Source organism: Nocardiopsis coralliicola, assembly GCF_054779695.1.
Genome location: NZ_BAAGXT010000006.1, coordinates 1 through 55605 on the forward strand (window position 1 = coordinate 1; position 55605 = coordinate 55605).

The following is a 55605-nucleotide window of genomic DNA, read 5'->3' on the forward strand; positions in this document are numbered from 1 at the left end:
CCGGCCGCGCCGCCCGCGGCGCCGCCCGCGCTGCCCGCGGCGGTACCTCCGCCGCCGCCTCCGGCACCCGAACCCGCGCCGCCGGCGGAAGAGCCGCCGCCCGCCGCTCCCGCCCCGCCTGCGCTTCCGGAGCCCGAACCGGACCTGCACCTCGTGGTGGAGCCCATCACCGTCATCATCGACGGCGAAGAGGTGGCGGTGGAGATCGGGCCCGAGCCCGGCGTCGCCGCCGAGACCGGCCCCGAAGGGTCGGAGGTGGTGATCGGCGGCCCCGAGGGGCCGTCCATCGCGGTCTCGACACCCGGGAACTGCCCGCCGTCCGCGACGGTGCTGTGCTCCGGAACGGCCGTCCAGATCGGCGGGCCGGTGCCGGTGGAGGTCGGCACCGGCGACTCCGGGCCGGTGGTGTCCCTGCCCGGGCTCCCGCCGCTCACCGCTGAGCCGGTGCCTGCCGCGGAAGAGGGCCCGCGCCAGCATGCCGCCGCCCTCGCCGAGGACGCCCCCGCCGAGGACGGCGCGTCCGGCGCGGAGGGCCCCGCGGCGCAGGCGCTCCCCGACGGCGGGGGCGGCGGGGACGAGGCGCCCGAGCAGGACGGCGGGGACGGCCCGGCCGCCCCGGACGACTCGGACGACTTGGACGGTCCAGACGACTCGGACGGTCCGGACGGCACGGACGCGGCAGGGGCGCCGCTGCCTGCGGAGCCGCCCGCCGAGGGACCCGAACCCCTTCCCGAACCTGGAATGCCGGGCGCCCCCGCGGAGCCGGCCCCGGCGCCGGAGGAGCCGGCCCTTCCGGAGCTCCCGATCCCCGACTCCGTCCTCCCCGAGGACGCCCTCCCTGACGGCCCTGCCCCGGAAGTGCCGGAAGTGCCGGCCGGACCCGGTGCCGGAGAGCCCCTCCCCGGGCTCGGCTGAAACCCGGAGTAGCGCATGGGATGCGGACGGTGCAGGGGCTCGGGTGCTCGGACCGGGGCGGGCCCGGCCCTTCCCCGGGACTGCCTCCACGGGTGCCCGAGCTGCCTGGCGGGCACCCGCGCAGCCCTGGCCCGCGGCGCCTCCTCCGCCCCGCGATCCCGCTGCTTCCGCGCCGCCCCACCAGCGGAAAGACGGCCCTGCCGCCACCCCGGGTGCGTGCTTCCCCCCGCCCCCCGCGCAGGGAAGATGCGGCGGCGGCCACGCAAACCGACACAGACTTGGCTAGGCTGAGCCCCGGTCGGTACGCGTCCGCCCGATCCGCCGCGTCCGCACCGGCCGGTCCAGCTCCCCAGCCCGGTCGGCCGGGTCCGCGCGGAGCCGGCGCGGGTCCCGGTGCCGCCACCAGCTCAACCGCCAGACGACCGCCAGACGATGGGAATGGGAAGGGGGCGGTGTCGCATGGATCGCTGCGCTCTTTTCGTCGACGCCGGATACCTCCTCGCCGACGGTGCGATGGCCGTGCACGGAACGCGCAACCGCGACTCCGTGGCCTGGGATTACGCCGGCCTCGCGCGCCTTCTCGAGGAGGTCGCACGCGACCGCACGGGGCTGCCCCTGCTCCGCTGCTACTGGTACGAGGCCACCGCGGACGGCCGCCGCAGCCAGGAACAGGACGGCATCGCCGATATCCCCGGCGTCAAGTTCCGCTCCGCGCGCATCCGCCCCGGCCGCCGGGAGGGCGTCGAAAGCTACGTCCAGCGCGACCTGACCACCCTCGCCCGCTCCGGGTCGCTCTGCGAAGCCGTCCTGGTCAGCGGCGACGAGGACATGGCGCAGGTCGTCGCGGACGTGCAGGACCTCGGCGTGCGGGTGACCGTGGTGCACGTGTCCGTCGAGGGGAACTGGACCATCGCGCGCGCTCTGCGCCGCGAGTGCGACGACCTGATCGAGATCGGCGCCGGCCACCTGCGGCCCTACGTCACGCTGCTCTCCGGCGGCGCGCCGGCCGCCGAGCCTGCCGCGGAGACCACGGCGCCCCTCGCCAACGGGCACGGCCACTCCGCCCCGGACACCGAGCGGCGCGCGGTCACCGCGCACCCCGGCGTCCGGCCCGAGCCCGCCGGCGGTGAAGCGGTGTTCGCCGCGAGCGGTGCGCAGAGCGGCGCCGGCGTGGGCGGGTCGGCCATGGAGCAGCTCCAGGCGATGCGCCGCAGCATCGCCCAGCAGCGCGGCGGCGACCACCTCGCGCCGCAGCCCGATGCCGGCGCGGCCCCCTCCGGCCCGATCGACGCCAACGGCTTCCCGACCGGGCCCCGCCCGTCGCACGCCGCGCACAACCAGACCCACCCGGGCCTGCAGAATCCGCAGGCCCCCCAGGGGCCTCCGGGGCACCAGGGCCACACCGGGCACAACCCGAGTCTCGGCGGCGCGCACAACCCGGCCACCGGCGGCCACCCGTCGATGGCGGCCGCAACCGGCCCGCAGCCGTCGTTCGGGGCGCCGCCGCAGCCGGTCCAGCAGCCGGTGCAGCCCGCCCCGCCGGAGCACCCGCATCCTCCGACAGGGGCGCACCCGTCGCTGGCCCAGCACGGCCCGCCGCCCGGTCCGGGGGCGCCGGGCCAGCGGCCGCCGGGGTACGAGCACGAGGCTCCACCGGGCCGGCCGGGGCCGCCCGATCCCCGGTACGGGCCGTCGACCGGGGAGAACCCCGGGTTCGGGGGTAACACCGGACCAAACCCTACTTTTGGGGCCAGTACGGAGGGTGATCCCTCCCTGGGCGCGCTGGGAGCAGCACAGCACCCGGCCACCGCCACTGGCCCCCGACTCCGGCCACGGGTCCAGCACGGGCCCTACACCGACGCCGTCCCCCGCGCCGACTTCGGCCGCCCCGGGGGCGGCGCCGCTGGAACACTCGACGATGCCGTGAATGTCGCGCTCCGCGAGGGGAACGATTTCGCCGAGTCCGTCGCGCGCGACGCCCCCGCCCTGTGGGTGGAGGCGGTCCTGGCGCGCCGCCCGCGGATGCCGTCCGACCTGGAGGCGCGCCTCCTGCAGGGGTCGACACTGCCGATCGACTTCCTGCTCCGCGACGAAGTCCGCGAGGCGCTGCGGCGGGGATTCTGGGACGCCCTCGGGCGCGCCCGCGAATGACGCGCGGGCGGCCGGGGCGCGGTGAGGACCGAGGGAGGCTGGCAGTGACACGGGTGACGACGGCCGATCTGGACCGCCTGGAATTCCGCGCCGTGCAGTCCGGTGATCACGCCGCGGTCGCCGCAGAGCTACTCGCGCTCGCCAACGCGGTGGACGCCGACTCCGAGATCTCCCGCGCCGAACTCTTCGTCCGCGCCGGCGAGCAGTGGGAGATGGCCCAGGAGGCCGAGCGGGCGGCGGGCGCCTACCAGCGGGCGATCGACGACGGCGGCACCACCATCATCGACGCGCGCGCCCTCCTCGCCGGCGCGCTGCTCGAACTCGACCGCGGCCCCGACGCGCAGGCGCAGCTGGCGCGGCTGCACCGGGAGGGCCCGCGGAACCTGCCCACCTTCATCCACATCACCGAAACCCTGCAGGCGCACGGCGACCTTGCGGCGGCGCAGGAGTGGGCGACGCTCGGTGTGGAGCGCTTCCGGCACCAGGACGTCTCCCCGTTCGTGCACGACCTGCTGATGGAGCTGCTGCGGATCCGCTTCCGCATCCGGGTCGACCTGGGTCTGGACGAGGACGCCCTGGACCGGATGCTGGACTAGGCCCGGCCGCGCTGCGCCCTGGCCCGCGCCCCGCTGCGGCGTCCTCGACCGGCGGCCGAGCGGAACGACGGATTCACCCCGGCTCCCGCCGAGCCGGCGCGCCCGCAGCACCGCACGCGGTGGACGCCCGCTTCCGGAAGACACCCGGCCCCGGCTACCGGGGCAGGGGTGTCGGGTGGCTCACTGTCCTGCTGCTCTTCTCGCCCGGGCGCGCCCTCGCGGCGTTCTCCTCAGCCGGGAAGGCGAGGAGGAAAAGCGCCCGCCTGGCCTTCCCCGCCGGTCGTGCGACGGGGGCATCCGGCGGTACCGCTCGCGGTGGACGCCGCCTGCCCCACGCGCCCTAGGCCGCCAGCGAGCGGCCGAGCGCGTACGCCTCGGTGAGGCTGCGGCCCCGATAGGACGCCGTGGCCAGACCTGCCACGTGGTCGTCCCCGTTCACCGCGACCGAGCTGGGGACGTGCCGGAACAGCGGCGCGTCCGACATCGAGTCGCCGTAGGCCGTGCACGCCGCGAGCGGTATCCCCGCCGCGCGGCGGAACCGCTCGGCGATGTCCACCTTGTCCTCCGGGCGCAGGATGCCCCCCGGGGCCGGCGGCCCCGGGAACGGCGGACCGGGAAAGGCCGACGCGGCGACCGTGTCGAAGCCGAACGCGGTGAGGCGGCGTGCGTAGAAGTCCGGCGACATGGTGATGACCATGGAGTGCTCGCCGCGGTCGCGGATGTCGGCGCACACCCCGGCGATGCCGTCGAGGAAGGGCCCGGCCGTGAACGCCGCGGCCACGTGCTCCTCGGTGAGGCCGCGCCAGATCCCGAACAGCTCCGCGGAGAAGGCGCGGGTATCGATCTCTCCGGCGGCCAACCGCTGCTCCAGCACAGTGAGGGCCGGGGTGGTACCAGTGACGCGGGCGATCTCGAGCGACGCCGTGGTGCCGTGCAGGAGGGTGCCGTCCAGGTCGAAGATGTGGAGTCGCGTCATCGCCGCGGAGCCTAGCGCCCGGCCGCCCCGGAGGCAATCCCCAACGCCGCCGCGCCGCGGTGAGAATCCACGATCTTGCGGTGTTCGCGGAGTGGATACCCAAGATGTAGTATCGCTGCGCCGATGGTTCGCGACCGGGGCTGCCCCCCGGAAGCGACGAGAGAGGGAACCCGGTGCGAGTCCGGGACTGCCCCGCAGCGGTGAGCGGGAAGCCGCGCCGGCGCCTTGTGGCGGCGGCGCTCCGACATCCGCCAGAGCACTGGGCGCACGGCGCCTGGGAAGCGGCGGAGATGAGGCGGGACGGTTCGGCCGTCCCACGCCCGCGAGTCCGAAGACCTGCCATCGGTGTGCGCCGCGCGCACGCAGTACGGGGCCTCGAGGGAGGGCGTCGTGCATCGGGGGAACCGGCCGTGCCCGCACGGTCCGGACTGCTTCGCCGTTGCGCCCGCTCGCGGCCCCTCCGGTCGACGACTAGGTGGTTGGAGCGAGCATGACCCTCGACATTCCGAGCGCGTCCGCGGACGCACCCGGTGATCCGTCCGCGCGGATCGGCAGCGAGGTCCGCGAGGCGAGTACCGGGCTGGCCGGCGTATCGGCCGATGCGGTCATCGCCGAGGCCCAGCGCGGCCTCTTCCCCGGCATCAGCGACGCCGAGCTCGAACTCGCCCTGATCATGGCCGCCCGCAGCCACGTCGAAGACGACCCCGACTACTCCCACCTCGCCGCCCGACTCCTGCTCGGCACGCTGCGCCGGGAAGCCCTGTCCTTCGTCTCCGGCTTCCCCGACAGCGCCGGCCAGACCGCGATGGCCGAGCGCTACCCCGGCTACCTGGCGGACTACGTCGCCGCCGGTGTCCGGATCGGCCAGCTCGACCCGGAGCTGCAGAAGTTCGACCTGGAGCGCCTCGGTGCCGCCCTGCACCCCGAGCGCGACCTGCAGTTCACCTTCCTCGGCCTGCAGACCCTCTACGACCGCTACTTCCTGCACAGCGAGGGCACCCGCTACGAGCTGCCGCAGGCGTTCTTCATGCGCGTCGCCATGGGACTGGCACTCAACGAGGACGACCGCGACGGCCGCGCGATCGAGTTCTACGAGCTGCTCTCCTCGTTCGACTTCATGGCCTCCACCCCCACCCTCTTCAACGCCGGCACCCGCCACGCCCAGCTGTCGTCCTGCTTCCTCACCACCGTCGACGACGACCTCTCCGCCATCTTCAAGGGCATCTCCGACAACGCGCTGCTCTCCAAGTACTCCGGCGGCCTCGGCAACGACTGGACCCCCGTCCGCGGCATCGGCGCCCGCATCCGCGGCACCAACGGCCAGTCCCAGGGAGTCGTCCCGTTCCTGAAGGTCGCCAACGACACGGCGGTGGCGGTCAACCAGGGCGGGCGCCGCAAGGGCGCGGTGTGCGCGTACCTGGAGACGTGGCACATCGACGTCGAGGAGTTCCTCGACCTGCGGAAGAACACCGGGGACGAGCGGCGGCGGACGCATGACATGAACACGGCGAACTGGGTGCCGGACCTGTTCATGCAGCGGGTGGAGGCCGACGCGAAGTGGACGCTGTTCTCGCCGGACGAGGTGCCGGACCTGCACGACCTCTACGGGGCGGAGTTCGCCGCCCGCTACACCCGCTACGAGCGGGCCGCGGAGGCCGGCGAGATCGCGGTGTACCGGACGGTGCGGGCCGTCGACCTGTGGCGGCGGATGCTCACCATGCTGTTCGAGACCGGGCACCCCTGGATCACCTTCAAGGACCCCAGCAACCTGCGGTCGCCGCAGCAGCACCAGGGGGTCGTGCACTCCTCCAACCTGTGCACCGAGATCACGCTCAACACCTCGCCCGGCGACGAGGTGGCGGTCTGCAACCTCGGCTCCGTCAACCTCGCCCAGCACGTGCGCGGCGGGCAGCTCGACACCGAGCGGCTGCAGCGCACGGTCACGACGGCCGTGCGGATGCTGGACAACGTCATCGACGTGAACTACTACACGATCCCCGAGGCCGAGCGCGCCAACATGCGCCACCGCCCGGTGGGCCTGGGGATCATGGGCTACCAGGACGCGCTGTTCGAGCTGCGGCTGCCGATGGGCTCGCAGGCCGCGGTCGAGTTCGCGGACGAGTCGATGGAGCAGGTCAGCTACCACGCGATCGCCGCGTCCTCCGCCCTGGCCGCCGAGCGCGGCGCCTACGCCTCCTTCGACGGCTCGCTGTGGAGCCGCGGCGTGCTGCCGGTCGACTCCCAGCGCCTCGTCGCCGACGCGCGCACCGGGGACCTTGAGGCCGACTACACCGTCCGCCTCGACTGGGACGCGCTGCGCGCGGCAGTGCGCGAGCAGGGCATGCGCAACTCCAACGTGATGGCGATCGCGCCCACCGCGACCATCGCCAACATCACCGGTGTCGGCCAGTCGATCGAGCCGATCTACCGGAACCTGTTCGTGAAATCGAACATGTCCGGCGACTTCACCGTGGTCAACCCCTACCTGGTGCGCGACCTGAAGGCGCGCGGCCTGTGGGACGGTGCGATGGTCGCCGAGCTCAAGCGGTACGACGGCAGCCTCGGCCCGATCGACCGGGTGCCCGGCGACCTGAAGGAGCTCTACGCGACGGCGTTCGAGCTCGACCCGGCCTGGCTCGTCGACGCCGCCGCGCGCCGGCAGAAGTGGATCGACCAGGCGCAGTCGCTCAACCTCTACATGGCGGCGCCGAGCGGCAGGAAGCTGGACGCGCTGTACCGGCGCGCGTGGCGGAAGGGCCTCAAGACCACCTACTACCTGCGCTCGCAGAGCGCGACGCACGTGGAGAAGTCGACGCTGAAGGGCACCGACGGCCGGCTGAACGCGGTCGCTGCGACGCCGGCGGCATCCGCCGCTCCGGCTCCGGCCGCCCCGCCGCCGCGCGCGGCGGCGGGGCCCGCGGCGGCTCCGGCGGAGTCGTCCGCGCCCGAGCTCGACCCCCAGGCGGCGTCCGCCTGCTCCATCGACGACCCCGACTGCGAAGCCTGCCAGTAGGGCCCGGCGGCCCGGGCGGTGCGCAGCCGTGCACCGCCCGGGCCGCTCGCGCCGCAGCTGCCCGCCCAGAGCACACCCGCACCTGATTCGGAAAGACGACGGTTCCACCCATGACGACGGCCCCCGAGACCGACGCGACCGGACTCGGCGCGATCGACCGCGACGCGGCGCGCGTGAACGTCGGCGACAAGGCGATGATCAACGCCCGCGCGGACGTCAACCAGCTCCTCCCGCTCAAGTACCGCTGGGCCTGGGACAAGTACCTGGCCGGCTGCAACAACCACTGGATGCCGACCGAGGTGTCCATGCAGGCCGACATCGCGCTGTGGAAGTCTCCGGACGGCCTCTCCGAGGACGAGCGGCTCATGCTCAAGCGCAACCTGGGCTTCTTCGCGACCGCGGAGTCGCTGGTGGCCAACAACATCGTGCTGGCCGTCTACCGGCAGCTCACCAACCCGGAGTGCCGCCAGTACCTGCTGCGCCAGGCGTTCGAGGAGGCCGTGCACACGCACACCTTCCAGTACATCTGCGAGAGCCTCGGCCTCGACGAGGGCGAGCTGTTCAACATGTACCGGGAGATCCCCTCCATCACGGAGAAGGACGCCTGGGCGCTGAAGTACACCCAGAACCTGGAGGACCCGGACTTCGCGACCGGCACGCCAGAGGCCGACCAGGCGTTCCTGCGCGACCTCATCGCGTTCTACGTGGTGTTCGAGGGCATGTGGTTCTACACCGGCTTCGCGCAGATCCTTTCGCTGGGCCGGCGGAACAAGATGGTCGGCATCGCCGAGCAGTACCAGTACATCCTGCGCGACGAGTCGATCCACCTGAACTTCGGCATCGACGTGATCAACCAGATCAAGGCCGAGAACCCGCACCTGTGGTCGCCGGAGTTCCAGGAGGAGGTCCGCGGCATGCTCACCGACGCGTGCGCCCTGGAGGTCGCCTACGGGCGGGAGACCATGCCCCGCGGAGTCCTCGGCCTCAACGCCGAGCTCTGCGAGGAGTACATGCACTTCATCACCGACCGCCGGGCCGAGCAGATCGGCCTCGCCCCGCTCTTCGGCGGCGCGGAGAACCCCTTCCCCTGGATGTCGGAGATGATGGACCTCAACAAGGAGAAGAACTTCTTCGAGACCCGCGTCATCGAGTACCAGACCGGCGGCGGCCTCGACTGGGACTGACCGTCCGCCGCATGGCCCGGCCCCCGGCTCCTTCGGCGGAGGAGGCGGGGGCCGCTTCCTGCGCGGCGGTGCCGGCGTCCGCCGTTCGCCAGCGGACCCGAGGGGCGAGCGGCCAACCGCGCGGTCCGGCCGCCGGCGTCACCCGGCGGGCTCCGGTGGATCGGTGCGGAGGAAGTCCGGCGGTGCATCCGTCCAGGCCGGGATGTCCAGGGAGTTCAGCGCCGCGGCGATGCGCCTCTCTTCGTAGGTGAAGTGCGTTTCGATGAGCGCCGCCAGGCTGTCCACCTCGCGTTCGACCGCGACCGCGTCGCCGGCCTCCACCGCGACAAGCGCCTCGAGCCGGGCGAGGGACTCCTCCACGATGCGGTGGTCCCGGCGCAGGTCGTCGATGACCGGTCCCAGTTCGGGGAAGTGCGCGGCGAGCGCACCGAACGCCGTGGCGTCCTCACCGCGGTGGTGCCGGTTGAGCGCCGAGCAGAAGGTGGCGCAGTGGGTCCGCAGTTCGCGCAGCGGTGCTCCGGACCGGTAGTCCGCTGCTCCGCTGCGCACGGCGGCGAGCTCGTCGCGGAGCCAGTTGTGGACGTCGAGCAGCTGGTGGCCGAACGCCTCGACGCGTCCGTTCGATGGGGTCAAAGTGAATCCTGTGATTCCACGCCTCCATGCCCGCGGCGGTCTCCTTGCCGGGTGCACTGCGACGCTGTGCTGTATCCCAGCGCCGGCGCGGCAGCCCTGTCAAGGCCCAGCGGCGGTCCGGGAGTGCCCGGCACAGCCTTGCCTTCTCCTCGCCGGCAAGGTCGAGCGTTGCCGGCACGAGGATCGGAGATCTGCCGCGGCGGTCCGGAGTGAGCGCCCGCACCCTGCGGTACTGCGAGGCCCGCGGGCTGCTGCCCGGACGGCGGGCGGAGAACGGATGCCGGGTCTACGAAGGCGGGGATCTGCGGCTGGTGGAGCAGATCCGGATCCTGCAGGCGTTCGGGTTCAGCCTGGAGGAGCCCCGGCCGTTCGCGGAGTGCCTGCGGGACGGCCATCCCGCGGGCGACGCGTGCCCCTCGTCGCCGGCGGTCTACCGCGGCAAGCTCGCCGAGCTGGACGCGCTCATCGCGCGGCTCGGGGCGGTGCGCGCATCGGTCGCCGGGCGGCTCGGTGCGGCGGAGCGCCGCCGGCCGGCACCTGAACCCCTCTGCAACCTGTCGTCCGCACCCGCGGACCGGGCTGCTGGCACCGGCACCCCGGTCGACACCCGCCCCAGGGAAGGAACGCGATGACCCGCTTCGACGGCACTGCGGCACCCGGAACAGCGGCCGAAGCCGGGGACACCGGACTTGCGCGCAGCGTCGCGGGCGGCGGTGCGGTGCTGGCCATGTTCAGCGTGGCGCACTGCCCGCCCTGCCGGCAGATGGAGCCGGTCCTCGATGCGGCCGCCGCAGAGGACCCGGCGCTCACCGTGCTCCGCGTCGAGGGGGCGCCGGAGGCCGTGCGCGGCTACGGCGTCCTCGCCACCCCCACGCTGCTGGTCTTCACCGGTGGCGGGCAGGTGCGCTCCATGGTGGGGGCGCGCAGGCGGCGCCGTCTGCGCGCCGAACTGGCCGACGCCCTCGGCTAGCCGCCGGCCGGCGGGTGCCGGACGGTGCTCGACCAGCAGGCGGTCCGGCGGTACCGCCGGACCGCTTCTGCGTGCCGGGGGCGCGGGCCACCGAGGGTTCCGCCGGCGGGGGTGCGGAGCCGGCGCGCAGGGCTCCCGGCACGGGTTCTGCGCTGTCCGGCACCCTCGGCACCTGAGGGCGAACGTGTACGGATCGCCTGCTCACGCGGGGTTCTGAGCCGTCGCCAGTGACACCGCGTCATTCCGCAGTGGTGACGCGGCCGCACTGCCCGGTGGCTGCGCAAAGCGATGGAATCAGAATCAGCAGCCGACGCCGGTGGAACCGCCGGAGAGACCAGAGAGGGACGACATGGCACTGCTCGAGCAGCCCCGGAGCCAGACGCACCAGCACCTCTTCGAGCCCCGCCAGCGCGGCGCCGCGCCCGCCGCGCAGGGCGAACCGACCATGACGGGCCTCACCTTCACCGGCGCTGCCGCCGAGCCCGAGACCCCGGTGGACGTGAAGCAGACGGCGCTGCAGGCGGCGGGCGGCCCGTGGGGGATCGTCGCCTCGACCATCCCGTCCCTGGTCTTCGCCGGGGTGGTCGGGTTCGTGTCGCTGCCGCTGAGCATCGGGATCGCGATCGCGGTGGCGGTGGTGATCGCCGGTGTGCAGCTGTGGCGGGGAGAGACCTTCAGCGCCGCGTCGGGCGGGCTGGTCGGCGTCGCGGTGTCCGGCGGCATCTCGGCCGCGACCGGCTCGGCCAACGACTTCTTCCTCATCGGCATCTGGGCGTCGCTGGCCATCGGCATCGTCCCCCTCGCCTCGATCCTGATGCGCCGGCCGCTGACCGGCGCGATCTGGAACGCGATGCACGGCGGGAACCACGCCTGGCGCGCGGACCGGCCCGCGGCGCGTGCGCACTACCTCGCCACCGGTGCGGTCGCGGTGATGGGCCTGGGCCGGTTCGCCGTCCAGCAGTGGCTCTACCTCGCCGATGCCACCGGCGCGCTGGCGATCGCCGACACGGTGATGGGCTTCCCGCTGACGGGCCTGGTCGCCGTCGTGGTCATCTGGGCCTTCCGCCGCTCCACCAAGCGCATGGTCACGTCCGGCGCCTAGCCCCCGCCTCAGCGGCGCCCCCTTCAGCGGAGGGGGCGCCGCTCTCTCGTCTCTCCGGGGGAAGGCGCCCTCCGCGGAAAGCGCCCGAAGCAGACCGGCCCGGCAGCTCTGCCGGGCCGTTTTGCGCGGGTCAGGGCTTCTGCTCGCCGAGGGATTCGGCGACCTGGGTGAGCACGGTGCCGGCGCGGGAGAGCCAGTCGGCGATGACGGAGAGCTCGGCGTCGGTGTAGTCGGCGTGCATGGCGATCATGGCGTCGGCCAGGCCCATCGGGGAGGGGGCCGCGGTGGTCGGGGCGGTGCCGGCGAGGCGGACCACGCGCTTGCGGCGGTCGTCCGGGTGCGGGGCGCGTTCGACCAGGCCGCGGGAGGAGAGCCGGTCGATGACGGTGGTGACCGAGCCGGTGCGCATGCGGAGGCTCCGGGCGATCTCGCTCGGGGTCATCGGCCCGCCGACGCGGAGCAGGGCGAAGCACTGGAAGTCGGTGGGGTTCAGGTCGCTCTGCGCCGACATCGCGTGCAGCAGGCGGATGAGGCCGGCCGCCATGCGCTGGCCGTCGTCGCGGATGGCGTCGAAGAGCTCCCGGCGGGTCTGCTCGGCTGCGGACGGCTGCGCGGAGGCCGGCATGGGGGAGCCGTCCGCGTCCGCTGGCATCCGCACTGCTCCTCTCGGCCCTCGCGCTCTCGCTCCCCTGCGCCGCTTCGAGTCTAGTTCTTCCGATCCGGCGGACCGGCGCGCTCGGCTGCGGACGGGGTGGTAGCGTCCGTCCTATTGGCACGAATTTCTAGCTACATGTTTTTCGAGTGAGGAGATGGGCGTGCGCCGAGGCGAGCGGCGCGGTCGTGTGCCGGCCGCGTGGAGACGGGTGCTGTACGGGGCCGCAGTGCTGCTCGCCCTGGCGTGGCTGGTCGGGGCGGGACCGCTGGGCGCCTTCGTCGGGCGGCTCGGCGAGGTGCAGAGCAACGACCCGTCGGCGTTCCTGCCCGAAGGTGCGGAGTCGTCGGAGGCCGCCGCCGTGCGCGAGGACATCGCCGGCGAGGAGCCGACGCCGGCCTTCGTCGTCTACGCGTCCGCGGACGGCGCCCCCGATGCCCAGCGGATGGCGGAGGACGCGGAGCGGATCGAGGACGCCGGCCTCTCCGACGGCCGCCCCGCCGGTCCGATCCCGGGGAGCGACGACGGTTCCGTGGCGCAGCTGGTCGTGCCGCTGCCGGCCGATGCGGACGCCAAGGAGGCGGTGGCCGAGCTGCGCGCCCTGCTCGCCGATCCGGCGCCGCCCGGCGGCACCGAGGTCCTGGTGACCGGGCCCGCCGGGTTCGCCGCCGACCTGAGCGAGGCGTTCGCCGGAATCGACGGGACCCTGCTCGCCGTCGCCCTGGCCGCGGTGCTGATCATCCTCGTCGCGGTGTACCGGTCGCCGCTGCTGCCGCTGGTGGTGGTCCTGGCGTCGGTCCTTGCGCTCGCCCTCGCCGCCGCGGTGGTCTACGCGGCGGCCGACGCGGGCTGGATCCTGCTGAACGGGCAGAGCCAGGGCATCCTGTTCATCCTGGTGGTGGGTGCATGCACCGACTACGCGCTGCTGCTGGTCGCCCGCTACCGGGAAGCGCTCGCCCACACCCCGCGCCCGCTGGAGGCCGTGGCCGGTGCGGTGCGCGGGACCGCGGCACCGATCGCGGCGTCCGCGGGCACCGTCATCCTCGGCGTGCTCTGCCTGCTGGCCGCCGACCTGTCGTCCAACTCCAGCCTGGGGCCGGTGGCGGCGCTGGGCATCGGTGCCGCGCTCGTCTCCGCGCTCACCTTCCTGCCCGCGGTGCTCCTGCTGCTGGGCCGCGCCGCGTTCTGGCCGTTCGCGCCCAGCTGCCGGGAGGGCGCGGGCCAGGGCGCGGTGGGAGGCGAGTCCGGCGGTGCGGAGGACCGCGGTGACCATCCGCTGTGGAGCCGTATCGCCGGCACCGTCGCCCGCCGCCCCCGCGCGTGGTGGATCGGTGTCCTCGTGCCGCTGGTCGCGACGGCCGCGCTGGCGCCCTCCTTCTCCGCGACCGGAACCTCGACCGCGGACTTCTTCCGCACCGAAGTGGAGTCCGTGGCCGGGCAGGAGGTCCTCGATCGCGGATTCGGCGACACGGCCGCCGCCACCCCGGCGCTCGTCGTGGCGGACGCCGGGCGGCAGGACGACGTGATCGCCGCGGCCGAAGGCGTCCCCGGCATCGGTGCCGCGCAGCCCGCGGGGTCCGACGCGTCGCGGGTGCTGATCGAGGCGGAGGTCCGCGCGCCGGCCGAGTCCGACGGGGCGGTGCAGATCGTCGCCGACCTGCGCACTGCCGTGCAGGAGGTGGCCGGCGCGGGCGCACTGGTGGGCGGCACCGACGCGGTGGCGCTGGACACCCGCGAGGCCGCGCAGAGCGACCTGTTCACGGTGGTCCCGCTGGTCATCGCCGTGGTGTTCCTGGTCCTGGTGGTCCTGCTCCGCTCCCTCGCGGCGCCCGTCCTGCTGACCGCGACGACCGTGCTGTCCTACCTCTCCGCCATGGGGGTCGGCGCGTTCGTGTTCAACGAGGTGCTGGAGCTGCCCGGTGCCGACCCGGTGGTGCCGCTCTTCGCGTTCGTGTTCCTCGTGGCACTGGGCGTCGACTACAACATCTTCCTGATGACGCGGGTCCGCGAGGAGGCGGCCGTCCGCGGCCACCGCGCGGCGGTGCTCCGCGGCCTCACCGCCACCGGGGGCGTCATTACCTCGGCGGGAGTCGTCCTTGCGGCGACCTTTGCAGCCCTGGCCGTCATCCCGCTGATGTTCCTCCTCCAGCTGGCGTTCCTGGTGGCGTTCGGTGTTCTGCTCGACGCGCTGATCGTGCGGTCGCTGCTGGTCCCGGCGCTGGCGCTGGACATCGGCCCGAAGACCTGGTGGCCCGGCCGGCCGCGGAAGCGCAGAGCGGGGGATGCGGCGTCCGCGCAGGCCGGGCCGGACGGCGCCGCCTCCGGACCGCGGGCCGGAGGGGATGTGCCGGCAACCAGGTAAAGCGCCCCCGAGTGTGACGTACTGCACTGAAGTGCGGGACCGCCGACCACTGCGGCGTCCGGCGGTCCCGCGGCACTCCTCCCACCGGGGGCGCGTTAGACACCGAATCGTTACCTCGGGTAGACATGCGGTTTATGGAGCACCGGGGAATCGTTTACGGGCGCAGCGGGAGCGGTGCGCCGCTCGTCCTCCTGCACGGCCTGGGCCACCGCCGGCAGGCGTGGGACCCGGTCCTGGAGTCGCTCACCGGCAGCTACGAGGTCATCGCCCCCGACCTGCCCGGCTTCGGCGAGTCCGCGCCGCTGGCCGACGGCCGCGGCTACAGCATCGACGCCCTCGTCGACGCCCTCGCCGACTGGTTCGAGGGCCTCGGCATCGAGCGGCCGCACCTGGCCGGCAACTCCCTCGGCGGTGCGGTGGCCCTCGAACTCGCCGCCCGCGGCAGCGCCTCCTCGGTGACCGCGCTCTCCCCGATCGGGTTCACCCGCGGCGCGGAGATGCTCGGTTCCAAGCTCCTCGTCGGCGGCATGCACGTCGCGACGCGCGTCCCCCGCCGGGTCTGGGACACCCTGCTCGACAGCACGCCCGTGCGCGCGCTCACGACGCTCGCACTGCACGGCCGCTTCCGCGACCCCAGCGGCGGCATGGCGCAGCTCGACCCGTCGGTGGTCACCGCCGGATCGGCCTACACGGCCCTGGCGCCCGAGGTCGTCAAGTACAGCTTCGGCGCGGGCAGCTCCGTCGCCTGCCCGGCCACGGTCGCCTGGGGCGAGGACGACCGGGTGCTGCCCGTCCGCGCCGTCCAGCGCGTCATCGGCGCCATCCCGCACGCCCGCCAGATCCGGCTGCTGCGCTGCGGCCACGTGCCGATGGAGAACAACCCCGCCGCCGTCGCCGAAGTCATCCGCGGCACCTGCCGCAGTTTCCGCGACGCACTCCCGCGCACGGTCGGCGCTCCGCTGGCGGCCGGCACCCTCCCCGCCGCGGCCTGACCAGCGCCGAAGCGGCGACGCAGGGGGCAGCGCTGCGCAGCGGGGATGCGGCCGGTGCCGCGGAGGGCCGTCGTCAGAGCCAGTGGTTCTCCGGTCCGCTGGATTCGGCGGCTTCCGATGCGGCCGATCGGACCCGCGATCCGGTGTCGCCGCCGTCGCCGAGGTCGGCCCGGTAGGCCACCGCGGTGGCCACGTAGCGGTACCGGTGAACATAGGCGTAGTGGACGTGGTAGGAGCGGTGGGTCACCAGGGGCATGATCCTGCTCCCGGCCTGCCGGCGCCAGGTGGCGGGGAGCCAGCGCTCCTGCCGGCACCACCGGGTGATGGTGAGCCACGCTCCCTGGGGGAGGGACTCGACCAGCCTGACGAAGTCGAGGGCCTTCTCCTTGTCCGGGAAGGGGAAGAGCGAGACGGAGACGACGATGCGGCTGTCGGCTTCGGTGCGGGCGTCGCCGGGCTGCTCCTCGTAGACGCCGGCCAGTAGCCGGGTGCAGCCGCGGCTGGTGAGCGCCTGGACGAGTTCGCCGGCGCTTGCGGCGCCGCCGCCGGCGGCGGCCAGGCTGCACGGCTGCTCACCGGCCGCCATCCGGGCGAATTCCATGCCGTTCTTGTCGGTGAAGCCTCGCGGAAGCAGGGCATCCGGCGTGAAGGGCGTCCGGTCGGTGGCGGCGCTCTTCCAGGAGCCCGGGTCGATGACCGGCTCCGCGCCTCCGCCATCGGGGGCGGTGTGCTGGGCGGTCGGGTCGCCGCTGCCGGCGGGCGGCGGAGCGGCGCTTCCGGTGAGCAGCATGTCCAGCACGCGGCGCGCGGTGGGCCGGGCGCCGGGCTCCTTGGCCGCGCAGGCGAGGACGATGCTCAGCAGCGGGTCGGCGAGGCTGCCGGTCTCGGGAGGGCTGGTGAGCACCCGTCTGATGCGCGACGCCTGGGTGGCGCCGGGAAAGGCGTCGGCGCCGGTGGCGGCATGGATGATCACCGATGCCCAGGCGAAGACGTCGGCGGCCGGACCGAGGGCGGTGCCTTCGAGCTGCTCGGGGGCCATGTAGCCGAGAGTGCCGATCCGGGTGGCCGATGAGGTGTCGGCGTCCAGGGCGCGGGCGATGCCGAAGTCGATCACCCGGGCCCCGTCCGGACCGAGGAGGATGTTGGCCGGCTTGAGGTCCCGGTGCACCACACCTGCGGCGTGGATGGCGCTCAGTGCGGTGATGCTCTGCATGGCCAGCCGCTGCAAGTCGCCGCCGGTGCGCGGGCCGTGCTCGCGGACGGCCTCCTCCAGGGTGGGGCCCTGGACGTACTCGGTCGCGATCCAGGGCTGGTCGGCCGCGTCGTCGGCGTCCAGCACCTCGGCCAGGCAGAAGCCCTGCACCTGGCGCATGTTGGCCAGCTCTTGGGCGAAGTAGCGGCGCACCTGGGCGTCCTTGGCGAGGTGCGGGTGGAGCAGCTTGACCGCCGCCTGCCGGTTGGCGGTGTCCTCGCCGAGGTAGACCGTGCCGAAGCCGCCCGAGCCGAGTTCGCGCACCAGTCGGAATCCGCCCACCCGCTGCCCTGCGCCCACCGGATCTCCCTGCCCGTCGGCCGATCTCTGCGGCAAAACCTATACAGGGGAGCGGAGCGCCGCCATGGGGTCCCCGCCGGGCCCCGGCCGCCCCAGCGGCCGCGTGCCCGCGGTGGAGAACGGCCGGCCTCCGGCCAGGCGGTGCGCGGCCGGTTCCGGTCTCGGGAGGAGGTGGGGAGGAGAGGCTGCGGGGAGCACAATGATGGGTGTTCTCCCAGGCCATTGAGCACCCCGTCGGGGACCTAAGTCATTTTCGCGACTTATCTGAACGTCTCGGGCAATTGTGGACCAAATGCTCCTTTGTCATTATCCTGCTGAAGCGGAGAAGTCGCGGGGTGCTCCTCGGGCGCTCTGCCGGGGGCCTGACAGGGAGCGCGGATGGTCGAACACTATTCGTACTGGCTGTGGCCGGTACTCGCCTACACGGTCTCCGCGCTCGGGTCGTTCCTGGGGCTGCGGTTCGCCACCCGCGCGCGGCCGCAGCGGACTGGCGCAGGCCGGCTGGATCGCGATGGGTGCGGTGTCGATCGGCGGCGTCGGCGTGTGGGCCATGCACTTCATCGCGATGCTCGGGTTCCGGATCCAGGGCGCCGCGGTCCGCTACGACCTGCTGCTCACCGTCGTGAGCGCGGTGATCCCGATCGCGGTCATGGCCCTCGCCCTCCCGCTGATCATCCGCGGCCGCCGGTGGGCCCTGCCGGTGGGCGGGCCGATCGTCGCGGTGGGCGTGGTCTCCATGCACTACCTGGGGATGGCGTCGATGAGCGGGCACGCCGGGATGGAGCACGATCCGCTGTTCGCCGCCGCAGCCTGCGCCATCGCGCTCGTGGCGGCCCCGGTGGCGCTCTGGTTCACCGGCCACCTGTGGACGGTCGGCTCGACACTGGCCGGTGCACTGGTGATGGGCCTCGGGGTGTCGGCCATGCACTACACCGCGATGCTCGGTGTCCGCGTCACCGACCACCAGCACGGCGCAGCGGCGGCCTCCGGCGTCTCCGCCCTGGACTTCCTCTTCCCCCTGATCATCGGCCCCGGCGTCTTCCTCACCGCCGGCTTCCTGCTGCTGGCCGTGGTGCCCGACGAGCGGAGCCGGCCCGCGCAGGCGGACGGGGACGCCCGGCCGTCCCCGCAGCCGGCGCGCACCGACGCGTGGTCCTGAGACCGGCGCCCGGCCGGCACATCACCCGCCCTTGAGGCGGTACTCCCGCTCGCAGGGGTGTGCAGAGGCGTGCACGGCCGGTGCCCTGCTGCCGCTCCGCGTTCCGGGGCAGTGCGGAGCATGCGGGTGTCCGCCCGCGGACTTGCCGGAGCGGCCCTCTCCTTCCGGAGAGGGTAGGGACGCAGCGGCCGGATCCGCGGGGCGGGTGGCGATCCATCGTGATGCACCCGTTCTCGTGCGTAACGGGAGTCGGCGGTAGAACTGTTGCCATGTGCGAACTCCCCCTCGCGTGGACCCGTGAGGACGCCGCTCGCGGGATGGCGGTCGGGGCGCTCGTGCCGGAGCGCAGCGGATACCGGCTGGAGGCGAGCGAGACCGTCGGCGCGGGCTCCGGCGGTACCGCTTATGCCTGCAGGGTGACCGTGCAGGCCGACCTGGCATGGGAGACCCGTTCGGTGCGGCTGGAGGCCATGTCGGCGTCCGGGGTGCGCACGCTGGCGCTGTCGGTCCGCGGCGGCTGCTGGACGGTGGACGGGGTGCGCCGCCCCGACCTCGACGGCTGCGTCGACGTCGACGTCGCCTCCACACCCATCACGGCGACCCTGCCGATCCGGCGGCTGGGCCTGCGCCTGGGCGAGTTCCGCGACATCGCCGCCGCCCGCATCGCCGTCCCCGCCCTGACCGTCGAACGCCGCCGCCAGCGCTACACGCGCCTCGAACCCGCCGGCGGACGCGCCCGCTACGAGCAGCTCGACCCGGCGGACGGCCCTGCCGTCCTCACCGCCGACCACGAGGGCCTGGTGGTCCACTACGAGGGCCTCTACGAGCGGGCCTGACCGCGGCCCGCTTCCACCGGGGAGCCGGCGCCCCCGGCCCCGCCGCCGCGCGGCTCCGCCGATCCCTCCGGGGGCCGCGAGGCGGCAGCCGGTCGTGCGGGCGCCGGGGGAGGGCGGGAGAATGGGGCGGCGGAGGCTCGGACTCGGGAAGGGATGACATGGCGGAGAAGGAGTACGCGGCAGAGGTGTCGGAGGACCGGCGGGCGGTCATCCGCGCGCTGCAAGTGGCGGGGGAGTTCCACCCCGACACCGAGATCGAGCGGCGGGTGGCGTTCCTCGCCGGGCGGCTGGAGACGTCGGGCGGGCGGGCCCTCATCCTCGGCATCAGCGGCGGTGTGGACTCCTCTGCCGCCGGGCGGCTGTGCCAGATGGCCGTCGAGAGACTGCGCGAGCGCGGCGGCGACGCGGAGTTCATCGCGATGCGGCTGCCCTACGGCGTGCAGAAGGACGAGGACGACGCCCAGCTCGCGCTGCGCTTCGTCCGGCCGGACACGGTACTGACCGTCGACGTCCAGCCGGCCACCGACGGCCTGGCTGCGGCGCTGGATGACGGGGGAGTGCCGTTCGCCAACCAGTCTTCGCGGGACTTCGTCATCGGCAACGCGAAGGCGCGCGAGCGGATGGCCGCGCAGTACGGGGTGGCGGGCGCGGTCGGCGGCCTCGTGGTCGGTACCGACCACGCCGCGGAGGCGGTGACCGGGTTCTTCACCAAGTTCGGCGACGGCGCGGCCGACGTCGTGCCGCTGACCGGGCTGACGAAGCGGCGGGTCCGCGCGATCGCGGAGCGCCTCGGCGCTCCGGACGCACTGGTGAACAAGACGCCGACGGCCGACCTGGAGTCGCTGAGCCCGCAGAAGTCCGACGAGGACGCCCTCGGCCTCACCTACGCCGAGATCGACGACTTCCTGGAGGGCCTGCCGGTCGATCCCCAGGTGGAGAAGGCCCTCCTCGACCGGTACCGGGCCACCGCCCACAAGCGGAGTCTCCCCATCGCCCCCTGAGCGGCACCCGGGTCCGGACTCGCTGAGCGGCGGCCCACCGGCCGCAGACCGTGCCGCCCCGGCCGGGGCGGCACGGTTCTCGGCGCACGTGCGCCCTCCCGCCGAGCTACTGCTCCGGCGCCACGACCAGCTTGCCCACGTGGGCGCGGGTCGCGAGTTCGGCCTGCGCGCGGTGGACGCCGGTGAGCGGAACGATCTCTGACACCACGGGCCGGACGCGGCCCGAGCGCGCGATGCCGGCCAGCATGCGGAAGACCGCGGGCGTGTGCATGCTGGAGCCGACGAGCGAGCGGTTGTGCAGGTACAGCCGGCGCACGTCCAGCACGATCCGGTGGCCGCCCAGGGCGCCGGCGACGACCCACCGGCCGCCTTCGCGGAGCACGTCGATCCCGGCGGCCACGTTGGTTCCGGCCACAACGTCGAGCCCCACCGCGACGCCCTCGGGCGCCGCCGCGGCGACCTGCTCCCACAGGTCGCCCTGCGCGCGGTCGAACACGTGGTCGGCTCCGGCATCGCGCACCGCGTCCAGCTTCCCGGCGCTGCTCACCGCGATCACCCGGGTGCCGCGGTCGGCACAGAGCTGCACCAGTGCCAGCCCCACGCCGCCGGAGGCGCCGGTCACCACCACCGTGTCGCCCGGCCGCACGCCGCCGTTCTCCATCATCCCGAGCGCGGTGCCGTAGGCGGTGGGGAAGCAGGCCAGCTCCGCGTCGCTCAGCGGCGAGCCCTCCATCAGGTGCACCCGCTCCGCGGAGACGGCGGCGTACTCCGCGTAGCCGCCGTCCCGCTCGCTGCCCAGCAGGCCGACGGGGTCGGCGCCGTCGCCGTGCCCCGAGTAGATCGCGGGGTCGACCAGGACCCGCTTGCCGACCAGCTCCGGGTCGGCGCCCGGCCCGGCGGCGGCCACGGTCCCGGCGAAGTCGGCGCCCTGGATCCGCGGGAAGGCGATCGGGCCGCGCCAGCCCGCCAGCGCGTCGGGGTCGCCGGCGAGGCCGTAGGCGCCCTCGCCCGTCCACAGGTCGGTGTTGTTCAGTGCCGTCGCGCCGATCCGCACCAGCACCTCGCCCTCCCCGGGTTCGGGCACCGGCACCCGGACCACTTCGAGGGCGTCCGGCCCGCCGTGCCGGACGATCCGGGCGGCGGTCATGGTCGCTGCGTTGGCCATCTTCTGCCCCTCTCTCTGCGCATATACCGCTCGTGTATACCGATCGGTATAGTCACTCGGTGCGGTCATGCTACGCGCCATGGCGGGTGGCACGGCGGAACGGCGGGGTGGCAAATCACACCGGACGGGCGGTCAGCCGAGGACGGGGGCCGCAGCCGGGCCGATGCGGGGAGGCGACGCGGCGGGACGGCGCTGTGCAGCGCGATCCCAGGGGTGCCGGCGGGCGTGCGCCCGGGCGCTGCTCAGCGGCGGCGCACAGGCGTCCGCACCGGACGGCCGCGCGCGAGTCGGGCGGGAATCCGGGCGGCGGCCGTGCAGCGCGGCGGTTCGGCGCCCGGGCGCACAGCGGGCTGCGGCGGCGCCCCTGCAGCGCCGGGGAGCGCCGAGGAAGGGAGATGCCGCTCGCGGCGGCCCCGGCTGCGGAGCCGCCGCGGGACCGCGGCGGTGGCGGGCCGGCTGCGGCCCACCGGATCAGTTGCCCTGGCCGGACCCGTCCTGGCCCTGCTCCTGCCCGGCTCCGCCGTCTTGGCCCCCGTCCTGCTGGCCGCCCTCGGCGCCGGACTGCTGGGCCGCCTGGACGGCGAGCTGCTCCAGCTGGTCGCGGTCGGTGTCGATGTTCTGCGCGACAGCCGTCACGTGCAGGTCGCCGGGGAGGGTGAGGGTGACGTGCTGGGTGCCGCCCTCCACCGTGGTGGAGTAGGCCAGTTCGCCGTCGAGCGCGTCGGACTCGCTGGACTGGTAGGTGTCGTCGTAGGTGTCCACGTCGACCTCCCAGTTGGCCTCCTCTTCGGGGGCCTGCACCAGCTGGACCGCGCCGGCGGGGTCGGCGTTGCGGGTGAACACCAGCGACAGCGCCGGGGCGCCGCCACCCTCCGCGGAGCCCGCCCACGTGCAGGCGAGGCGCTCGGCGTCCGGGCCGCCGTCCTCCGGGGCCGAGGCGTCCTCGTTCAGCGCGGCGCCGGCCGGAACCAGTCCGCTGGCCAAGCCCTCGGCGCCGATCTCGGTGCACGACGCGGGCAGCGCGGCAGACTCCCCCTCCTCGGCGTCCGGACTGGCCGACGGCAGCACCTCGGAGAGGTCGGGGAGCTCCATGTCGCCGAGGTCGTCCCCGAACGGCATGTCGGGCATCTCGCTGCACCCCGCGGTGAGCACCCCGGCCGCGGCGAGCACGCCGGCGAAGCGCACCGTGCGGAGGGAGAGGGCGGAGGGTGTGAAGCGCATGGGGGATTCTCCGGCTGGTAGGAGGGGCGCCCGAGGGGGCCGGCGGTGCGGGCCGGGCGCGCGGCACCACCGCACGGTAGCAAGAAGCCGGATCCGGCCACGCCCGGGGCGCTGCGCGACCGGGCCCCAGAGGACTGGCCTCCGGGGCCCGGTCGGCGCCGCTCCGCGCTTGGCCGGTGTGAACGGAACGCCGCCGAAGCAGCGAACACCGGCACTCGCAGCGGAACGCCTCTCGGACCGCTTCCGGACCTCGGCAGAGGGTACGCGGTCGGATATCCGCCGCGGACGGGCACCCCAGGCCGCACCGCGGCCGCCGCGGCCGCAGCAGGGGCGTTCCCGCGCGGTGATCTCCCCCCGCACCCGCCGCCGAACGAGCAGGTGAGGACTTCCACGGCCGCGCGGAGGCCGGTGCACCCGCTGCCGCGCGCCGTTGTCGGGCACAGCATCGACCGCCCGCAGGGCGATGTCAATATTCCGCGATCCTGAAACGCCTTTCCGGCCGATTCCGGCAACCCTGGGACCGCGCGTCCGGCCGTCCGCTTCCTGGAAGTCCAGGCGCGGTTCCCGCGGTACCTGCGGTGCCTGCAGTCCTTGCGGCACCGCGGGCCGGGTGCGCCGTCAGATCCGATCGACCCCGGTGAGGTCGATGTCCACCGCGAAGGGCGCGGCGACGGCGAGCCGCTCGTGGTGGATTCCCGTCAGGAAATACGCACCGGTGACCGGGTCGAGTTCATAGGTATGCATGTCCGGGCCGGCATCGATGCGCCAGAAGTGCGCGATGCGGGCTTCGGCGTACCGGAGCGGCTTGCGCCTGCGGTCGCGCTCTTCGGACTCCCTGGAGACGACTTCGACGGCGAGGCGCACGTCCGCGGGGAGACCGGCCGTCTCGGACCAGGCGGGGCCTGCTTCGGCTGCCGCGTATACGACGGGCACGTCGGGCTCAGGGCGCTGCCGCGGCCGAGGGCCGCCGTCATCTCCCGGCGTACGCGCAGGTCTGCGGGGAGCGCGGCGGAGGCCCGCGACGAGGATGTCGAGGGTCAGCGTGTGGACGCGCTTCCGCGGGCCCACGAGGGCAAGGCTTCCATCGAAGAGCTCGGTGCGCGGGGGAAGATCGGGAATGCGGTCGAGGTCCTCTGCGGTGTAGCCGTCCACAGGCGGCATCGGCCGCGAGCACAGACCGGGGTCGGCCCCGCCGGGGCGAGCATGCATGTCGTCTCTGAGGCCCCTCGGTGCCAGGTGGGAGGCCGGGCCGCGCACCTCGCGGCCATCCCCCACTGGGAACGCCGCGCATCAACAGCAGCCAACCTGCCACCGATGCTGACAGCTGAAGAAGAGGATGGCAGGGAGGTATACAGCCCGCAGAGGTGCCACTGGTCGCCGCCGGTCGCGGCCGCTGCACCTGGGCGGCCTGCGCAGCATCACCGCAGCCGGTCGGCCTCCCACGCCTGGGCGGCGAGGAGGAGGGCGCCGGCGGGGCCGGCCATGGCGCCGAGGGCGGCGGGGACGACGAAGCCGGGGGCGCCGTGCTCGGTGAGGCCCGGGTAGTCGGCGAGGGAGGCGGCCAGGCGGTCCCGCAGCGCCGGGAACAGGCCCGGCAGGCCGGACACGCCGCCGCCCACCACGACGCGTTCGGGCGCCAGGACGTGCACCAGGGTGCCGATGCCCGCGGCCAGGTAGAAGGCGAGCAGCGCCACCGCGCGCTCGCGGTCCGCGGGCGGCAGCGCCTCCGCCGGCGCGCCGAACCGCTCGGCCAGCGCAGGGCCGCTCGCCATGCCCTCCAGGCAGTCGCCGTGGAACGGGCAGCGGCCCGGGTAGTCGTCGCCCGCGGCGCGGACGACGCTCACGTGGCCCATCTCCGGATGGCCCAGCCCGCCGGCGAGCCGGCCGCCCACGACGGCGCCGCCGCCGATACCGGAACCGACGGTCAGGTAGGCGAAGTCAGCCAGGCCGCGAGCCGCACCCCAGGCGCCCTCGCCGAGCGCAGCGCCGTTGACGTCGGTGTCGACGCCGACCGGTACGCCGAGTCCGGTGCCGAGCCGGCCCGCGATGTCCACCCCGTCCCAGCCCGGTTTCGGCGTCGTGCGCATCCGGCCGCGGCCGGGGTGGCCGCGGCGCAGCTCGAGCGGGCCGAACGCGGCGATGCCGAGCGCGGAGACCCGGCCGCCGTCCCCGGTGTGCTCGGCGAAGAACGCGGCGACGCGCTCCAGTGTCTCGGCCGGCTCTCCGGTGGGCACGACCGCGCGCGCGTGCACGGTCTCCGGGTCCTCGGCCACCAGGCAGGAGAAGGTCGACCCGCCCGCCTCCACCGCGCCGAACACTCTCGGCAGGGTGCCGTGTTCCGGTCGCATCCCGCACCTTTCGCATGTGCGCCCGCTTGCGCGCGGCCGGCCAGCTGACTCGGGGATCGGAGGCGTACCCCGCCCCCCGCCCAGCATGTCCACCGCGCGGACCCGGGGCCGGCGGGACACGCGGCGCAGCGGAAACATGGTCCGGGAGCGGCCCGTGCAGCGCAGCCGCCAGGGCCGAAGGGCCGCTCGACGGCGCGGCCGGGCCTGCCGGCGCAGAACAGCTCCGCCCCCGGCCGCGGACTGCGGGCGGGGGCGGAGCGGCGGTTCGGCGCGAGCGGCTACTCGACCGGGATCTCCTCCAGGTCGCCGAACGGGCCGGCGCGCAGGGTGAGTTCGTCGACGCCGTGGCTCGGGGCCGGGAAGACGACGACGGCCTCGTAGGTCTTGCCCGGCTGCAGGTGGTGGATCTCCTCGGCGAAGCCCGCCGTCTTGCCGTCGCCGAAGTTCATCTGCGCGACGTAGCGCACCAGCCCCTTCTCCGGCTCCAGCAGCTGGAATCCGCCGAGGGTGCCCTGTGAGAACCGCTCCGGACCGCCCGCCGGGCCGGCCGCGAGGCCGCCCATGTCCGGGCTGACCGGGGCGTCGGTCGTGTTGGTGACGCCGACCGTGCCGATCACGTAGGCGCCGTCCCGGCGCAGCGGGTAGACGTCCAGCTCGACGCCGTCCTTCTCGGTGCTCGCCGCCACCGAGCCGGCGTCGTCGGTGAACGGCGCCGGCCAGCTCACGTTGCGGTCGGCCACGCCGAGGCCGTCCTCGTCGGCCTCCTCGGCCTCTTCCACCTCGTTGGTGCGGGTGACCTGGTAGGAGAACTCGACCCGCCGGTTGCGGGCGCGCGCCTCCTCATCGTCGGAACCGCCCTCGCGCGCCACCGGCTCGGTGCTGCCCCGGCCTTCGACCGCGTAGGTGTAGTCGCCGCCGATCTCCTCGGAGAGCAGGTCGCGGACGGTCTCCGCGCGCTTCTCCGACAGGGTCTGGTTGTAGGAGTCGCTGCCCTTGCCGTCGGTGTGGCCGATGACGGTGATCTCCGGGTCGTCCGGATCGACGTTGGCCGCCAGCGACGTCGCGGCGCGGCGCACCACGTCCTCCGCCTCACCGGTGAGCTCGTACTCGTCGAACTCGAACATCACGTCGGAGTGCAGCGAGATCGTCTCGGTGTTGCCGTCGCGCGTGGTGGAGGCGATCTCGGAGTCCACGAAGCTTTCCACCTCGCCCTCGTCGGCGACCGCTTCGTCGTCGGGGCGCCGGTTCTCGAAGGTGAGGTTCTCCCCGGACGGCGGCGCGTCGGCGACGGTCAGGTGGTCCGGGCCGTTCGGCGCCTCGGGGTCGGGCTGCTCCTCCTCGACGTCCTGCACCGGGATGCCGGTCATGGCTCCCAGCCCGCTGCCGATGAAGGTCACCTGCTCGACTTCGTCCGGGATCGCCGGGAAGTAGCGGCGGTACTCGTTCACGGTGCCGTCGTGCACCGGGTAGAGGCCGTCGCCGTTGGGGCTGACCGAGCCGTACTTGAGGCCGCTGCCGTCCAGGTACTCGCGCCACACCTTGCCCGAGACCGGGTCGACCAGCGTGTGCGCCATGCTCAGGTTGCGGTTGGCACCCGAGAAGCCGTCCGGGTACTCCACCTCGTAGTACATGACGGTGTAGTCGTCCGTGCGCTCAAGGCCGGTCACGGAGAGCCGCATCGTCTCGTCGGCGCCGGTGTCCTGGAAGATGACCCCCTCCTTGGTGTAGGGGAACTCCTCCGTCACCTCCGGCGGGCCGTCGCCGAACCAGCCGGTGCTGCATCCGCTGAGCACCAGGCTGCCGGAGAGCAGGAGGGCCGTGGCGGCCAGGGCCTTCTTCCGCGCCATGCGAGGGGGACTCCGATCCGTTGGGGGATGGGGGATGTGCCGGTGCCCATCCTGGGCCATGTGCGCGCCCGGCGGGCCGGGCGGGTCGCACCTGCACGGAGCGGCGAGTGGGGCCGTGCCGCTTCCCCGGGGCCGCAGGGGCCCGGTGGCGGGACCGTACCAGCAGCCGCGCGGCGCCGCACCGCCTGTACCGTCCGATCAGTTCCGCTGCAGAGCCGCCCGCAGAAGGGCGACAGTGGAGGGGCGCGCAGAAGGGGGCGGCGGGCGCGGTGCCGCGCGGACGGCGCGCAGGAGCGGGAGCGCAGTGGTGCTGCCGTTCCGTGTGCAGACCGCTCCCCTTTGCAACCGCCGCCGGGCGTTCCACAATGGCGGGGGTCAACGAGAGGCGGAGCAATGGCCGGGGGCAGAGCCAGATGACCGAGACCGGTGCGGAACCGGGCGGCTCCGACGCGGTCCTCGGCGCCGACCTGCGGCGGCCGGGCGACGCGGGTGCCGCGCTGGACGAGCTGTACCGGCGGCACTTCGCGGGCGTGCTGGCCTACGCGCGCACCTGCTGCCGGGACCCCTACACCGCGGAGGACCTCGCCTCGGAGGCGTTCACCCGCACCGTGGAAGCCGTCCGCGCCGGCGGCGGTCCGGGCGCTGCATGGCGGCCCTACCTGCTGACCGTCGTGCGGCGGACCGCGGCGGAATGGGCGCGCACGGCCCGCCGCACCGAGCTGGCCCCCGACTTCGAGCGGTGGCTCGGCTCCAGCGGCGGCCCCGGGCCGGGCCCCATGGAGAGCGGAGAGGAGCGCGTCCTGCGCGAGGAGGACGACGGCATGGTGCGCCGCGCCTTCCTCTCCCTCCCGCAGCGATGGCAGCTCGTGCTCTGGCACGCCGAGGTCGAAGGCGAGTCGGCGGCGCGCATCGCGCCGATGCTCGGGATCGGAGCGAGCGGGGTCGGCTCGCTGGCCGCTCGCGCCCGGGAAGGGCTGCGCGCCGCCTACCTCACCGAGCACCTTTCGGCCGCGCGCCCCCAGTGCGCCCGCTACGCCGTGCTGATCGGGGCCGATGTGCGGCAGCCGCGCCGGGAACGGCGGCTGCTCGCTCGCCACCTCGCCACCTGCGCCGAGTGCCGGCGCGCCCGCGCCGACCTCTCCGGGATCGACCGCCGCATGCGCGCCGTGCTGCCGGCTGCCCTTCTGCTGTGGGCGGGCCCGTTCACCGGAGCCGCAGGGCTCCACCTGGTCGTGGGCGCGGCCGGCGGAGCGGGCGCCGGAGCCGCAGCGGGCGGCGCGCTCGCCGTGGGCAGTGCTTCCGGGCCGCTCGCTGCGGGGGCCGCCGCCGTGGGGACCGCCGCGGTGGTGGGCGGCGCCGCAGTCCTCGGCGCCGTGCCCGCGCCCGGACCGGGGCCGGGCGCGCCCGAAGCGTCGGCTCCGCAGGGGTTCGCGGGCCCGTCGGCGGTTCCGGGCGAGGCGTCGGCCCCGCCGGACGGCGCGGTCCAGGAGTACTCCGACGACGGTGCCGAGGAGGCCGGGCTGCGCGAGCTCGGCGAGGACATCGGCCCGGTGCGCGGCACGACGCGGCTGACCGAACCGGGGACGGGTGCCTGCGTGCTGCCCGAGGGGGCCGGCGCCGTACTCGCGGCCTGCGACGGGGCCGACGACGAGTTCTGGGAGACCTTCACCGCGCCCGGCGGATCGGTCACCTGGCTCCGCAACGCGGCCACCGGAGGCTGCCTCGACTACGGCGCACCGGATGGCGGCGCGCCCGAGGACGGCAGCGCGGACGGGGCCGCGGAGGACGCGGCCGGCCCGGCTCCAGCGCCGGGCGCCTCGCCCGGGCCGGAGTCGTCCGCTGCTGCGGCGGTTGCCCACGGCCCGTGCCGGTCGGACCGGCACGGGCAGATGTTCCGCTTCCTGGTCCACCCGGACGGCGGCTACTCGGTGCTGGCCGGTGAAGACGCACAGGGCGGCATCTCCCTCCTCGTCACCGCTGCTTCCGCGCCACTCGCCGGCCCGGGCCCGGCGCCGCCTTCCGGCTCCCCCGCCGCAGGCGTCCCGGCAGAACCGTCGGAGGGGGCGCCCCTGGTGACGGTCGCCTCCCGGGTCGACGGTGCCGCGCCCCGCTTCCTCCTCTCCGACCCGCCAGCCGACCCGTCCCCGTCCCGCACGCCGTAACAGGCCATTGGTTACAAATCCATCACACCGCGGGACGCCGCGCCCTCCCGCTCCTCTTACGGGTGACCGCTCCGGCGGCGGTACACCCCGCTCGACCGCCGCCGGCGCGGTTCGCATTCCTCCCCAGCCTGTGGATAAGCCCTACGGCGCCGGGGCGGGGAGGAGAGCCGCGGCGGGAACGGCGGCTCCGGCCGCAGCCGGTCAGTCGCGGGTGAGGGCTCGCGCCACCACGGCAGGGGCGGCTTCGCCGGCGGCCTCGTCAGCTCTGGGTCGGCGCTTGGGGTCGGGGTGCGGGCATCGCTGCTGTGTTCGCGGAGATGGGCCCACGCCATGAAGGCGAGGACGGCTCAGCCGGCCGTCTTCCGCTCTGTCCCGCCGCATCAGGAATCGCGTACGACCAGGGTTTCTGCTGGTCGCGGGGATGGGGCGGGAGAGGCCGCAGGCTCCCGCATGCCTGCGGCCGGCTTTCCGGTGTTCAGTGCGTCGGACAGGCGCAAAAGCAGCACCGACGGCGAGGGTTGCAGGGGTCTCGGCGAGGCGGCCGGGGGCGGGCTGGTCGCGGAGCGAGGGTGGGGGGACAAATGCTATGAAAACGGACGCCGCAACGAGGGTCCTGTAAACCCGGACCTAGCAGGAGACGCCCTCCCCCTACGGGCCCTGCACGCAGGGCCCGGTTTCACTCCACGCTGACCTGTGCAAACCCGGGGTCACGCAGCGTTGCCGTGTCTGATTCTCACTCATGCTCCTTTTTCGCGGTCTGGTCGTCGAAAAGGTGCGAGTCGTGGCGTCAGATTGGCCGCTTTGGGCGATTTGGGGCAGCAGTGATCTCGCCACCCGCGGAAAATGAATGCGATGCGCTTTTGCGTGTGGGCCCCAAGCTGGACACCCGCGCCCCGTCGATGACCGTTGCCCGGTTTGGCCCGATATTTCGCCACGCAGAGTGAAACTGGCCCGGCGCATGGGCCGCGGAACGGTCACACCTCCCGGGTTTTCCGCGCAGCAGCCCTCGAAAAGGCGATAGTCGTGGCGCCGATGGGGTGTTACCAAGGGTTCGCGAACCGCCTGCCCGCACCCGGTCGGCCAGCCGTCACCCCTGTAACCCCTGCAGCCCCGCTATTCACATCAGTCACACGAGGCACGCCCGCCCCGCTGCCAGCCCGCGCCCGGCTGCCGCCCCAATGGCCCGGCTGCCCTCCCTGTCGGTGCCGCCTTTGGCTTGTCCGACGCACTGACCAGCCTGTCACCCGGCTGCCCGCGTGCGGGAGCCCGTGGTCCTTCCCGCCTCACAGTTCACACCCGTCCCGCGGGCAACCGCTGCCCGGTCGCCGACCCGAGACCCTGGCCACCGCTGCCGTCGCTGCTGCATTTTCGCTGGTCCGACGCACTGAACACCGGAATGCTGGCCGCCGAGAAGCGGGAGCCTGCGGTCGCAGCCGCCCTGCCCTGCGACCGGCCGCCCGGCCGACCAGCCCGGGGCCCGGGCCGCCTCGCTGTCGCTTTTGCCGTTGCGACGCACTGGCCATCCGGCACTCGGGAGCCCGCGGCCTTCTCCGCCCCTTCAACCGCGCCCGCCCCGCGAACAGCGGAAGCTCTGGCCATGCGCCGATCCAGACGCGATGGGAGAGCGCGGAACGCCTGCCGGCGAAACCGTCCGTGCAGTAATGCCAGAGCAAGAGACTGCCGGCGAAGCCGCCCTTTCAGGCGTGGGATCCGCCGTCCAGGCGGAGGTCGACGGCGCGGAGGAAGCGGGCGTCAGAGGAGGCGGCGAAAGCGATGGCGGCGGCGGTTTCGGTGGGGGAGCCGAAGCCGACCGGGGGTGTGATGCGGTCGTAGTAGGAGGCGTCGGTGCCGTCGGGGAAGGAGACGGACCGGGTGAGCGGGGTGTCGACGCCGCCGGGGGAGACGGAGACCGCGCGGATGCCGCGCGGCCAGACTTCGGCGGCGAGGCTGAGGGTGAAGGCCAGCACCGCGCCCTTGGAGGCGGCGTAGGCGGTCATGGCCGGGTGGGCGTGGGTGGCCGCGGTGGAGGCGGTGTTCACGATCACGCCGCCCGACGCCTCCAGGTGCGGCAGCGATTCGCGGCAGAACAGCATGGTGCCCAGCGCGTTCACCCCGAGCTGCCGGTTCCAGTCGTCGGCTGTCAGCTGCTCCAGCGGCACGATCCGGTGCATCCCGGCGACGTTCACCAGCACGTCGAGGCCGCCGAGCACATCCGCGGCCGACGCCACCGCCGTCCGGACCGACGGCTCGTGGGACACGTCGGTCCGGTGCACGGCCGGCACGCTGCCGCCCGCGGGCCCCGCATTCGCGATGAGGTCCCGCGTCTGCGCCAGCCCGTCGGCATCGATGTCGACCAGGAACAGCCGCGCCCCCTCGGCCGCCAGCCGCTGCGCCACCGCCCTGCCGATCCCGGAGGCCGCGCCGGTGACCAGCGCCGCCTTCCGGTCGAACCGGCATCCGTACCCGCTGTCCATGCGCCGCACTCCACTCCGCATCCGCCGCCCGGCCCGGTCAGCTGCAGCCGGCCCCGTTCTAACACCGCGCGGGGCCGGAGCAGCCGCGTGTCCCGCCCAGTGGGACAGGGCCGGCCGGCGGCGCACCGTCAGTGCGGGACGCGCACCACATAGACCACGTCCGGCGCGCCGGCGCGGGCCGGCACCTCGAGGACGGTGACCGCGCCGAACCGGCGCTCCAGCAGGTCCTCGAACGCGGGTACCCGGGACGCGCTCCAGAACGCCGCAGCGCCGCCCGGGGCGGCCGCCGCGACCAGGCCGAGCCCCTCGGCGGTGTACAGCCGCGCGTTCTCCTCCCGCACCGTCCAGTCCGGCCCGTTGTCGGTGTCGAGGCAGAGCACGTCGTAGGCCGTGCCGCCGGCGGCGCAGTCGGCGAGCCACACCGCCAGGTCGGCCTCTGCCAGCGTGCACCGCGGATCCTCCGGCAGGTGGCCGGCGACCGGGCCGAGCGGTCCCCGGTGCCACGCGATCACCTGCGGCTCCAGTTCGACCACCGCCACGTGCCCGGTCCGCGGGTCGTCCAGCGCGGTGCGCGCCGAGAACCCCACGCCGAGCCCGCCGATCAGCACGCGCGCGCCGCTGGCGCCGGGTCCGAGCGCATCGAGCGCCGCCGTCACCATGGCCCGCTCCGAGGCGCCGTCCCGGGTGTCCATCAGGGCCACGCCGTTGGAGTAGATCTCATGGTGCCCGCCCGCGCGGCGCAGCACCAGATCGCCGCCGGCCACGCCGGTCACCCGGGCCAGGGTGACCGGTTCCTCCGCCTCCGGCGCGACGCCGCGCATCCGCTGATCCATGGGCCCCATTGTGCCGACGCCCGGAGCGGAGGCGCTCCCGGATCACACCGACGCCGGCTCGGCGGGTGCGCGCCGGAACCGGTGGACCAGGGCGACCGGCGCCGCACACACCCAGCCGAGCGCGGCCGCCCACAGCGCTCCGGACACCAGCCCGAGGACGACGTGCGCAAGGAACGTCCAGGGGCCCGCCCCGAGAGCCAGTGCCCCGGCGCCGGCGCGCAGGGCATTGGCGGCGGCGAGGCCGAGCACCGCGCCGCCCCAGGCGGAGAGGAACACCCGGCCAGCCCCGGCGGCAGGCCGCCGCAGCAGGGCCCGGTGGACCCGCCATGCGGCGATCAGGGCCAGCACCGCCACGGCGAGGAGCTCCACCGCGAGGTCCCAGCCGGGCTGGCCGGGGAAGGGGGCGAACCGCAGCCGCGGGAAGGCGAACGGGGCGCCGAGGGCGGAGGGCAGCAGCAGCCACGCGGCGCGTGCACCGAGCCAGGTCAGGAAGGGGGTGCTGGCGAAGAGGAGGCAGGGGAGGAGGGCGGACAGGCCGGCGGCGAGGGGCAGGGGATTGCGAATTTCCTTCACGTTCTGCATGTTAGTGATCCAGGTCTCGCGGTCCACCCCCAAGTCCGGTCAGGAGCCCGATGCCCCCCGGAAAGCGCAGTCGCACGCCCGCTGTTCCTGCTGTTCCCGCCGTCCTGGCCGTACTCGCCCTGCTCGCCGGGACCGGCGTCGCGGCCCTCACCCGGCACGACACCGCCGGGCCGGTCCGCTACCTCACCGACGACCAGGGGCGCGCCCTCTTCCTGCACGGCTTCAACACCTCCGGCTCGGCAAAGGACGACCCCGACCACCTGCCGTGGATCACCGAGGAGGACGTCCAGGCCGAGTACGACGCCATGGGCACCAACTTCGTCCGCCTGGTCATCCAGTGGCAGGCGCTGGAGCCGGACGAAGGCGGCTACGACGAGGAGTACCTCGACGCCGTCGCCGAACGTGTGGACTGGTACGCCGAGCGCGGCTACCACGTCCTGCTGGACATGCACCAGGACCTCTACGGCCGCTTCACCGCCACCGAGCAGCACTCCGGCAACGGGGCGCCCGCATGGGCCACCCGCACCGACGGCCTGCCCGTCGAGCAGCAGGAGCAGTGGGAGCTCGTCTACCTCGAGCCGGGCGTGGTGCGCGCCTTCGACCGCTTCTGGGGCACCGCCGGCGGGGACACCGGCCTGATGGACGCCTACGCGGACGCCTGGCAGCACGTCGCCGAGCGGTTCGCCGGCGAAACCGCGGTCATCGGCTACGACCTGATGAACGAGCCGTTCGGCGGCAGCCTCCAGGGCGCCGACTTCGAGACAGGCCCGCTCGCCGAGCTCTACCGGCGCAGCATCGAGCGCATCCGCGAGGCCGACCCGGACACCTGGCTGTTCGTCGAGGGACAGGCCGTGGGCGTCAACTGGGGGCTGCCCTCGGCGCTGCCGCACCTGGACGACCCGCGCGCCGGCGCCCCGCGCATCGTCTACGCCCCGCACATGTACGCCCTCCCGATGGATCTGGGCCGGCCCTACGAGGGCCAGGCCAAGAGCGGGATCGACACCAGCATCGATGTGTGGTCGGAGCAGGTCCGGGTGGTGGGCGAGCGGCTGGCGGCACCGATCGTGCTCGGCGAGTTCGGGCTGGACATGTCCGGCCCGGGTGCGGCGCAGTTCGCGGCGCGGATGCTGGACGAGACCGACGCCATGGCCGCGGGACGCGCCTACTGGAGCAACGATCTGGACGGCTGGGGCCCGTGGGACGAAGGCGAGGACGGCGCGCTCACCCCCGGACCGCTCGCCGGCGTGATGGACCGGGGCTATCCGCGCGCGGTCGCCGGCGACCCGGGGGACTGGAGCTACGACACCGGCGCCGGGACGCTGTCCGTCGACTACACGGCGGATGAGGACGTGTCCGGCGCCACCGAGCTCTACCTGCCCGGCGGCGTCTTCGGCGACGGCCGCTCGCTGTCGGTGGAGATCGGCGGGGTGAGCGCGGCAGAGGGCGAGCAGTGGGAAGCGGAGTGGGACGCGGACCTGCGCATCCTGCACGTCGCCGTCCCCGGGGCCGGCGACGGTGAACAGGTCTCCCTCACCGCCGCCTCCGGCTGAACGTGTAGCGCCCGGCCGCCTCTCGGGAGACGGCCGGGCGCGGGGCGGGCCGCGCGCTCAGCGCGGCGGAGGCTGCGGTCAGAGCCGGCAGGCGTAGATGTCGGTGACCAGGATCGCGCGGGCGCCCATCTGCCACAGGTCGTCCATGATCTGCTGGGCCTTGCGGCGCGGCACCATGGCGCGCACGGCCACCCAGCCCTCCCGGTGCAGCGGGGACACCGTCGGCCCCTCCATTCCGGGGGTGATGGCGACCGCGTCCTCGAGCTGCTCGGCGTGGACGTCGTAGTCCATCATCACGTAGTCGCGGGCGACCAGGACGCCGCGCAGCCGCCGCAGCAGCCGGTCGACGCTGTCGTCCTCGCCGTGGCCCTGCGGCCGGATGACGACCGCCTCGGAGGTGAGGATCGGGTCGCCGAACAGCTCCAGGCCGGCGTTGCGCAGCGTGGTGCCGGTGGAGACGACGTCGGCGACCGCGTCGGCCACCCCCAGCTGGATCGAGCTCTCCACGGCGCCGTCCAGGTGGATGACGCGCGCATCGATGCCGCGCTCGGCGAGGTACCGCTCCAGCAGGCCCTCGAACGAGGTGGCGATGCGCTTGCCCTGCAGGTCCGCCACTGTCATGGACGCGCCGCCGCGCGCGGCGAACCGGAAGGTCGACCCGCCGAAGCCGAGCGGCAGGACCTCGGCCACGGGTGCGCCGGAGTCCATCAGCATGTCGCGGCCGGTGATGCCGGCCTGCAGGATGCCCTCGCCCACGTAGATGGCGATGTCCTTGGGGCGGAGGAAGAAGAACTCCGTCTCGTTGTCCGGGTCGACCAGGACGAGGTCGCGCGAGTCCTTGCGCTGGCGGTACCCGGCCTCGGCGAGCATCTCGGCGGCGGGGCCGGCGAGCTGTCCCTTGTTGGGCACGGCGATACGGAGCTGGTCAGGCATAGTGATCCTCTTCGGGTGCTGGTGCAGGTGTCGTCCGGGCTGTGCCGTCTGCATGCGGCGGGGCTGGGCCGGTGCCGGCCGGGCGCGCGGTGCGCGCCGGACCACCGGGACCGGCCTACAGATGCCGGTAGACGTCCTCCAGCCGCAGGCCGCGGGCCAGCATGAGCACCTGGAGGTGGTAGAGCAGCTGCGAGATCTCCTCGGCGGCGGCCTCGTCGGACTCGTACTCCGCGGCCATCCACACTTCGGCGGCCTCTTCGACGACCTTCTTGCCGATCGCATGCACGCCGGCGTCCAAGGCCGCGACCGTCCCCGACCCCTCGGGCCGGGTGCGGGCCTTCTCGGACAGCTCGCCGAACAGCTCTTCGAAGGTCTTCATCATCACTTTCCTCAGGGGACTCCCCTACCAGGGTAGGCGCAGCACGGGGCCGCTTACGCCGGTGCGGCGGTGCAGTCCGGCGGGCTCGGCGCGCCGGTAGGGTGACCGCCATGCCGCCTTCCCGCACACGGCGCGCCGCTCCGGCCGCTCCGGCTGCGCCGCGCCTGGCCGCATCGCTGACCAGCGCAGTCATCCCGCGCCACGACATCGGCGACGACGCCGTGCTCGCCTCGCTCTCCTTCGGCGGGTTCGACCTGCCCGACCGCGGCGCGGACGGGGCGGAACTCGCCGGCTGCCGCTTCTCCGGTACCCGGCTGCCCGGCCTCGCGCTGCGCAACGCCAGCCTCACCGACGTGGAGTTCGACGGTGCCGACCTCGCCGGAGCCCTGTTCGGCGCGAGCGCCCTCGGCCCTGCGCTGTTCGCCCGCACCCGGCTGACCGGTGCGGCGTGGGGCGGCAGCAGCGTGCGCGACACCGTGTTCGACGAGTGCCGCGCCTACGGCGCCGCGTTCCGCGGTACCCGGTTCACCCGGACGGTGTTCCGCTCGTGCGATCTGGGGTCGGCCGACTTCTCCGGCGCCGACCTGCGCGGTGTGCTCTTCGACCGGTGCTCGCTGCTCTCCGCGCAGTTCAGCAACGCGAAGGCGGCCGGCGCCCGGTTCGCCGACTGCGAGCTGTCCGGAATCGGCGGCGTCGCCTCGCTGCGCGGCGCGCAGCTGCGGGCGTCCGACCCCGCCGGCCTGATGGCGGTGTTCGCGGGCGCGCTCTCCATCACGCTGGAGGACTGACGCGCTCCTCCGGGCCCAGCTGCGGCCCGCCCGCCGCACTGCCCCGCCCGGCCGCCGCGCCGGAGTCCCCAGCTGCGCGGGTGCGGTTTCCGGAGCCCCGCGAGCAGCCGGAGCGCTGCGCGGGGGCATTCTGAGTGCGGACACCGCTGGCCCGCCGACCGTCTGCGCGGGCCCGGCGAGGCAGCAGGAGGGGCCGCCCCGGGCGGCGGAAGGGAGGACGGAGGCCATGGACGACGCAGACCGGCAGCGCTCCGGCGGGCCGGGGCCGCGCTCAGCTGCGCCGCTGCGGAGCGCTCCGCAGCGGACGCGCGTGCACGGCGCCGGCGGGGCCCCGGTGCTGGACTACGTGGACCGCTCGCGGGACGGCGTGCTGATCGCCGGCGACGCCCGCGCGCTGATCGCGCCGGAGGAGGCGGCCGCCGCTGCCGCGGAGCAGCTGGCCGGCTGGGCCCTGGTCGCGCAGGACCCGTTCGCGGCCGCGCTCGCGGAGCGCGGCGGTCTGATCCAGCGCCGCGCCCACGAGATGCGCCGCGACCTGTCCGAACCGCTGCCGGAGGGCTGGCCGGCGGGGGTGCCCGGAGGCGGCCTGGAACTGCGCCCGTTCGGCGCGGTGGGCGTGCCCGAGGTGTTCGCCGCGGTGGCCGCGGCCTTTCCGCCCGAGCACCCGGACCGCGCCCCCGGTGCCGGCGCGACCGTCGAATACGCATCGTTCGCGCAGCTGGCGGCCGGTACCGCGCTCGGCCCGGTGCTGCCGCTCAGCGAGTTGGTCATCGACCCGGAGGCCCCGGACGGCGAGCGGGTCGCGGCCGGACTGGTGCTCACCGACCGGCCGGACGACGTGCCGTGGATCGCCGAGGTGTTCCGCCGCCCCGGGCGCCGCTACGCCGGCCTGGGCCGCCTGCTGCTGCGCCGCGCCCTGGCTGAGGCCGCCGCCGGCGGTATCGCCGAGGTCGGCCTCGCCGTCACGGACGGCAACCCCGCCCGGCACCTCTACACCCGCCTCGGATTCCGCTCCACCGGCACGTTCACCACGGTGGTCCTTCCGCCGACGCCCGGTTAGGGCGGCGGGCCGCCGCCCTGCCGCACGGCGGCCCGCACCGGACACGCCCGGTGGGGCGCCGTGCGGCGGGCGCCTACTGGGCGGCGCCGAGCCGCTGCTCAGCGGTGGCCCGGACCGCTCGGGTGTCGACCGGGCCGCCGGCGAGCGCCGTGACGGCACCGGGGTCGGCGCGGAGGACACCGAGCAGGATGTGGCCGCTGCTGATGCGCCGGTGCCGCATCCGGACCGCCTCGCGCAGTGCGAGTTCCAGCGACTTCTTGCTGGCCGGGTGGAACCGCGGGCGCTTCGCCGCGCCGGGCGCGCCCGCGGACGTACCGCCCGGAGCACCGATGCCGTGCTCGCGCAGCGCGGCGCAGCCGGGCCCGCTGCCGGCGTCGAGCATGGCCAGCAGCAGGTGCTCGGGGGCGATCGCGGGGTCGCCGATGCGCTGGGCCGCCGCCTGGGCGCCTCTGACCGTCTCCCGCGCGTCGCGGTCGAACCGTTCGAACATTGCCGATCACCCCGTCGGGTCGTCAATATTTGTTGACGACCACGCTACGTCGCGCCCGCCCGATGCGTCAACATTTATTGACGAATGCGGTGCGGGCGCCGAACGGCGCCCGCGGGGCGGCGCGCGCGGCGGGGCGGCCCGGCGGCCTCAGCCGAGCGGCTTGCGCAGGTGGTGGATCCACGCCGGAGGGATGTTGGCGAAGACCCGCTCGGTGTTCTCCCCGTACCGGTTCACCCACTCGTCGACGACCCAGGAGGTGCGCGCCTGGCGCAGGTAGTCCTCGCGCGGGGCGATGACGGCCTTGACCTGCTTGGTGTAGAGGTAGCCGAAGAAGGACAGCCGGCCGCCGGGGCGGAGCACGCTGAAGTAGTACTCCATGATCTCCCGCACCTCGCCGTCGGTGAAGTTGGCGAACGGCAGGCCGGAGATGATCAGGTCGTAGCGCCGGTCGGTCCCCATCTCGGTGACCAGGCGGTCGAAGACCTCGATCCGGTCGCGCACCGGCGCGAAGTCCGGCTCGGTCTCGACGGCGGCGCGCAGGTGCGCGGCGAGCTCCGGGTTGGCCTCGACCAGGTCGGCGGTGTCGCCCGGGCGCATGTGCGACGCGATCGCCCGCGACACCGGACCGGTGCCGGCACCCCCCTCCAGCACGGCCAGCGGGCCGGCCCCCGGCTCCCGCTCCGCCAGGTTCCGGGTCAGCGCTGCGGCGAGGGCGCCGCTGCTCGGCACGACGGAACCGGTCTCCCGGAAGGTCCGCACGGCCTGGCGCAGGAACAGCCCTGCGTCGCGGAGCCGGGTGTCGAGGGAATCGAGGGCGTTCGAGGGACTCTGTGTGGCAGCCATGCCTGCACCGTAGCCGCTGCCGTGTCGGCACGGGGTGAAGCCGCGCCACACGGAACTGCGGGTAGAGCGGCGGTTGCAGACGGTGTGCCCAGGCGTTCTGCCCGCGGGGGCGCCGGCCGCGCCGGGGCGGTGTGGGCCCGGTCGCAGTGCTCCGGCGCGGCCCGCGCACTGCGCCCGGCGGCGGCAGGCGGGCGCTCGGCCGGACGGGCCGGAAGCGGCAGGTGACCCGCTAGTAGCATGCGGACGCATGAGCGAAGAGACCCCGAGCGGGCAGCAGCCCCGCCGCACGGCACTGGTGACCGGAGCGTCCAGCGGGATCGGGGCGCAGTTCGCCCGGGCGCTGGCAGAGCGGGGCTTCACCCCCGTCCTCGTCGCGCGGCGCGAAGAGCGGCTCAAGGATCTCGCCGCCGAACTCGAGGCCGACTACGGGGTGCGGGCCGAGGAGCTCGCCGCCGATCTGGGGTCGGCCGAGGGCCTCGCCGCGGTCGCTGAGCGCGCCGCAGCCGATGGCACCGGGGGCGCCGCGCCCATCGACCTGCTCGTCAACAACGCCGGCCGGGGCGACAGCGGAGTCTTCGCCGAGCAGCCCGCAGACGAGGCCGAAGCGCTGCTCGACCTCAACGTGCGGGCGCTGCTGCGGCTCACCCGCGCCGTCCTGCCGGTGCAGATCGCCCGCCGCTCCGGCGGGGAGACCCGCCACCTGGGCGTGATCAACGTGTCGTCGTTCGCCGGCGAGCTCCCGTCCGCGCCCGGCGCGTCGATGTACAGCGCCAGCAAGGCGTTCGTCACCCAGTGGTCGCAGAGCGTCTCGGCGGAGACAGCACCGCACGGCGTCCACGTCACCGCGGTCCTGCCCGGTTTCGCCCGCACCGAGATGACCGTCGGCGTGCAGCAGAGCGGGGTGCCCGGCATCGCGTTCGTCCCCGTCGAGCAGATCACCGCCGAGGCGCTGCGCGCCTGGGCGGCCGGCCGCGCCAAGGTGGTGCCCGGGCCGGTCTACCGCGCGGCCGACGGCCTCGTCCGCGCCTTCCCCCGGTCCCTGTTCCGCGCCATCGCCGCCCGGACCGCCGTCCGCTAGGGCGTATCGGGCGGGTGGAGCTTTTCGCGCAGCAGGACAGCTGCCCACCGGACGTGCTCGGCCCCGGACGCAAGCGGCGGCCCGCCGGATGGCGGGCCGCCGCTTGCCGGAGCAGCGCGAGGGAGCCTCGCGGGGCGCGTCACCCCTCGGAGCCGTCCTCCTGCTTCTCGATCTCCTTGCGGACCTCGTCCATGTCGAGCTCGCGCGCCTGCTTGATGACGTCGTCCAGCGCCTCCTTGGGGAGCGCACCGGGCTGCGCGTACAGCACCGTCCGGTCGCGCACCACCATCAGGGTGGGAATGGAGCGGATGTCGAAGCTGGCCGCCAGCTCCTGCTCGGCCTCGGTGTCCACCTTGGTGAACACGACGTCGGGGTTCTCCTCCGACGCCTTCTCGTAGACCGGGGCGAACTGCTTGCACGGGCCGCACCACGACGCCCAGAAGTCGATCAGAAGGAACTCGTTCTGCTCGAGCGTGTCGTTGAAATTGTCCTTGGTGAGCTCGACGGTCGCCACGGTGTATCTCCCCATCCTGCGTCGCGTTTCGGTCCCTCGGTCCCCTCTAGAGCGGTCATGCCCGCAAAATCATTCCGTAGGCGCCGCATTCCGCACGCGCCACCGCCGCCTGCGGCTGCCGGGGGACCTTGGGCCGTCGTCCCCGTACAGGCGCCCCCCTATGCATCGGGTGGCGTTGTGCACACCGCGCCGGTACCGGGGAGTGCGGACGGTCCGTACTCCGCGGTTTCCCTCCATGGCGGCGGGAAATACCGGCTTGGGAGGAAAATCCGCAGGTCACTAAGGTCGTCCCTGAGGGGTGCGCAGTGGCGCGCCGCGACAGACGAGGAGGGCCTATGGCGGGGGATCCGGCGGACCCGGGAACGGAGGGCGCGGCGGCCGAGCGCGAGCCCGACTACCGGTTCACCCTCGCCAACGAGCGGACCTTCCTCGCCTGGCTGCGCACCGCGCTCGCGCTGGTCGCCGGGGCCGTCGCGGTCCTGCACCTGATGCCGCTCGCCTGGGAGGCGCCGACGCGCCTCGTCGTCGGCTACGCGCTGACGCTGCTCGCCGTCGTCATCACCGTCTACGCCCCGGTCCGGTGGGTGCGGGTGCAGCGGGCGATGCGCCGCGACCGGCCGCTGCCGCTGAGCATGCTGCCGGTGGTCACCGCGGTGGGAGTGGCGCTCGTCTGCGGCGCGCTGCTGCTGGGGAACCTGCTGTGAGCAGTGCGCCTCCCCCGCGGGATCCGGGCCTGCAGGCTGAGCGGACCCTGCTGTCCTGGCAGCGCACGGTGATCCTGCTGGTCGCGGTGGCGCTGCTGTACGTGCGCGACCCGTTCGCATCGCCCGCGGGGCCGACCGCGGCGGCCGATCCGCTGGTGCGGGTGGCTGTGGCCCTGCTGCCGCTGGCGGTCGCCGCGGTCGCCGTGGTGCTGCTGCGCCGCCGCTGGCGGAGGGCCGGGCACGGGCTGTACGACCGCCGGACCGGCCGGCCGCCCGCCCCGCTCGCCGGTGCGGGCCTGCGGATCCTGCTCTGCGCGGGGACGGCGCTCTTCGCGGTCGCGGTGGCGGTCACGTCGCTGCCGGCGGGCTGAACAGGGCTGGTCCGGAGTGGGCCGGATGGACGGTGTCCGGCCCCTCAGCGGTGTCAGACGGCGGCGGCCTGCAGGTCGGGGTCGCCGGCGCGGCCGTGGTCGATCACGGAGTTGACGATGTCGTCGAGCCGGCGCTGCGGCGCGTACCCGATCAGGCTCTCGGCGAGCCGGATGTCGGGCATCCGGCGCTGCATGTCCTCGTAGCCCTCGCCGTACGCCTGCTCGTAGGGGACGTTGACGATCTCGCTGGCGGAGCCGGTCAGCTGCACGACCCGCTCGGCCAGGCCGGTGATGGAGACCTCTTCGCGGCCGCCCAGGTTCACCGCGCGGTTCTGCGCCGCGGGCGTTTCGAGCAGCCGCACCACCGCCGGCACCACGTCGAACACCGAACCGAAGCAGCGGCGCTGGGTGCCGGTGCCGTAGACGGTGATCGGTTCGCCGGACAGCGCCTGACCGACGAACCGGGGCACGACCATGCCGTAGCGGCCGGTCTGGCGCGGCCCGACGATGTTGAAGAACCGGGTGATGACGCAGGGCAGCCCGGACTCCTCGCCGTAGATGTAGGCCACCAGCTCGTCCAGCCCCTTGGCGGCGGCGTAGGACCACCGGCTCTTCAGCGGCGAGCCGAGGATGCGGTCGGCGTCCTCGCTGAGTCCGTCCGCGTCGTTCTTGCCGTAGACCTCACTGGTGGAGGCCACCATGAACCGGGCGCGCCGCCGGGCGGCGGCCGCGACGACGTTCTCGGTGCCGTGCAGGTTGGTGTGCAGCGAGTGCAGCGGCTTGTCGACGATGGTGTGCACCCCCACCGCCGCGGCCAGGTGGAACACCGCGTCGCTCTCCGCGATCACGTCGTCCACCAGGGTCTTGTCCAGGACCGAGCCCTTGACCAGCTCGAACGACGGATGGCCGGAGAGCTGGGCGAGGTTGGACTCGCGGCCGGTCGACAGATCGTCCAGCGCCACCACGCTGTGCCCGTGGGCGATCAGGTGGTCGCACAAATGCGATCCGATGAATCCGGCGCCTCCGGTGACAACGGCCTTCAATGGAGCCTCCCCGTTTGCGGGTGGTTCGGTTGGGACGCGCCCCCGCGGGTGTGCGGGGGCGCCGGAACGCGCTAGGCGAGCAGCCGCATCGCGTAGAAGCCTTCGGCCAGCGCCACCCCGGTCTGCATGCCGCGCAGCACCGCGAGGCTGCGCAGGGTGAGCTCGGAGCGGGTGTGCGGGTGCTCGTGGATCTGGGTGCCGTACAGCCGCATCGCCGCGAGCTTGGCCTCCATCGCGTCCTCACCGAGCTCGACCAGGAGGTTGGGCGAGGGCGCCGACTCATACCGCCACTGGTCCGCGGCCTCCTCGTAGGCGAGGACGAGTTCCGGGTGGTGGCGCAGTGCCGCGTTGGAGGGCCGCAGTGCGGTGTGCACCGCCTCCGCGGTGACCTGGTGGTCCTGGTTGTAGCTGGTGCGGTGCGGGGCGATGACGACGGTGGGCCGGATCCGCGCGATGGACAGCGGGCTGTGCCGCTCGATCGCGTTGGACAGCTCGAACCGCGGCAGGGCGTCCAGCTTGAGGTGGTAGGCGTCGCCGGGGAACGCGATGTTCCAGTCGTCCCACCGGAAGTGGTCGGCGACTTCCTTGATCTCGGCGAACCGCTCGTTGGCGGTGGAGAAGCCCTTGGCGGAGACGTCGGCGGTGTCGCCGACGGTGAGGAACTGCACGTAGACCTCTGCGCCGGCCGCCTTCGCGCGGTGCATGAGGCCGCCGCATCCGAGGGTCTCGTCGTCGGGGTGCGGGGCGAAGACCAGGATGCGCTGCTGTGACCAGTCGATCGTCATCGTCGGATCCTTACCGGTGGGGGACTGTACAGAGCGGAAGGGCGCCCGGGCCGCGCCGGGCCGCGGCACGGCAGGGCGCGGCCGGCGGACGCACGGGTCCGCCGGCATGCGGAAGGGAGTGGAGCGGAGAGCGGGCGAGGGTGCGGCTCAGGGGTCGGACGGCCTGCCGGTGCGGGCCTCGCGGAGCAGCTCGATCCCGGAAGGCCCGGCGTTGAGCAGCAGGTCGAGGGCTGCCATCCGGGGCAGGAACCCGCCGTCCTTGGGCCGCCGGTTGTGCTGGGGGTACTCCGGGTGGCGGAAGCCCTGCCACTCGACCTCGATGCCGTACCGGTCGAACACCGCGCGGTCGACGTAGTCCCGCGCGCCATCGCCGGAGAGCATCCGGTCGGCGCCCGCCTTCGCCGCGAGCTGGGCCAGGAGTTCGCTCTTCTGGCCGGGGAACTCGCCGAGCTCGCTGGCGCGGATGAGCGGCGTGCCGATGCCGAAGGCGTCCAGGACGAGTCGGGTGGTGGCCAGCGCCAGGTCGTCCAGGTGCTCCCACTCGGCGTCGTAGAGCGCGCCGACGCGCTCGGCGTAGTCATCCCAGAATGGCGCGTTGCGGTAGCAATGCTCCGCAAGGGAGCGGCGGTGCTTTTCCTGCCACGGCTGGGACGCGTCGATCATTTTGTCCTTGATCCGCTCATTCCGGCTCTGCTGGATTACCGGAACGGTGAGCAGAACGGGGCCGTTCCTGGACGCGACGTAGTTCCTGTTCTGCCACCCTTTGCGCTCGTACTGGACATGATCCAGAACGATGAAAAGGTCGCATCTGTCGATCTTGTCGATGAGGCCCAGCCACGGCAGATAGTGCGGCTGGTGCAGGGCGACGCGCACTGGGCTTCCTCCGGGGCGGGTCGGTGCTCTCCGCGGCAGCGGCCGCGGTGATCGCTGGACTGGCGGGCCACCGGAGCGCGGTGGACCTGCAGGGGCGTGGTCGGTCGGGGGTGGCTGGTCCGGCCGGCAGCGGACGCGGCCCCCTGCCGCCCGCCGGTTCGGTGCCGCGGGCTCGGTGCGGCCGCCGGTTTCGCCGAGTTCGTCCGGTCGTCGGGTGGCGAAGTACGAAGAATGTGCGTAGAACGGTCCGTACTGCACCCCTTCCGGTATTGCATCAACGGGCCCCGGGCATCGCAAGGGCGCCTCTTCGATTGGCGTGGCCTAAACAGGTCGCAGATCAGGGTGAACTCTCTGAGCGGCAGGCGCGTCAACTCAATGCTGGCTTTGTCGGTTAACGTCAGCCCGAAACCGACTGGCCGCACTTGTCCGCTCCGTCCCCGGCGCATCATGGGTGCGCCGGCCGTCCGGGAGGCTCCCGCGCCCCCGCCAACCCCCGAGACTCCCCCCCCTGGCCCCGTGGAGGCAGAGACCGTTGCGTACCGCACGCTTTATCGGCAGCTGGGCGGCCGGGCTCATCGCCCTGAGCCTGGCCATAGCCCTGTTCGTCTTCTGGCTCCAGTTCGCCCTCGGCGCCGCCGGGGCGGGCGGAGCGACCCCCGTCTTCCTGTGGATGGCGTTCGGCGTCAACCTGCTGGTGTGGACCCTGATCGGCGGCGTCCGGCTGGGCGACGACTCGGTCCGCGCGCTCGCGTCCCGGCGCGCCCTGCGCCGCTCCGGCCGGCGCGAGCGGGTGCTGGCCTCCGCCGGTGGCGGCGGGTCCGACGAGCGCGTCCTGGTCCGCTCGCGCGCCGCGCAGACCGGCGCCGCCGGCGCTGCCGGTGCGGGGGGCGCGGGGCCGCTGGACACCCCCGCCGGCACCGCAGGGATGCTGCCCGCCGCCGACCAGGAGCGCGATCCGGACACGTCTGCGGCCGGAACCGGACGGTCAGGGGATGTCCGTAAGGGGGGTGGCGCGCCCGCGGCGACCGCCGAGGAGCCGATCTCCCTGGCCGTGATCATCCCCGCGCACAATGAGGAGCCGGTCATCGACGGCGCGATCGCGTCGGCGCTGCGGCTGTTCAACCGCTGGGACATCTACGTCGTCTCGGACAGCTCGCACGACAGCACCGCCGACATCGCGGCCGAGACCGGCGTGAACGTGCTGGAGCTGCTCAGCAACCGCGGCAAGGCGGGCGCGATCGAGGCGGTCATCGCCGAGTTCGACCTGACGCAGAACTACGACGCCGTGGTCATCCTCGACGCCGACACCGAGCTGGACGAGGGCTACGTCGAGGGAGTCCGCCGCCAGTTCGCCGAGGAGAACGTGGCGGCCGTGGCCGGCTTCGTCGTCGCCGAGTGGAAGCCGGAGCAGCGCACCCTGGTCGGCCGCCTCATCTCGGCCTACCGCGACCGGCTCTACTGGATGCTGCAGTACCTGATGCGGTTCGGCCAGACGTGGCGGTTCACCAGCACCACGTTCATCGTGCCGGGCTTCGCCAGCGCCTACCGCTCCGACGTGCTCAAGCAGCTCGACATCAACCCCAAGGGGCTGGTGATCGAGGACTTCAACATGACGTTCGAGGTGCACCACAAGAAGCTCGGCCGGATCTCCATGCGGCCCCGCACCCGCGCCTACTGCCAGGACCCCTTCACCCTGGGGGACTACGTCAAGCAGGTCCGCCGCTGGACCCTGGGGTTCTGGCAGACGGTGCGCCGGCACGGCATCTGGCCGAGCCTCTTCTGGTTCGTACTGTTCTTCTACATCCTCGAAGTGCTCCTGGTCGCGGTGCTGCTCATCGGGACGGCGCTGCTCGGCCTGTTCATGGTGCTGCCGCCGCTCACCGGCGGGGCGGTCCTGGGCGCCGGCTTCTACGCGGCCGCCTATGCCGCCGTCGGCGCGGTGCTGCCGCTCAGCGCGATCGCGGTCGGCCTCTTCGTCCCCGACTACGTGCTCACCTGCGTGATGGCCACCATCCGCCGCCGGCCCAGCTACCTCGTCTACGGGCTGTTCTTCCTGCCGATGCGGCTCGTCGACTCCTTCCTCACACTGCGCACCCTGCCGCAGGCGTGGAGTGCCGCCTCCGACGGCCGGTGGAAGAGCCCGACGCGCACCTCCGGCCCGCTCTAGGACGCCGCCGGGCGGCTCCGGCGGCGGGCGGCGCCGGCCAGTGCCCGGGGTGCTCCGAGCACCCCGGGCACTGGCCGCGGCCCCCAGCGCTTAGGCTGCGGGGAGCAGGAGGCGTTCGCCCAGGCCGGGGCCTGTCCGGGCCCGCGGCGGCGCGTGCTCCGCCACCCGACCGACCGATCCGCACACCGAGGTGCCCTCGTGGACCGAACCCGCCTGTCCTTCACGCTGTACCGAGTGCTGGCCTACGCCACCGGCATCGCGCTGATCCTGCTCACCTTCGTGGCGATGCCGGCCAAGTACATGGTGGGGGAAAACTCCGCCCTCGCCCTGATCCCGGCGCCGGCCGGGACCGAGGCGCTGTTCGGTCCGGACTCCGCGCTGATGCTGTGGACCGCCATCCCGCACGGCTACATCTACATGGCCTACGTGCTGGTGGTGATCTGGCTGTCGCTGCAGCGCCGCTGGTCGGCCGCGAAGACCCTCGGCGTGTCCCTGGCGGGCACGATCCCCTTCCTCGGCCTCGTCATCGAGCACCGGATGGCCAAGGCGGAGAAGGCCGCCATCGAAAAGGAGCGCGCGGGGGCTCCGGCCGCAGCGTCCTGACCGGGTCCGGCCGCCCGGGGCCGGATGCCTCCGGCGGACCGCCCCGGGCCGTCCGGATCCGGACCGGCGGGCGAACTGATCCCGGCCCGGCAGAGGGGCCCGGACGCGTCCACCGCGTCCGGGCCCCTCTGCCGTGTGCTCAGGGCGCGGACGTCCCCGCGCCGACCGGTGAGCCCGCCTCCGGGCCGTCCCCGCCGCCGTCCTGCTCGGCTGCCGCTTCGGTGCGGGCGTCCTCCAGCTCGCGCCGCATCAGCGAGATCCAGAACACCACCACCGCGCCGCCGAACACCGCCCACTGCGCGGCGTAGCTCACGTTCTTCCAGTTCCACACGATGCCCTGCTCGGGCTCTGGTGCGGGGGCGGGCTGCATGGTCTGGGCCGCGTCCGCGGCGAACGGGCTGCCGGTCTCCGGCGCCTGCTCGCCGAGCACGATGAAGCCCTCGTAGAGCTGCTGCGGCCAGGTGTTGATCAGCACCGAGGGGGCGAGGCGGGCAACGTGGCCCTCGGGGAGGTCGACCGGGGAGAAGCCCTCCTCGTCCTTCTGCGGCGGCTGCAGCCAGCCGGCGACCTCGACCTCGCCCTCCGGGGCGGGCGGGATGTCCTCGGGGACGCCGTCCTCGCCCTCGGACCAGGGGATCCAGCCGCGCGCCACGGTGACGGCCGTGTCGGTGCCGCCCGCGGAGCCGGTGACCAGCGGTGCGATCACGAAGAAGCCGGCCTCGCCGTCGGCGTTGCGGCCGGCCGCCAGCAGCGGCTCGGTGTCGGCGAAGGTGCCCGTGGCGCGGACGGCGGTGTTGCCCTCCTGCTCGGGCATGTAGGCGCCGGGCGAGGAGACCTCGTCCAGCGGCTGCGCGGCGGCCAGCTCCTGGGCGGGGCTGGTCACCGAGCCGCGGTCGGGCTCCTGGGCGCGGAGGTACTGCCAGTAGCCCGCGCCCATGCAGACCGCGACGGCGAGCACGGCCAGCAGGTGCAGCCCGATCCACCTGGGCGTCAACAGTCGGAATCGCACCCGTCCAGGCTATGTCCGCCCTCGAGCGGGCGCCCCCCGCCCCCGACTTGACCGAACCGGCCGGCCCCTTGGGGTGGGGCAGCCCCGAGAATGGCCATCACTTTAAGTAATTTCCTGTGACAGAGGGTTGTTGAGTGAGGTCGAGGTGGGTAGTCTCTGTACCAGCGCGAGAGGGAAGTCACCGAAAACGCGCTATGCGAGCTTTCCAGGCCGCGACTCCAGGGGGGAGGAGTCGCAGGCCGTTCCCAAGCGAAGGCCGCCTCCGTGATTTTTGAGGGGGGACACGGAGGCGGCCTTCGCGCTTTTGTGTGTGCGGGCTGGTTCTGGGTGGGGCCGTCTGGGGTGCGGGTGGGTTCGGCGAGGGCCGGCGGCGGGTGCGGGCCCCGCGCGCGAAGGCCGCCGCTTTGCCCGCTACCCCTTGGCGTCCTGCACGGTCTGCATCACCTCGGTCGTCGTGGCTCCGTCGAGCGCCTCCCGCACGATGTCGGCATGGCCGCAGTGCTGCGCCGTCTCCCGGAGGATGTGGCCCAGGATGCGCCGCGCTGACCAGGCCGCGTTCGGTGCGAACCAGGGCGCCGCGGGCAGCGGTGCCGTGGCGTCCAGGCTGGGAAGTGCCCGCACGGCCTGCTCCGTCGCCTCCTCCACCGCGGAGTAGCGGTCGAGGACACTCTGCAGCGTCTCGCCCCCGACCAGGCGGAACCCGTCTTCCCAGGAACCCTCCGGAGCAGGGGGCTCCTGCTGCTGCATGATGCAGATCCACATCGACTCGGTGAGCGCCACGTGCTTGACGATCCCCGCGAGCGTCAGCTCCGAGACCGTGGTGCGCCGGGTGGCGGCCGCCTCGTCCAGGTCCCGCAGGGTGAGCCGGAGGAACCCGCGCTGCTCGCGCAGGAGATCGAGCATGTCCTCCGCTCCGGCCGGTCCCTGCGCCGGAGTGCCCGCCGCGGTGTTCTCTGCCTGCTGCTGCTTGGCCACGATGTCCGTCCCGTTCGCTCGTCCGCTGCTGTCCGGGAAAAGTACTGGCCAATGCGGACAGGATCAGTCCGCATCGGCGGTGCCGGGCGGATCTTGGGACGAGTGCGCGGCAGGCGCGCCCGGATTCCGCCGGTTGCGTGTCGCTGACCTCCCCTTACGTGCTCCGTGTCTAGATTCATGGTGAGGTGCCCGGTGCTATGCGGGCGCGGAGTAGGCGGAGGTGGGCCGGGGTGGGGGAGTCGGCCGAGGCGGTCTGGAGGATGGCGCGCCTGGCTGCGGTCGCCGGCCTGCTGATCGCCGCCATGGTGCTCACCACGGCCGGCGGCGGCGCCGTCGTGCTGCGGGACGCGTTCCGCGCCGCCCTGACGATGCCCCCCGGCTTCGACCCCTCCTCCTACGCGGAGGAGTCGGTGCTGCTCGACGCCGAGGGCGAGGAGTTCGCCCGCGTCCACACCAAGCACCGCACGTCGGTGGCGCTCGGCGACGTCGCCGAGCCGATGGTCGACGCGGTTCTCGCGGTGGAGGACCGGCGCTTCTACGAGCACGGCGGAGTCTCGCCGAGTTCACTGGTACGCGCCGCGCTGTCCACCCTCTCCGGCGACGTGCAGGGCGGTTCCACCATCACGCAGCAGTACGTGAAGAACGTGCTGGTGGAGGCGGCCGAGGACGAGGCGGAAGCCGATGCGGCCACCGAGGTCACGCTCGCCCGCAAGCTCCGCGAGCTGCGGTTCGCCCTCGGCGTCGAGCAGGCCATGGACAAGGACGCGATCCTCGAGGGCTACCTCAACATCTCCTACTTCGGCAACGGTGCCTACGGCGTTCAGGCCGCCGCCGAGCGGTACTTCTCCACCGACGCCGCCGACCTCACCCCCGTGCAGGCCGCGCTCCTCGCCGGCCTGGTCAAGGGCCCCTCGATCTACGACCCGCTGAACGAGCCCGACGCCGCGGTCTCCCGCCGCGCCACGGTCCTGCAGGCCATGGCCGACACCGGAGCGCTCGGCGCCGGCACCGCAGACGAGCTCGCGGCCTCCCCGCTCGGCCTCGACCCCTCGCAGATCCGCGGCGGCTGCCACGACAGCAGCCAGCCGTTCTTCTGCTCCTCGGTGCTCGCCTGGGTGGAGCGCCAGCCCCGGTTCGGCGCCACCCCGGAGGACCGGTCGCGCTGGCTGCACCGCTCCGGAGCGCGGATCACCACCACCCTCGACCCCGCGGTGCAGGAAGCGGCCCAGCAGGCGGTGGACCGCGGCGTGCCCCGCGGCCGCGACGCCGGCAAGGTCGCAGCCCAGGCCGTCGTCGAGCCGGGGACCGGCGCGGTGCTGGCCATGGCGCAGAACCGCCGGCACGGCTTCGACGGCGAGGACACCACCGCCATCAACCACGCTGTGGACACCGCGGAGGGCGGCGGCGCCGGATTCCAGGCCGGGTCGGTCTTCAAGGCGTACACGCTCGTCGCGGCGCTGGAGGCCGGGTACGCGCCGGACCGGCAGCTCGCCAGCCCCCGAACGCTCACGGTCACCGGCCAGCGCACCTGCTCCGGCAAGGAGCTCAAGCCGTGGCGCGTCGGCGGGAACGGCGGCGGGCCGCGCCGCACCGACCTGCGCGGCGCGACCGCCGTCTCCTCCAACACCGCCTACGCGCAGCTGCAGAAGAGCGTCGGGCTGTGCGCGGTGGTGGAGGCGGCGCAGCAGCTCGGCGCGCACCGCGCCGACGGCGAGCCGTTCGGCCAGTGGAACTCCTTCACCCTCGGCGACCAGGAGGTCTCGCCGCTGACGGTCGCCGAGTCCTACGCGACGCTCGCCGCACGCGGCGTGCACTGCGCCGCGCAGCCGGTGGCCGCGGTGGAGACCGGGGGTGAGACCCGGGAGATCAGCCCCGACTGCGAGCGCGCGGTGCCGGCCGGGACCGCCGATGCGGCGACCGACGTGCTCACCGCTCCGTTCGGCAAGGACGGCACGGCGGCGGGGCTGCGGCCCGGCCGCCCGGCCGCCGGCAAGACTGGTACCACCGACAACGCGGCGGCCGCCTGGTTCGCCGGCTACACGCCGGAGCTGGCCTCCGCGGTCGCGGTCGGCGACCCGCGCGGCGGTGGCGCCCACCCGCTGCGCGACGTCACCATCGGCGGGGTGCACTACGGCACCGTGCACGGCGCCGACGTGCCCGGCCCGATCTGGCGCGACACGGTCGCCGAAGCCCTGCGCGGCCGCCCCAAGGCCGACTTCGCGGAACCTCCGCGGGCACCGTCCTTCGGCGGCGGATGGAGCCGGCCCGACCGGGCGTCCGGCGCGCCGGTACCCGACGTGGCCGGCCTCCCCTACGCCGAGGCGGCCGAGCGGCTCCGCGCCGCGGGCTTCCGGGTGCGCGAAGCGCGGTCGCCGATCCCGTCCGGCGAGCCGTCCGGCCGGGCCGCCTCCACCAACCCCTCCGCCGGTACCCGGCTCGCCGAGGGCGCCGTCGTCAACCTCTTCCGCGCCCGCTGACCGCCGGCCGCCGCGCGTCCGAGAACGACCCCCGCCCGGGGCGCCCGCCCTAGCCGCCGTGTGCCCCTCCGGGCCGCTGCTCCGTTCGCGCCTCCGGCCGGCTCGGACACCGGCGCCGAACTCGGACGCCGCTGCGGGGGGAGAGAGGAGGGGGCGAGGCCGGGCCGCGGCGCCGCATCCGCCCGCTCCGGAGCGCCGCTGACCGGGGACGACAGCCGCGCTCCGGCGAGTTCCGGTGCGCCTGTGGCCTGTGTCACGGTCTGCTAGGGTCTGGATTCCGGAGGCTTCGGCGCACTGTGCCGCGGGAGCAGCCGCAGACCAGGCCCGCAGCCGGGCCCTCATGTCTGACCGGGCCGGCTCCCGAGGAGGTCGCCGATGCCCGTACCTCTGCAGTACCGCCTTGACGGTCCGGCGGACGGGCCCGCGGTCCTACTCGTTCCCCCGTTCGGCACGTCGTGGGCGGTGTGGGAGCCGCAGATGCCGGAGCTGACCCGGACGCGCCGCGTGGTGCGGCTCAACCACCGCGGGCACGGCGCCTCGCCCGCACCGGAGGGCGCCTGCGCGCTCGGTGACCTGGGCGCCGACGTCGCCGCAGTCCTGGATGCCGCCGGTATCGAGAGCGCCGACGTCGTCGCTGCGGGGCTCGGCACGCTCCCGGCGGCCTGGCTCGCCGTGCACCGGCCGGAGCGCGTCCGCCGCATCGCGCTGGTGGCCGGGGCCGCCCGCGTTCCGCACGCGGCGGCGCTCGCCGCGCTGGGGGAGCGGGCCCGCGCGCACGGCATGGCCGCGGTGCGCGCCACCGTCGGACAGCCGTGGTTCACCCCCGCCTTCGAGCGCGACCGGCCCGACGTGGTGCGGAGCTTCGCCGCCGACACCGCGTCGATCGCGCCGGAGGGGTTCGCCGCCTGCTGCGCCGCCGCGGCCTCCGCCGACCTGTTCCCGCGGATCGGACAGATGCGGGCGGCCGCCCTCGTCGTGTCCGGCGCGCACGACCCCTTCCTGCCGCCCGGCCACGGCCGCCGCCTCGCCGCCGGCATCACTTCGGCGCGGTTCGAGCTGCTGCGCGGCGCCGCCCACCTCGCCACTGTCGAGCGTCCGGACCGGATCAACGAGGCGATCGCCGCCCACATCGGCGTCTGACCCCCCGCCGCGCCCCCAGGCCCGGCCGGGCGGCCGCTGCCCCTGCCGCGGCGCTGCCCCCGCGCCCCATCGGCCCCGCCCGCCGCCCGGGCGGTGCCACATGCGGCCACCCGGCGGATCCGCGTGGTCCAGCCTCGCGCCGTAATGTAGTACTTGTGCTATCAATGAGAGTAGAAATTCGATGAAAGGTCGTGGATGTATGGCAGCCATCGGGGCGCGGGAGCGCCCGACGCCGGACGGGTCCGGCGTGTCCGAGCCCGTAGCGGAGGTGCGCGGGCTCCGCATGCGCTACGGCGCCAAGGACGTCCTCTCCGGCGTCGACCTGCGAATCGAGCGGGGCGAAGTGCTCACGCTGCTCGGCCCCAACGGTGCGGGGAAGACCACGCTGATCGAGATCCTGGAGGGCTTCCGCGGCCGGTCGGCGGGCGAGGTCCGGGTGCTCGGCGCCGACCCCGTCGCCGGCGACGAGGAGTGGCGTGCCCGGGTCGGCGTGGTCCTGCAGTCCTGGCGCGACCACGCGCGCTGGCGCGTCCGGGAAACCCTCGAGGTGTTCGGCGCGCACTATGCGCCCTACTCCACGCAGCGGCGGCCGCGCCCGCGGGACGTCAGCGAGCTCATCCGCCTGGTCGGCCTCACCGACCAGGCCGAGACGAAGGTCGGCGCGCTCTCCGGCGGGCAGCGCCGCCGGCTCGACGTCGCCGTCGGCATCGTCGGCCGCCCCGAACTGCTCTTCCTCGACGAGCCCACCGCCGGCTTCGACCCGCAGGCGCGGGCCGACTTCCACGACCTCGTGCACCGTCTCGCCGACGAGGACGAGACCACGATCCTGCTCACCACGCACGACCTCGACGAGGCCGAGAAGCTCGCCGACCGGATCGTGCTGCTCGCCGGCGGGCAGATCGTCGCCGACGGCAGCCCGGCCGCGCTGGCCGACGCGCTCGGCGGCGACACCGAGGTGCGGTGGCGGTGCGGCGGCGAGCGGTTCGTGCACTCCGCCGCCGACGGCACCGCCTTCGTCCGCGGCCTCTTCGACCAGTACGGCGGCGAGATCTCCGACCTGGAGGTCCACCGCGCCCGGCTGGAGGACGTCTACATGGATCTAGTCCGCAAGCACGAGAACGGCGCCGGAACGGGCGGCCGCGAAGGGAGCGCGGCATGAGCGGCGCCGTGGGAAGCAGAGCCACCGTCCGGGTCGGGCTGCGGCGCGGCTGGATCGAGACGCGGAGCTCGCTCACCGACCCGATGGAGATGTTCGGGTCGCTGTTCATGATCGGGATCATGCTCGCCGTGCTGTTCTTCCTGCGCGGCGACGACCTGGAGGCCACCGGTGTCTCGGTGGGCCTGGCCGGGGTGCCCGGCGTGATCGGCATGCTGGTGGTGATGGGCGGCCTGGTCAGCACCGCGACGTCGCTGGCCATGGACCGGGAGGACGGAACGCTGCTGCGCGCCAAGGCGCTGCCCGGCGGCGTGTCCGCCTACCTCCTGGGCAAGGCCGTCTACATGGTGCTGCTGACGGCGGCCCTGCTGGCGATCGTGTTCACCGCCTGCGCGGTGCTGTTCGAGGGTTTCGCCGGGGCCTTCGTCTCCGGCCTGCCGATGGTCGTCGGGGTCCTCGTCCTGGGGATGGCCGCGTGCGTCCCGGTCGGCGCCGCCCTCGGGGCGCTGTTCGAGAGCCCGCGCGCCGTCGGGATGGTCGGTATGGTCCCGATCATGGGTCTCACCGCGATCTCCGGGGTCTTCTACCCCGTCACGATGCTGCCCGAATGGGTGCAGGGGCTGGTGCAGGTCTTCCCGGTCTACTGGCTCGGCCTGGGCATGCGCAGCGCACTGCTGCCCGACACCATGCTGGCCGTGGAGATCGGCGAGTCCTGGCGCACCCTGGAGATGGTCGGGGTCCTCGGCGCCTGGGGGGTCGCGGGCTACCTGCTCGCGCCGTTCCTGCTGCGGCGGATGGCGCGACGGGTGACCGGGTCCAAGGTGGAAGAGGCGCGGCAGAGGGCGATGACGCGGGTTGGCTGAGCAGGCACAGCAGGCAGAGCAGACCGCCGCGGAGCGGGGCGCCGGGCGCGGCAGTGCCGCTGCGCGCGGCAAGGGCGCGGCCCAGAGCGAGCCGATCTACAACCGGATCGCCGTGATGCGCGTCGAGCGCGGAATCTCCCGGCGCGACCTCGCCGAAGCCCTCGGGGTGCACTACCAGACCGTCGGCTACCTGGAACGCGGCGAGTACAGCCCCAGCCTGCACCTCGCGCTGCGGATCGCTGCGTTCTTCGAACTGCCCGTGGAGGCGGTGTTCTCGACGGAACCGTTCCCGCGGATCGGGGCCGGGTGAGCTGAGCCGGGCGTCCGCCGCGCGGCGTGCGCCGGCCCCGCCCGCCGAGACGGGCGGAGGGGGCCGCACGATGCTGCGGGCGGATCAGAGCAGGAAGGGGTCCGGCCCGGCCCAGCCGTCGCGGTCGCGCAGCCGGACCTCGGCGAGCTCGTCCTCAGTGAGGACGCGCGGCTCGCCCAGCCGGCGGGCCTCGACGTAGACACCGCAGAGCCACTCCAGCAGCTCCATCGCCGCGAACGCCTCCTCGGCTCCCGCGCCGAGCCCCACGCCGCCGTTGCCGGCGAGCAGCGCCGCGCGGCGGCCCTTGAGCGCCTTCACGGCCTGGTCGGCGAGGTCGCCGCTGCCGTAGGGCGCGTAGGGGGCGACCGGGACCGCGCCGCCGAGCCGCGCCGCGGCCCGGTGGACCGGCGGCAGCTCCGGCAGTACCGCGGAGACGGAGGCCGCGCGGTCACCGTAGGACTGCACGACGGCCCCGGCGCCGGTGTGCCGGTAGACGGCGGTGTGCAGAGTGGTGTCCGCGGCGGGGCCGCACCGGCCCTCCACGATGCCGCCTTCGACGGAGAGCACGGGGCAGTCGCCCGGCTCGACCCGGTCGAGCGGCACGTCGGCGGGGGTGACGGCGAACAGGTCGCCGCTGCGGACGCTCACTGCGCCGCCCCGGCCCAGGGAGGGGCCTGCGGCGGCGAGCCGGCGCGCGGTGAGGGCGGCGTCCCTGCGCTGCTGCTCCAGAAGCATGTGTCCTCGTGCGGGTCGCGGGGGAACGGGCGG

General features: G+C 74.0%; 49 protein-coding genes, 1 pseudogene and 1 riboswitch. Of the genes and pseudogenes, 27 read left to right on the forward strand and 23 right to left on the reverse strand.

Translation table 11 applies throughout. From position 1 onward, the window contains the following. From ACYVGT_RS06685 to ACYVGT_RS06695, 3 genes and pseudogenes are all read left to right on the forward strand, one after another. A pseudogene (locus ACYVGT_RS06685) lies at nucleotides 1-915 on the forward strand (hypothetical protein); the annotation flags it as partial. 459 nt (nucleotides 916-1374) lie between these two features. Then, complete coding sequence (locus ACYVGT_RS06690) at nucleotides 1375-3066, forward strand: NYN domain-containing protein (protein ID WP_460855547.1); 1692 nt, start codon at nucleotides 1375-1377, stop codon at nucleotides 3064-3066. A gap of 44 nt (nucleotides 3067-3110) precedes the next feature. Then, nucleotides 3111-3662, forward strand: coding sequence for a hypothetical protein (locus ACYVGT_RS06695; protein WP_460855548.1), 552 nt, complete (start codon nucleotides 3111-3113; stop codon nucleotides 3660-3662). Between the two features lie 340 nt (nucleotides 3663-4002). On the opposite strand, the gene ACYVGT_RS06700 is transcribed toward ACYVGT_RS06695, so the two are convergent. Then, nucleotides 4003-4638, reverse strand: coding sequence for an HAD family hydrolase (locus tag ACYVGT_RS06700; protein WP_460855549.1), 636 nt, complete (start codon nucleotides 4636-4638; stop codon nucleotides 4003-4005). 107 nt (nucleotides 4639-4745) lie between these two features. Beyond that, a riboswitch (cobalamin riboswitch) is annotated at nucleotides 4746-4996 on the forward strand. A gap of 132 nt (nucleotides 4997-5128) precedes the next feature. Here ACYVGT_RS06700 and ACYVGT_RS06705 point away from each other — a divergent pair. Beyond that, the gene (locus ACYVGT_RS06705; RefSeq protein WP_460855550.1) at nucleotides 5129-7651 is read left to right on the forward strand and encodes a ribonucleoside-diphosphate reductase subunit alpha; all 2523 of its coding nucleotides are present in this window, start codon (nucleotides 5129-5131) and stop codon (nucleotides 7649-7651) included. A gap of 110 nt (nucleotides 7652-7761) precedes the next feature. Continuing rightward, complete coding sequence (locus ACYVGT_RS06710; protein ID WP_460855551.1) at nucleotides 7762-8835, forward strand: ribonucleotide-diphosphate reductase subunit beta; 1074 nt, start codon at nucleotides 7762-7764, stop codon at nucleotides 8833-8835. 138 nt (nucleotides 8836-8973) lie between these two features. Here ACYVGT_RS06710 and ACYVGT_RS06715 read toward each other — a convergent pair whose 3' ends face one another. Further along, on the reverse strand, nucleotides 8974-9468 hold the full coding sequence (locus ACYVGT_RS06715; protein ID WP_460855552.1) for a hemerythrin domain-containing protein: 495 nt from the start codon (nucleotides 9466-9468) through the stop codon (nucleotides 8974-8976). A 191-nt stretch (nucleotides 9469-9659) separates the two neighbouring features. Here ACYVGT_RS06715 and ACYVGT_RS06720 point away from each other — a divergent pair, with 191 nt between their 5' ends. The 3 genes from ACYVGT_RS06720 (at nucleotide 9660) to ACYVGT_RS06730 (ending at nucleotide 11540) form a co-directional block, all read left to right on the forward strand. Beyond that, a complete protein-coding gene (locus tag ACYVGT_RS06720) occupies nucleotides 9660-10100 on the forward strand; it encodes a MerR family DNA-binding transcriptional regulator (protein WP_460855710.1) in 441 nt (146 codons plus the stop codon). Beyond that, nucleotides 10097-10438, forward strand: a complete 342-nt coding sequence (locus ACYVGT_RS06725) for a thioredoxin family protein (RefSeq protein WP_460855553.1) — start codon at nucleotides 10097-10099, stop codon at nucleotides 10436-10438. Before ACYVGT_RS06720 ends, ACYVGT_RS06725 begins: the two co-directional genes overlap by 4 nt. Before the next feature lie 349 nt (nucleotides 10439-10787). Then, nucleotides 10788-11540 carry a DUF3159 domain-containing protein gene (locus ACYVGT_RS06730; protein ID WP_460855554.1) on the forward strand — a complete coding sequence of 251 codons (753 nt, stop codon included), beginning with the start codon at nucleotides 10788-10790 and terminating at the stop codon, nucleotides 11538-11540. A gap of 130 nt (nucleotides 11541-11670) precedes the next feature. On the opposite strand, the gene ACYVGT_RS06735 is transcribed toward ACYVGT_RS06730, so the two are convergent. Continuing rightward, nucleotides 11671-12192, reverse strand: a complete 522-nt coding sequence (locus ACYVGT_RS06735; RefSeq protein WP_460855555.1) for a MarR family winged helix-turn-helix transcriptional regulator — start codon at nucleotides 12190-12192, stop codon at nucleotides 11671-11673. A gap of 157 nt (nucleotides 12193-12349) precedes the next feature. Between ACYVGT_RS06735 and ACYVGT_RS06740 the strand changes: the two genes are divergently transcribed. Beyond that, complete coding sequence (locus ACYVGT_RS06740) at nucleotides 12350-14554, forward strand: MMPL family transporter (RefSeq protein WP_460855556.1); 2205 nt, start codon at nucleotides 12350-12352, stop codon at nucleotides 14552-14554. A gap of 134 nt (nucleotides 14555-14688) precedes the next feature. Next, the gene (locus ACYVGT_RS06745) at nucleotides 14689-15546 is read left to right on the forward strand and encodes an alpha/beta fold hydrolase (RefSeq protein WP_460855557.1); all 858 of its coding nucleotides are present in this window, start codon (nucleotides 14689-14691) and stop codon (nucleotides 15544-15546) included. A 73-nt stretch (nucleotides 15547-15619) separates the two neighbouring features. Here ACYVGT_RS06745 and ACYVGT_RS06750 read toward each other — a convergent pair whose 3' ends face one another. Beyond that, nucleotides 15620-17098, reverse strand: a complete 1479-nt coding sequence (locus ACYVGT_RS06750) for a serine/threonine-protein kinase (RefSeq protein ID WP_460855558.1) — start codon at nucleotides 17096-17098, stop codon at nucleotides 15620-15622. Between the two features lie 511 nt (nucleotides 17099-17609). Here ACYVGT_RS06750 and ACYVGT_RS06755 point away from each other — a divergent pair. From ACYVGT_RS06755 to nadE, 3 genes are all read left to right on the forward strand, one after another. Beyond that, complete coding sequence (locus ACYVGT_RS06755) at nucleotides 17610-18257, forward strand: MHYT domain-containing protein (RefSeq protein ID WP_460855559.1); 648 nt, start codon at nucleotides 17610-17612, stop codon at nucleotides 18255-18257. Between the two features lie 269 nt (nucleotides 18258-18526). After that, complete coding sequence (locus ACYVGT_RS06760) at nucleotides 18527-19093, forward strand: putative glycolipid-binding domain-containing protein (protein ID WP_460855560.1); 567 nt, start codon at nucleotides 18527-18529, stop codon at nucleotides 19091-19093. A gap of 158 nt (nucleotides 19094-19251) precedes the next feature. Then, nucleotides 19252-20094 carry an ammonia-dependent NAD(+) synthetase gene (gene nadE / locus ACYVGT_RS06765; RefSeq protein ID WP_460855561.1) on the forward strand — a complete coding sequence of 281 codons (843 nt, stop codon included), beginning with the start codon at nucleotides 19252-19254 and terminating at the stop codon, nucleotides 20092-20094. Nucleotides 20095-20200: 106 nt separating this feature from the next. On the opposite strand, the gene ACYVGT_RS06770 is transcribed toward nadE, so the two are convergent. The 5 genes from ACYVGT_RS06770 to ACYVGT_RS06790 all read right to left on the reverse strand — a co-directional run bounded on the left by ACYVGT_RS06770 (nucleotide 20201) and on the right by ACYVGT_RS06790 (nucleotide 26675). After that, nucleotides 20201-21259, reverse strand: coding sequence for a zinc-binding dehydrogenase (locus ACYVGT_RS06770; RefSeq protein WP_460855562.1), 1059 nt, complete (start codon nucleotides 21257-21259; stop codon nucleotides 20201-20203). Between the two features lie 471 nt (nucleotides 21260-21730). After that, entirely contained in the window at nucleotides 21731-22480 is a 750-nt protein-coding gene (locus tag ACYVGT_RS06775; RefSeq protein ID WP_460855563.1) for a hypothetical protein, read from the reverse strand. A 618-nt stretch (nucleotides 22481-23098) separates the two neighbouring features. After that, entirely contained in the window at nucleotides 23099-23641 is a 543-nt protein-coding gene (locus ACYVGT_RS06780) for a Uma2 family endonuclease (RefSeq protein ID WP_460855564.1), read from the reverse strand. 257 nt (nucleotides 23642-23898) lie between these two features. After that, nucleotides 23899-24828 (reverse strand): ROK family protein, encoded by a 930-nt coding sequence (locus tag ACYVGT_RS06785; protein ID WP_460855565.1) that lies wholly within the window; start codon nucleotides 24826-24828, stop codon nucleotides 23899-23901. Between the two features lie 278 nt (nucleotides 24829-25106). Then, nucleotides 25107-26675, reverse strand: coding sequence for an OmpA family protein (locus ACYVGT_RS06790; protein WP_460855566.1), 1569 nt, complete (start codon nucleotides 26673-26675; stop codon nucleotides 25107-25109). Between the two features lie 413 nt (nucleotides 26676-27088). Here ACYVGT_RS06790 and ACYVGT_RS06795 point away from each other — a divergent pair, with 413 nt between their 5' ends. Continuing rightward, on the forward strand, nucleotides 27089-28837 hold the full coding sequence (locus ACYVGT_RS06795) for a sigma-70 family RNA polymerase sigma factor (RefSeq protein ID WP_460855567.1): 1749 nt from the start codon (nucleotides 27089-27091) through the stop codon (nucleotides 28835-28837). Nucleotides 28838-30534: 1697 nt separating this feature from the next. Here the strand turns inward: ACYVGT_RS06795 and ACYVGT_RS06800 are convergent. The 3 genes from ACYVGT_RS06800 to ACYVGT_RS06810 all read right to left on the reverse strand — a co-directional run bounded on the left by ACYVGT_RS06800 (nucleotide 30535) and on the right by ACYVGT_RS06810 (nucleotide 32726). After that, entirely contained in the window at nucleotides 30535-31311 is a 777-nt protein-coding gene (locus ACYVGT_RS06800; RefSeq protein WP_460855568.1) for an SDR family NAD(P)-dependent oxidoreductase, read from the reverse strand. A gap of 128 nt (nucleotides 31312-31439) precedes the next feature. Continuing rightward, on the reverse strand, nucleotides 31440-32144 hold the full coding sequence (locus tag ACYVGT_RS06805) for a spermidine synthase (RefSeq protein ID WP_460855569.1): 705 nt from the start codon (nucleotides 32142-32144) through the stop codon (nucleotides 31440-31442). A 42-nt stretch (nucleotides 32145-32186) separates the two neighbouring features. After that, complete coding sequence (locus ACYVGT_RS06810; RefSeq protein ID WP_460855570.1) at nucleotides 32187-32726, reverse strand: hypothetical protein; 540 nt, start codon at nucleotides 32724-32726, stop codon at nucleotides 32187-32189. A gap of 50 nt (nucleotides 32727-32776) precedes the next feature. On the opposite strand from ACYVGT_RS06810, the gene ACYVGT_RS06815 reads away from it, so the two are divergent. After that, nucleotides 32777-34276: a cellulase family glycosylhydrolase gene (locus ACYVGT_RS06815; RefSeq protein WP_460855571.1), complete on the forward strand. Its 1500-nt coding sequence runs from the start codon at nucleotides 32777-32779 to the stop codon at nucleotides 34274-34276. Nucleotides 34277-34354: 78 nt separating this feature from the next. Here the strand turns inward: ACYVGT_RS06815 and hisG are convergent, their stop codons facing one another. Then, nucleotides 34355-35209, reverse strand: coding sequence for an ATP phosphoribosyltransferase (gene hisG / locus ACYVGT_RS06820; protein ID WP_460855572.1), 855 nt, complete (start codon nucleotides 35207-35209; stop codon nucleotides 34355-34357). A gap of 115 nt (nucleotides 35210-35324) precedes the next feature. Next, nucleotides 35325-35588: a phosphoribosyl-ATP diphosphatase gene (locus tag ACYVGT_RS06825; protein WP_460855573.1), complete on the reverse strand. Its 264-nt coding sequence runs from the start codon at nucleotides 35586-35588 to the stop codon at nucleotides 35325-35327. 110 nt (nucleotides 35589-35698) lie between these two features. On the opposite strand from ACYVGT_RS06825, the gene ACYVGT_RS06830 reads away from it, so the two are divergent. Beyond that, nucleotides 35699-36376: a pentapeptide repeat-containing protein gene (locus ACYVGT_RS06830; RefSeq protein WP_460855574.1), complete on the forward strand. Its 678-nt coding sequence runs from the start codon at nucleotides 35699-35701 to the stop codon at nucleotides 36374-36376. Nucleotides 36377-36602: 226 nt separating this feature from the next. After that, a complete protein-coding gene (locus ACYVGT_RS06835; protein ID WP_460855575.1) occupies nucleotides 36603-37436 on the forward strand; it encodes a GNAT family N-acetyltransferase in 834 nt (277 codons plus the stop codon). A gap of 73 nt (nucleotides 37437-37509) precedes the next feature. On the opposite strand, the gene ACYVGT_RS06840 is transcribed toward ACYVGT_RS06835, so the two are convergent. Then, nucleotides 37510-37926 (reverse strand): Clp protease N-terminal domain-containing protein, encoded by a 417-nt coding sequence (locus ACYVGT_RS06840; protein WP_460855576.1) that lies wholly within the window; start codon nucleotides 37924-37926, stop codon nucleotides 37510-37512. A gap of 147 nt (nucleotides 37927-38073) precedes the next feature. Then, nucleotides 38074-38769: a class I SAM-dependent methyltransferase gene (locus ACYVGT_RS06845; protein ID WP_460855577.1), complete on the reverse strand. Its 696-nt coding sequence runs from the start codon at nucleotides 38767-38769 to the stop codon at nucleotides 38074-38076. Nucleotides 38770-39016: 247 nt separating this feature from the next. Here ACYVGT_RS06845 and ACYVGT_RS06850 point away from each other — a divergent pair, with 247 nt between their 5' ends. Continuing rightward, nucleotides 39017-39847, forward strand: a complete 831-nt coding sequence (locus ACYVGT_RS06850) for an SDR family NAD(P)-dependent oxidoreductase (protein ID WP_460855578.1) — start codon at nucleotides 39017-39019, stop codon at nucleotides 39845-39847. 139 nt (nucleotides 39848-39986) lie between these two features. On the opposite strand, the gene trxA is transcribed toward ACYVGT_RS06850, so the two are convergent. Continuing rightward, on the reverse strand, nucleotides 39987-40361 hold the full coding sequence (gene trxA, locus ACYVGT_RS06855) for a thioredoxin (protein ID WP_460855579.1): 375 nt from the start codon (nucleotides 40359-40361) through the stop codon (nucleotides 39987-39989). Nucleotides 40362-40696: 335 nt separating this feature from the next. Between trxA and ACYVGT_RS06860 the strand changes: the two genes are divergently transcribed. Both ACYVGT_RS06860 and ACYVGT_RS06865 read left to right on the forward strand, forming a co-directional pair. Next, on the forward strand, nucleotides 40697-41065 hold the full coding sequence (locus ACYVGT_RS06860; RefSeq protein ID WP_460855581.1) for a YidH family protein: 369 nt from the start codon (nucleotides 40697-40699) through the stop codon (nucleotides 41063-41065). Next, nucleotides 41062-41436 carry a DUF202 domain-containing protein gene (locus ACYVGT_RS06865; protein ID WP_460855582.1) on the forward strand — a complete coding sequence of 125 codons (375 nt, stop codon included), beginning with the start codon at nucleotides 41062-41064 and terminating at the stop codon, nucleotides 41434-41436. Before ACYVGT_RS06860 ends, ACYVGT_RS06865 begins: the two co-directional genes overlap by 4 nt. A 53-nt stretch (nucleotides 41437-41489) precedes the next feature. Here ACYVGT_RS06865 and ACYVGT_RS06870 read toward each other — a convergent pair whose 3' ends face one another. The 3 genes from ACYVGT_RS06870 to ACYVGT_RS06880 all read right to left on the reverse strand — a co-directional run bounded on the left by ACYVGT_RS06870 (nucleotide 41490) and on the right by ACYVGT_RS06880 (nucleotide 44137). Further along, nucleotides 41490-42479 (reverse strand): NAD-dependent epimerase/dehydratase family protein, encoded by a 990-nt coding sequence (locus ACYVGT_RS06870; RefSeq protein WP_460855583.1) that lies wholly within the window; start codon nucleotides 42477-42479, stop codon nucleotides 41490-41492. A 71-nt stretch (nucleotides 42480-42550) separates the two neighbouring features. Continuing rightward, a complete protein-coding gene (locus tag ACYVGT_RS06875) occupies nucleotides 42551-43264 on the reverse strand; it encodes a PIG-L deacetylase family protein (protein WP_460855584.1) in 714 nt (237 codons plus the stop codon). 147 nt (nucleotides 43265-43411) lie between these two features. Beyond that, on the reverse strand, nucleotides 43412-44137 hold the full coding sequence (locus ACYVGT_RS06880) for a WbqC family protein (protein WP_460855585.1): 726 nt from the start codon (nucleotides 44135-44137) through the stop codon (nucleotides 43412-43414). A 532-nt stretch (nucleotides 44138-44669) separates the two neighbouring features. Here ACYVGT_RS06880 and ACYVGT_RS06885 point away from each other — a divergent pair. Continuing rightward, nucleotides 44670-46304 carry a glycosyltransferase family 2 protein gene (locus tag ACYVGT_RS06885; protein WP_460855586.1) on the forward strand — a complete coding sequence of 545 codons (1635 nt, stop codon included), beginning with the start codon at nucleotides 44670-44672 and terminating at the stop codon, nucleotides 46302-46304. A 198-nt stretch (nucleotides 46305-46502) separates the two neighbouring features. Beyond that, entirely contained in the window at nucleotides 46503-46907 is a 405-nt protein-coding gene (locus tag ACYVGT_RS06890; protein WP_460855587.1) for a DUF3817 domain-containing protein, read from the forward strand. A gap of 139 nt (nucleotides 46908-47046) precedes the next feature. Here the strand turns inward: ACYVGT_RS06890 and ACYVGT_RS06895 are convergent, their stop codons facing one another. Next, entirely contained in the window at nucleotides 47047-47901 is an 855-nt protein-coding gene (locus ACYVGT_RS06895; protein ID WP_460855588.1) for an SURF1 family protein, read from the reverse strand. Nucleotides 47902-48327: 426 nt separating this feature from the next. Then, entirely contained in the window at nucleotides 48328-48891 is a 564-nt protein-coding gene (locus ACYVGT_RS06900; RefSeq protein ID WP_460855589.1) for a DinB family protein, read from the reverse strand. 230 nt (nucleotides 48892-49121) lie between these two features. On the opposite strand from ACYVGT_RS06900, the gene ACYVGT_RS06905 reads away from it, so the two are divergent. From ACYVGT_RS06905 to ACYVGT_RS06925, 5 genes are all read left to right on the forward strand, one after another. Further along, entirely contained in the window at nucleotides 49122-51368 is a 2247-nt protein-coding gene (locus ACYVGT_RS06905; RefSeq protein WP_460855590.1) for a transglycosylase domain-containing protein, read from the forward strand. Between the two features lie 375 nt (nucleotides 51369-51743). Continuing rightward, complete coding sequence (locus tag ACYVGT_RS06910; RefSeq protein WP_460855591.1) at nucleotides 51744-52508, forward strand: alpha/beta fold hydrolase; 765 nt, start codon at nucleotides 51744-51746, stop codon at nucleotides 52506-52508. Between the two features lie 199 nt (nucleotides 52509-52707). Then, on the forward strand, nucleotides 52708-53667 hold the full coding sequence (locus ACYVGT_RS06915; protein WP_460855592.1) for an ABC transporter ATP-binding protein: 960 nt from the start codon (nucleotides 52708-52710) through the stop codon (nucleotides 53665-53667). Further along, complete coding sequence (locus ACYVGT_RS06920) at nucleotides 53664-54527, forward strand: ABC transporter permease (protein ID WP_460855593.1); 864 nt, start codon at nucleotides 53664-53666, stop codon at nucleotides 54525-54527. Before ACYVGT_RS06915 ends, ACYVGT_RS06920 begins: the two co-directional genes overlap by 4 nt. Nucleotides 54528-54621: 94 nt before the next feature. Next, complete coding sequence (locus ACYVGT_RS06925) at nucleotides 54622-54837, forward strand: helix-turn-helix transcriptional regulator (RefSeq protein ID WP_460855711.1); 216 nt, start codon at nucleotides 54622-54624, stop codon at nucleotides 54835-54837. An 84-nt stretch (nucleotides 54838-54921) separates the two neighbouring features. Here ACYVGT_RS06925 and ACYVGT_RS06930 read toward each other — a convergent pair whose 3' ends face one another. Further along, the gene (locus tag ACYVGT_RS06930) at nucleotides 54922-55572 is read right to left on the reverse strand and encodes a class II aldolase/adducin family protein (RefSeq protein ID WP_460855594.1); all 651 of its coding nucleotides are present in this window, start codon (nucleotides 55570-55572) and stop codon (nucleotides 54922-54924) included. Between the last annotated feature and the right edge of the window lie 33 nt (nucleotides 55573-55605).

What these genes read in the sequence shown, in the direction of transcription:
- ACYVGT_RS06690 (WP_460855547.1), top strand. Translation starts at nt 1,375, where the DNA reads ATGGATCGCTGCGCTCTTTTCGTCGACGCCGGATACCTCCTCGCCGAC.
- ACYVGT_RS06700 (WP_460855549.1), bottom strand. Translation starts at nt 4,638, where the DNA reads ATGACGCGACTCCACATCTTCGACCTGGACGGCACCCTCCTGCACGGC.
- ACYVGT_RS06705 (WP_460855550.1), top strand. Translation starts at nt 5,129, where the DNA reads ATGACCCTCGACATTCCGAGCGCGTCCGCGGACGCACCCGGTGATCCG.
- ACYVGT_RS06710 (WP_460855551.1), top strand. Translation starts at nt 7,762, where the DNA reads ATGACGACGGCCCCCGAGACCGACGCGACCGGACTCGGCGCGATCGAC.
- ACYVGT_RS06725 (WP_460855553.1), top strand. Translation starts at nt 10,097, where the DNA reads ATGACCCGCTTCGACGGCACTGCGGCACCCGGAACAGCGGCCGAAGCC.
- ACYVGT_RS06730 (WP_460855554.1), top strand. Translation starts at nt 10,788, where the DNA reads ATGGCACTGCTCGAGCAGCCCCGGAGCCAGACGCACCAGCACCTCTTC.
- ACYVGT_RS06735 (WP_460855555.1), bottom strand. Translation starts at nt 12,192, where the DNA reads ATGCCAGCGGACGCGGACGGCTCCCCCATGCCGGCCTCCGCGCAGCCG.
- ACYVGT_RS06740 (WP_460855556.1), top strand. Translation starts at nt 12,350, where the DNA reads ATGGGCGTGCGCCGAGGCGAGCGGCGCGGTCGTGTGCCGGCCGCGTGG.
- ACYVGT_RS06745 (WP_460855557.1), top strand. Translation starts at nt 14,689, where the DNA reads ATGGAGCACCGGGGAATCGTTTACGGGCGCAGCGGGAGCGGTGCGCCG.
- ACYVGT_RS06755 (WP_460855559.1), top strand. Translation starts at nt 17,610, where the DNA reads ATGGGTGCGGTGTCGATCGGCGGCGTCGGCGTGTGGGCCATGCACTTC.
- ACYVGT_RS06760 (WP_460855560.1), top strand. Translation starts at nt 18,527, where the DNA reads ATGTGCGAACTCCCCCTCGCGTGGACCCGTGAGGACGCCGCTCGCGGG.
- nadE (WP_460855561.1), top strand. Translation starts at nt 19,252, where the DNA reads ATGGCGGAGAAGGAGTACGCGGCAGAGGTGTCGGAGGACCGGCGGGCG.
- ACYVGT_RS06770 (WP_460855562.1), bottom strand. Translation starts at nt 21,259, where the DNA reads ATGGCCAACGCAGCGACCATGACCGCCGCCCGGATCGTCCGGCACGGC.
- ACYVGT_RS06775 (WP_460855563.1), bottom strand. Translation starts at nt 22,480, where the DNA reads ATGCGCTTCACACCCTCCGCCCTCTCCCTCCGCACGGTGCGCTTCGCC.
- ACYVGT_RS06780 (WP_460855564.1), bottom strand. Translation starts at nt 23,641, where the DNA reads ATGCCGCCTGTGGACGGCTACACCGCAGAGGACCTCGACCGCATTCCC.
- ACYVGT_RS06785 (WP_460855565.1), bottom strand. Translation starts at nt 24,828, where the DNA reads ATGCGACCGGAACACGGCACCCTGCCGAGAGTGTTCGGCGCGGTGGAG.
- ACYVGT_RS06790 (WP_460855566.1), bottom strand. Translation starts at nt 26,675, where the DNA reads ATGGCGCGGAAGAAGGCCCTGGCCGCCACGGCCCTCCTGCTCTCCGGC.
- ACYVGT_RS06795 (WP_460855567.1), top strand. Translation starts at nt 27,089, where the DNA reads ATGACCGAGACCGGTGCGGAACCGGGCGGCTCCGACGCGGTCCTCGGC.
- ACYVGT_RS06800 (WP_460855568.1), bottom strand. Translation starts at nt 31,311, where the DNA reads ATGGACAGCGGGTACGGATGCCGGTTCGACCGGAAGGCGGCGCTGGTC.
- ACYVGT_RS06805 (WP_460855569.1), bottom strand. Translation starts at nt 32,144, where the DNA reads ATGGATCAGCGGATGCGCGGCGTCGCGCCGGAGGCGGAGGAACCGGTC.
- ACYVGT_RS06810 (WP_460855570.1), bottom strand. Translation starts at nt 32,726, where the DNA reads ATGCAGAACGTGAAGGAAATTCGCAATCCCCTGCCCCTCGCCGCCGGC.
- ACYVGT_RS06815 (WP_460855571.1), top strand. Translation starts at nt 32,777, where the DNA reads ATGCCCCCCGGAAAGCGCAGTCGCACGCCCGCTGTTCCTGCTGTTCCC.
- hisG (WP_460855572.1), bottom strand. Translation starts at nt 35,209, where the DNA reads ATGCCTGACCAGCTCCGTATCGCCGTGCCCAACAAGGGACAGCTCGCC.
- ACYVGT_RS06825 (WP_460855573.1), bottom strand. Translation starts at nt 35,588, where the DNA reads ATGAAGACCTTCGAAGAGCTGTTCGGCGAGCTGTCCGAGAAGGCCCGC.
- ACYVGT_RS06830 (WP_460855574.1), top strand. Translation starts at nt 35,699, where the DNA reads ATGCCGCCTTCCCGCACACGGCGCGCCGCTCCGGCCGCTCCGGCTGCG.
- ACYVGT_RS06835 (WP_460855575.1), top strand. Translation starts at nt 36,603, where the DNA reads ATGGACGACGCAGACCGGCAGCGCTCCGGCGGGCCGGGGCCGCGCTCA.
- ACYVGT_RS06840 (WP_460855576.1), bottom strand. Translation starts at nt 37,926, where the DNA reads ATGTTCGAACGGTTCGACCGCGACGCGCGGGAGACGGTCAGAGGCGCC.
- ACYVGT_RS06845 (WP_460855577.1), bottom strand. Translation starts at nt 38,769, where the DNA reads ATGGCTGCCACACAGAGTCCCTCGAACGCCCTCGATTCCCTCGACACC.
- ACYVGT_RS06850 (WP_460855578.1), top strand. Translation starts at nt 39,017, where the DNA reads ATGAGCGAAGAGACCCCGAGCGGGCAGCAGCCCCGCCGCACGGCACTG.
- ACYVGT_RS06860 (WP_460855581.1), top strand. Translation starts at nt 40,697, where the DNA reads ATGGCGGGGGATCCGGCGGACCCGGGAACGGAGGGCGCGGCGGCCGAG.
- ACYVGT_RS06875 (WP_460855584.1), bottom strand. Translation starts at nt 43,264, where the DNA reads ATGACGATCGACTGGTCACAGCAGCGCATCCTGGTCTTCGCCCCGCAC.
- ACYVGT_RS06910 (WP_460855591.1), top strand. Translation starts at nt 51,744, where the DNA reads ATGCCCGTACCTCTGCAGTACCGCCTTGACGGTCCGGCGGACGGGCCC.
- ACYVGT_RS06915 (WP_460855592.1), top strand. Translation starts at nt 52,708, where the DNA reads ATGGCAGCCATCGGGGCGCGGGAGCGCCCGACGCCGGACGGGTCCGGC.
- ACYVGT_RS06920 (WP_460855593.1), top strand. Translation starts at nt 53,664, where the DNA reads ATGAGCGGCGCCGTGGGAAGCAGAGCCACCGTCCGGGTCGGGCTGCGG.
- ACYVGT_RS06930 (WP_460855594.1), bottom strand. Translation starts at nt 55,572, where the DNA reads ATGCTTCTGGAGCAGCAGCGCAGGGACGCCGCCCTCACCGCGCGCCGG.